Genomic DNA, 57,313 nt, shown 5'->3' with positions numbered 1-57,313 from the left:
ACGCCATGATTTTGCTTCGTCAGCTGATTGACCAAAGCCAGTCCAAGGCCGCTTCCCCCGGATTTCCGGGCCCGGTCATGATTAACCGTGTAGAACGGTTCGAAGATAAGATCCCTCATGTTTTCCGGAATACCTACACCCGTGTCATGAAAACGCACCTCTACGTACTGACCGACTATCTGGTTTGAAATCGTTACCGAACCCTTGGCAACATTATATTTAATGGCATTATCGAGCAAATTGATGAAAATATGAGTCAGATTGTTGCGGTCTCCGATGATTCGCGCCAGCTGGAGCTGCTCATACAGGGTGATATCGAACTGATCCGCTTTGCCTTTCATCCGTGAGATGATATCGGCCAGTAATACTTGAAGCTCCACCTCTTCCGGATGATGATCAAACTCATATTTTTCCGAGGCAGCTAGATGAAGAACCCGTTCAACAAGATCATAAAGCCGGCTTGCTTCTTTGGTAATCGATTCGTATGCGTCCTGAATGAGCTTCGGATCGTCGGGATACATGTGCAGAAGATCGGCATATGCCCGAATGGAAGTCAGCGGCGTCTTGAATTCGTGACTGATATTATGGATGAAGTCCTTTTGCTGTTTTTCCAGCTGCTGCAGCTTTTCGAGGGTTTGAAGCAGCTTTTCCTGTTCCTCCTGCAAAGAAAACACATTCGCCTGAATGGCCTCGTTCATATCAAAGATACCGCTGCTCAGCTCCCCGAGCTCATCATTCCGCCGTAAGCTGGGCTTTTCCAGATACTCCCCTTGGCGAATCCGGTCCGTTGCCTTTTTAAGTCGGTGAATGTCATTGGCCTGCCTATTCATATAGATTAAGCCAATGATGAACGAAATACCCAAAACGACTGCGCCAGCAATCCAAAAGAGCCGCTGAATACTACGGTAAAACGTATGCTGGCTGCTGACCGATGACTGAAAATGAACAACCCCCAGCTGCTCCTGATCACTCTGAACCGGAGACAGGTACTCAAGGACATCCCCATGAATTTCATATGCAATTTTATTGGTTAGTGCGTATTGCAGAGCTTGCCGGATATCCGGTTTTTCGGCCATAACCAATGAATCCCCGGTCTCATTGCCCTTTGCATCATACAAAATAACTCTCATACCGCTGACATTCCCCAGTTCACGCGCCAAAGCAGGGCCCTGTAAACGCATGAATGTTGCTGCATCCACCCGGGTCCCTGTCACAAACAGCTGACGGATGCGGTCCGAAGCCACATCAGCCTGCTGCTCCATGCTTTGTTCCATCTGCTGCTTCTGATTGCTGGTTATTCCTTGCAATATAAGGAAGCTCAGCAAACCAATCGCAAATATAAGCAACACCGCAAGAAAGCCGGTGAATTTCCATTTTAAGCTGATTCTCATGCCATACCCTCCGCTTGTTCTCTGTACATCCATGATGGTTATCCATAAAAATGCCAGAGATATGATCTAAGATTAGCGGAGAGCAGGCATATTTTCAACATGGCGGAACTCAGCCTATAGACTCATCTCCTTGAATTCACTTGTTTTTTGCTTGTAATGATCCGGAATTTTGCCATAGGTTCCGATTCGCCATATCCATTCCAAAGGCCCCATGGCAAAGCGGTTCAGCCACATCACGCTGAAAATCATTTGGAACATTAAAATCTCAGTTGCCATCATAGCCAAAATCAAGTAATAAGCATGATTGCTTAGATCCAGCATCGCATCCATGGTTAAAATCAGAACGGTCTGCATGATGTAGTTGGTCAGCGCCATTCGTCCAAGCTTGCTCATTGGCATAAGCCACTTTTTCATACAAGGATACTGGAGCAGCAATGTGAGCGTGGTGACGTAAAGTACATCTTCCACCAATCCGCCGGCGGCCATTCCAGCATCCAGTAGGCCTGTTCGATTGATGATTTCATTTTGCGCCCATAACCCGAGCGGGATGAGAATAAGCGAAACCACTTGGACGAAAATCCATCTCTTTTTATATTGCGCCACATGTTCGAATATCTCGCATTGCCCTGCCCACAAGCCCAACATGAACATACTGAGACTCATGCCGATGGGTCCGAGCCAAACAATAGAGACTAGTAAGATGAGTCCCAAAGCAAGATTTATTGTGGGCTTTAGTTGATATAAAGGAAGAAGAAGAAATCCCAGAATGGCATATACGGTTAATGTTTCCCCAGGTTGAAATTGGTGATGGATGAAGCCAAAGATCAAAAGGATCAGGAGTCTGCGTGTAAACAGAAGATAAGCTCTATCACCTCTCGCCCTTGCGCGAGAGATGAATAAGTAGAATCCAATGCCAAACAAGAAGCTGAATATCGTGTAAAACCGCTCAAACACCGCATAATGAATGAACTTTAGCACTGCCTGCTCCATATCGCTCCAAAAACCGTATTCCGGGGGCACATGGATATAGGGTATCATCTGAAAAATATTAATAAACACAATGCCGATCAGGGCAAATCCCCGCAAATAATCAAGTACATCAATTCGTTTCATTTTGGCTCCCTTCCTTTACACCATCACCTGTTTCAGCTTCTGGATGTATCTCGTGCTGACCAACAGGAAATATAGAGCCTGAATAATCAGGAAGGCCGCCGAAGCGATGAGCACCGGCTGATTAACATCATCGAGATCAAGCACTTCCCGTACCCGGTTCAGCACCACCAGTGTTTGAATCGCCGAAACGAATATCGGTGTAAAAAACAATACTGCAATTTGAATGGATGATGATGTCCCCATCTCGGATGACCTCATGCCAATTTTGGACATCGAGGTGTACATTTGTTGATCTTGCCTCAGCTCGGAATGCAGCTTGAAATACAGGAAGCTGGCCGAGCATACCGACAGCAGCGAAGCGATAAAAATACCAACGAAACTCATCATGGATGTCGACTGATCATGTGAACCGTAGGTTCCGCCCCGGGTAGTCAGCAGATTAGCCGTTTTCCACTGATCAAGCTCCATGCCTACTTTATACTCCTGATCGTTTCTCCCCGGTACCGTCCCGTTCGACCAGGCAGGTATCATAAAAATATTTGCATTCATAACCCAATAGTTTTTGCTCTCCGGGATCTGCTTCTTTAATTCTTCAAAAAACGAATGGGTGACAATAAGCAGATTCGAATTGGGCATCGGCGATACTTCCTTATCCGTTCGAATCTCCTTGACGATTTGCAGCCGGGCTTCCGGATTGTTAAGCTTCACGGATGTATTCTTGCCCCAGCCTGGATTATTCCCTGCTTCTTTATCCGACTGAACCAGTATCGCCTGATTCCCCTCCAGTGAGCCTGCTGCTGGAAGCTTAAGAGCTTGCGAAATATGGATATAACTTTCCACCGGCATAATGGAGACATCCGGTTTTCGGCCGGTTGCTTTTGCAATATAGGATTCGGTTGTAAAGGTTTGATACTTTATGCCGTTTTCGCTCAGCTTCTGTTCGATGGACTGTAATTCACCCGCTCCATGTTTTGCATCGTTCATGATATAACGGATTGGGTAAGGATCTGATGCGTACATGTTTTGGTTGCGCAAATTCACCGACATGATGAAGGCAACAGCCATACAGCAGATCGATGTCACCACTGTCACCATGAACAGAATGCGCGCATTATCTTTAATTTTATAAGCCATTTCTGATATCCAGATCAGATTCGTTCCCCGCCACGTCAAACGCCGACTTTTCTTCAATAGCCGAAATACTAGCACTGTAATCTGCGTGAAAAAAAAGTAAGTACCCGCAATTCCCGTCACCGCGGCTAACGTCAGACTTTTATCTACCTCATAATAACCAGCTGCAAGCAGCAGGATGCCGAGCACTGAAACCAGGATTGAAGCTTTCGGTTCTTTCTTGGGCTTGCTTGATCCTGTGAGCAGCTCCAGCACGCGGTTACGGTTGATAAAAATCAACGTGAAAGCAGAGATGACCAGGAATAAGAGAAAAAATGAGCTTACGGTAAGCAGAAGCGCTTTTACCGGAAAATACAGGCCTAATTGCTCAATTCCGATCATCCGGGCACTCAGGGTCAAAAACAGCTTAGACAATAACATTCCTGCCAGCATCCCGGTGATGATGGATAATGCTCCGATAAGCATATTTTCAACAAATACCAGCTTACTCAGCTGTCCTTGCGTTGCTCCAAGGATTGTCAGAATGCCAAATTCCTTGTTCCTGGCCTTCAAAAAACTTCCAATCGAATACAGGACAAACAAAAACGCAAAAATGTATATTACGTATTCCATAATCTGCATCACCATTTGAACATTCGAACCGATCTCTGTTTTATCAATATCCGGATGAAATATAAATAATGCATAAGTGAAAAACACCATTACCATAAAGCTGCTGCTCAGAAAATAGGCAAAATAGGCCCGGGCATTGCGCTTGACATTATTAAACGCGAACTGTCGAAAGCTCATGCGCATGACCTCCCAAATACGAAAGCATATCGATAATTTTCTGGAAAAATGCCTGCCGGTTGTCACCTCTGCGTATTTCGCCGGAAATTATTCCATCCTTGATGAACACGACGCGATGACAGTAGCTTGCGGCCTGAGCATCATGTGTTACCAGCATCATGGTAACCCCATCCACTTCATTCAGCTTCTCCATGGTTTGCATCACGATACGGGACGAGTTCGAATCCAGTGCACCTGTCGGCTCGTCTGCTAACAGAAGCGAGGGTTCCGGAATAATCGCCCGGGCGATGGCCGCACGCTGCCTCTGGCCACCTGATATTTCATAGACCCGTTTATTCAGTATCTCTGCAATGCCGAGGCGTTCCGCAATCTTTTGCAGCTTCGCTTCCATTGATTTAAGGTTTTGTTTATCAAGCGTAAGCGGGAGCACAATATTCTCAGCAACCGTAAGCGTGTCCAGCAGATTAAAATCCTGGAATACGAATCCTAGCTCACGTCTTCTGAATAATGCCAATTCCTTTTTCTGCATGGCATGCGGATTGCTTCCGTTGATCAATACGGTGCCGGAGCTCGGTGTATCAATGGTAGACACCATATTCAGCAGCGTAGTCTTGCCGCTCCCTGAAGGTCCCATGACACCCACGAATTCTCCTTTTTGAATCGTAAGGCCGATGTCTGTCAATGCCCGGGTTGTCACTTTTCCCGGATATACCTTGCTTAGTCCGGTTACTTTTAAAATATCAGTCATCATCAATCTCCTTCCAAAACTGTGCTTCTCTATGTATCCACTTTATAACATTGCCTCTGCTCAAACTATGGATTCTCCTTACCTCAACCTTAAACATTTGTAAGGTTCTGTTCGGATATATATACGGATAAAACAAAGAACGCTGCGTTCCCCGCAGCGCCTAACAGCTATTTCATATCAATACTTATAAAAAGTAAACCTTACTGTCGTTCCTTCACCTGGTACGGATTCAATTTCAATCTTATGGCCAAGCTTCACGCATACTTCATGTACAAGAAAAAGTCCCATGCCGGTTGATTCATGATATTGCCTGCCTTGGTTACCGGTAAAATAGGGATCAAATACCCTCCCCAAATCTTCTTTGGCAATCCCGATCCCTTCATCGCTGATTTCGAGCACCGTATTTGCGCCATGCTTGAAACCAATGAACGTAACCTTCTTGCCCGTACCCGCCGAATAGTTTACGGCATTGACAATGACTTGTCCCAGCATGAAGGAAAGCCATTTGGCATCGCTGATCACGGTCAAATCGGATGGAACATGGATATCCGGGTAGACTTCCTTACGGATAAACCATTGACGGTTTCCCGCAACAGCTTTCTCTACAGTGTCCAGAAGTGGAATGCCCTCAACCTTGAAGTCCTGCTCAAACTTGTCTAGTCTCGAGGTATACAAAGCCATTTCCAGTCCTTTTTTCAGCCTGTCGATTTCCTCCTGCATACCGTCCGAAATCTCATCTTCAAGGTCCAGGTCCTGAAGCGTAAGCTGGATCACGGATACCGGCGTCTTCATCTGATGAACCCAGCGGTTAATAAAAGCCGTATGGTTATCAAGCTTCTGCTGCGTGCCGTGCAGCTCATTTTTATACAATTGGAACTGGTTACGGAGCAGATCGCTTACCGCATCAGCCATTGGTGCATCCCCGAGTTCATTCAATGACTGATCCATTTCACCAAGCGGAATCTCTAATCTCGCATACAGCTTTTTTTGGGTATAAAAGCGGAAGGCCAGGTAAATCAGCAGCATGACCAAGCTGAGTAAAGCGCCGTATAATACGGTAACAAGAGATCGGTCCTCTATTGCAAGCCAGTACCAAAGGCCAACAAGTATCATTTGGACCCCATAAAAAATCATAAGCGGCAGCTGCTCTCTTAAGAAAAGTCTCATGAATCCTCGTTTCCTCCCAGACGCAGCTTGTAGCCCGCACCGCGCACAGTTTCTACCGGCTCATCAAACCCCAGCTCCTTAAGCTTCTTTCGAATTCTCGTAATATAGACATTCAGGGTATTATCATCTATAAAATGCCGATCCTCCCACATCAAGTCGAGGAGGCGTCCGCGGCTGACAATACGGTTCTCTTTCTTCATTAAAGCCTCGACCAATACAGATTCTTTCTGTGTTAGTTCAACCGATTCTCCATCGTAGGTTAAAAGAAACCGTTCGGGATACAGCATCAGCCCCGAAGCTTCCACGGTACGTTCCTCCGTCTTCGAGGAATACGAACCATAAGCTCTCCGCAAATGGCTGCGGATTTTTGCCACCACGACATCATAATGAAAGGGCTTGGTTATATAGTCATCCGCGCCGTTTTCAAGCGCCATCACCTGATCCATCTCACTTTCCCTTGCGGAGATAAACAGGATTGGGCAGGTTGAAAGCGCACGGATCTGACGGCACCAGTAGAATCCATCGAAATTCGGCAAATTGACATCCAAAAGAACCAAATGCGGCTGCACTTCTCTGAATTCCTCCATGACGCGATCAAAATGAACTACCGCCGAAGCTGCATATCCGTATTTTTCAATATGGGTCTTCAGGAGGGTGGCAATTTTGGCATCGTCTTCAATGATAAGTATCCGTAACTGGTCCAGCTTTCTCATCTCCATTTCCACTGCATCTGCGGATTATCTTCTCTCACATATCAAATGGGTCAATCGGTTTTCCGCCACGGATGTTTGAATCCGGTTTGAGGCATAGGCTGCCAGCTAGTCAGCCATTCTTTTGCGGTGCGGATCAGTTTCTGCGTCGCTGGTGTGCTGCTTTTCGATGTATTCAAGGCAATGCCCAGAGAGCGGAAGCTTTGATCCTCCAGTTCAAGAGCCACAACCTTATTGGTTCTTCCCTGCAGAATCATCTCGGGTAAAATGCTAATGCCAAGTCCATTTTCAACCATTGCAATAATAGCATAATCATCTGCGGTCTGAAATGGGACAGGCGGCTTGATTCGTCCCTTCCCCAACACGCGCCGCACATCGTAGTCACTTCCTTCCTTGGGCATGATGAACGATTCATCTGCAAGCTGGCTGTAGCTCACAAAATTTTCCTGCGCCAAAGAATGATCCGGTGGCATAATGCAGAGCATCCGATCCTGTCGCAGAGGAATAATGTGAAAAGAATCCATGGTCGGCAGAGAGACAAATCCAAGGTCAATTTCTCCCTTAAGCAGCCACTCTTCAATTTCATGATAATCTCCTTCAAACAGCCTGACCTCAATGTTCGGATGCTGGCTCAGGAATTGCCTGATTATACCCGGCAGCCATTGCACAGAGATACTCGTGAAGGTTCCAATCCGAATCGTACCCACCTCAATGCCATTGATTAAGGCCACCTCCTGTTTCAGCTGCTCTTGAACCAAAAGCATATCCCGTATATATCTCAGTACGCGTTCTCCATTATCCGTCAGCTTTACACCGGAACGGCTCCGGCTGAGCAGGGAGAAGCCGAATTCCGACTCCAAACTGTGAATGGCGTGACTCACTCCAGACTGCGTTAAACCCAGAGTTTCCGCCGCTTTCGTTAAACTGCCCAGCTCAACCACCTGCTGCAGTGGCATGCTGACACTAAAACCGCATACCACACTGCAATCCGGTGATGCATGGTGCATTCTCGCCGCATTGCTGTTCGCAGTACATATCATCATGACCGGACGCGCTGCAAAAAGAACAGACTCTCTAAATGCAGGCATCCTCCAGCTTGGTTTCGCCGCTGTGTTCGGATTGATATTTTGCCTGCTTTTGGAGACACCTAGACTTCCCGCTACGACATCAGGTTGGATATCGGTACTTGCCCTTGGTATTGTATGCAGCGCGGTCGGCTTTGTCCTGCAAGCCATCGCACAGAAGTATACCACCCCTACGCATACCGGATTAATCTTTGCATTGGAGCCTGTGGTCGCCGCTGTATTCGGTATTTGCTTTATGAATGAATCGCTCACGCTTCAAGGATATATCGGAGCAGCTATGGTCCTGCTTGGGGTAGCATGGTCCGAGCTCGATGTCAGGAAGCTGATGGGGAACCGCAAGCTCACGCGAGAATCATCGTATACATGATGCTAAAGCAGCTTTAGGAATGACAAAGACGAAAGAGCAGCCCGGGGTCATCCTTGGGCTGCTCTTTCGGATTGGTTACAAATCGTGTTAAGCCTTGTTTAATACACTTCCATCAAGTTACTGCGAGAGGTCATTACTTCTGCAATCCGTTTTTCTTCAGCAAGCTCTTCAAATCCGCATTGATGCTCTGCACATCCGGACCGGCAGCAGATTTATCTGAAAGCCCATACGAATGCTTCAGCTTCAGGATGGCATAGACCCGGTTATTCAGTACATCCTCAGAAATCGTTCCATCTTTAACCGCGTTCTTCAAAGCATTGATCGCCATCTTTTCCTTACCGTAATCATGACCAACAAGGATGATGTTACCTCCTGCCAATATGGCGCTGACCGAGGCTTTGCCTATATCATAATTTTCCTCAATTGCACCCATTGTCATATCATCCGATATGACGACGCCCTGGAATCCCAGTTCATTGCGCAGAAGGTCTGTAATGACTTTTTTGGAAAAGGACGCCGGATGATCCGGGTCAATCTTCGGCATGAGCAGATGAGCTATCATCACAACATCCGCTTTATCCTCGATAGCGTCCTTGAAAGGGACTAACTCCATTTTACGGAGGCGGCTCAGATCATGATTCACAACAGGCAGTCCAATATGAGAGTCAACGGAAGTATCTCCATGGCCAGGGAAATGTTTGACTACCGGTACAACCTTCTCTTCCTTGATGCCTTCCATTGTTGCCAATCCCAAACGGCTCACCAGATCAGCCTTATTGCCGAAAGAGCGGTCTCCGATGACCGGATTCTGTGGGTTGCTGTTGATATCGAGCACAGGAGCAAAGTCCATATTCAGTCCAAATCCGGACAGCTCCCTGCCAAGTATTCCACCGATCTCCTTGGATAACTCTGGGCTGTCCTTTTTGCCGATCGCTTGGCTGGTTGGGATTTTCACAAAATCCTTCGGCATCCGGGATACGCGTCCCCCCTCTTCATCAACACTCATCCAGAGCGGAACAGGGTTGGATTGGTTATCCTGCTTTAAGTCATTGAATAATTTGAGGGCTTGCTTCGTGTTCTCAATGTTATTTTTATAGAAAATAAAGCCTCCGACGTGATATTTCTCAAGCAGCTCCTTTGTCGCTTCACTGCTTGTTGTCCCGTCCATGCCCACCAGAACCAGCTGACCGATTTTCTCTTCTGTACTCAGCTTGTTCAGCTGCTCCAAAGCCGGGTCACTCGGAACCTTATTCACATCCCCCGGTTCTGTCTCTCCGGTACCCGATGATGTATCGGATCCACCGGTGTTTACTGAGCTGTTCGAGTCTTGGTTCGTGTTCTGGTTCGACGATTTTCCCGTCTCCGGTTCCGACGGTTTAGCTTCGTTAGTGCCTCCGCCGCATCCGGCAGTCAATATTCCGGCAAGCATCAAGGTCATGCTGATCTGCCATATCCGTTTCACGTTTCATGTTCCTCCCTTACCGATGGCCTAGCATTTATTTTTTCTCATTGTCGGTTTCCGAGATATTGTTTTGTTCATGCGAAGTTCGATTTTGAAACAATAGATTTCGCCGTGTTGCAAGCGTCGTTCCTGGCGGAACGTTGATCAGATGGCTTTTGGATATACCGATCCGCTGCGACGTATAGATCCCGCTGTATCCTGAAAATATATAGCTGATCAAGCATGCGATAAACATATATATGGCTCCGTTTGACCCGAACAATTCAATGCCCATCAGAAAACATGCGATCGGTGTATGTGTTGCTCCGCAAAACACCGCGATAAAGCCCAGTGCCGCCAAAAAAGGTCCGTACATATGAAATAAATCTGCCAGCGTATGACCCAAAGTAGCACCAATAGCGAACAACGGTGTGACTTCGCCACCCTGAAACCCTGCTCCCAGTGTAACCGATGTGAAGACCAGCTTCCAGAGGAAGGCAAAGGTGGGTACATCCTGATGGAAAGCATCCGTGATCAGCGGCACGCTAAGACCCAAATATTCGCGTGAACCTACCAAGTACACGAGTCCGATTACGATCAAGCCGCCTGCCGCACTTTTCAGCATCGGATTCCGAAAAATAGAAGAATACAGCTTTTTGAGTAAATGTGTGAATTCACTAAAGCAGATGCTCGCCAAAGCAAATAACAGCGAAGCGGCTGACACTTTTAAGATGACCATCAGACTGAGCGCCGGAGCGATCATGAGAGGATAATGAGCATGCTCCACGCCCCACAGCTGTGTAGTTACAAGATGTCCGACAAAGCTGGCGGTAAAGCAAGGAATCAATGCTTCGTATTGGATAAGTCCGATGGCGATGACTTCAAGTCCGAAGACCGTTCCCGCAAGCGGCGTACCGAATACCGAACCGAACCCGCCGCTGATTCCGCACATGAGCAAAATTTTCCTGTCAACAGGCCCAGCTTTGATCCACTTGCCGAAACGCTCCGCGAGACTTCCACCCATCTGTACCGCTGTTCCTTCACGGCCTGCCGATCCGCCGAACAAGTGGGTAATCAAAGTTCCGAACAGCACCAGCGGTGCCATACGTAGGGGAATCGCTTCATTGCCATTGTGAATTTGCTCAATGATGAGATTATTGCCCTTGGAACTGTTTTTGCCAAATTTCAAATATAAAAAGCTGACCAGCGCACCCCCTAAAGGCAGAAAATACAGCAGCCAGGGATGATTGATTCGAGTATCTGTCACATATTCTAATGCAATCAGAAAAATCGCCGATGCCGATCCGCTCAAAATCCCGACAACCCCTCCAAGCCAGATCCATCTGAAAAAGCTCCGGAATAAAGCCGCATGCCAAAAATTTGAGACCTTTCGAGTTTTCCATTTCTTTATGTTCTTCATCTTTTCTGTTATGCCCCTTTTCCTGAACGGTATGTATGAATTCTCCGCGCACGACTTGGCAGGAGCGGCCAAAATAAAACAGACTCCTACCAGTGTGTGCTTCCTCTTCACTGGTAGGAGTCATCAGCCTTACGGCGGTTATGGCGAACTCCATCGCCTTTATTGCTTGCTTCATATTACTTTCCATATTGTATACGAATGAATTGCTATCAGTCAACAATTTATCATGTCCAATATAGTCTTTTCACAAGCTGCTAGCCTGTATCATCCGACGCATAGGCAAGCATATTTTCACGATATCTTCCCGGAGTCACCCCTTCAATTTTCTTAAAAGCACGGATAAATACGACATCACTCGTATACCCGACCAGTTGGGCAATTTGGACATTCGTCAGATCCTTATCACACATATGCTGCTTGGCCAGCTCAATCCTTTTTCTGACGATGTAATCACTGAGATTCATCCCGCTTTGTTTTTTATAAAACGTGGAGACATATTGTGGCGTCATATCAAAACGGTCGGCAATCATGCCAAGTCCCATATTCGCGTCCGTGATATGCTCCTCCAAAAACTGTGACATATCCTGCAGAAGTGCAGCACTATGGTCCGTCCGGTCCGTGACGAGCGATTCCGCCAGCATTTCATATAGCTTTTTCATCCGATTATGCATGCCTTCTGCCGTTTCATATGAAAAAACATCCTTCACCAGATCAAATTCCGGTCCGAGAATGTCATTCTGGTCCGTCCCGGTTGCATTAATGATCTTCAGAAAAGTACTTGTGATGTTGAAGAACAGGCATCTTCCGAGTTCAGGCGTAATACTCCCCGATTCAAAATTCATCATATAGATCGTATCCAGCAGCTTGAGTGCATGATCCGTGTCTCCGCTGCGCACAAAATTGATAAGCTGAACTTCGATATCAATCGGATAGTAATAGTGCGAGTCGACATTCGTAATATCCTGGAAGTAGATGATGGTACCTCCACCTTTAATAATACGGTATTCGAGAGCAGCTACCGCTTCAGCGTAGCTTTCTCCGATACTTTTGGCACCCGTATGAGGAAGGCCCACAGCTACTGTAATGTCAATTTTAAACCGCTGTTCGATCATGTTCTTGAATAACTCGGCCATGTCCTTAATATCCTGCTCAACATGATCTGATATCTCTGCAGAATAGTTATTCAATAACGCTATGCGATCCCGGTCAAGCTCTACGGCAAATGTCTTATGCGGACTTTGGATCATATCCATTCCGATATTGGAGACGATAAACCTGGCAAGCGCCCACTGTTCCTCGCTTTGTTCTTGATTAAATCTGGAGATGCTATCCAGCTGAACCACAATGACCAAGAAGTAATCGCTTACAAAAGAAATATCCATGAACCGCAGCGATTGTCCGCCTGCATGGGAAGCATCGACCTCCATTTGTCCCCGGATCAGCCGCGAGAGAAAATTGGAGCGGATGACAGGAGTCTGCTGGGCCAACAGGCTGCGCAGGTTTTTTTCCTCATGCAGAGAACCCTCAATCGACCGCACAATAAATTCATATTCATTTCCGGATAACTTACCGCTCCACTCCTTGCCCCCGAGAATAGTATTTACCGCTTTACGGAGCGGGCTGTAATTCCGGTAAGCCAAGGTAAAAGCAGCAGAAAGGCCCACGGCAAGACAAAGGCCAAACAGCATCAACGTCCATTTTTTAATAAGTATGACCTGCTGCATAAAGACACTTCTTGGCGTGACCAATACATATTTCCAACCTTCCTTCTTGGAAGGCGTATACGAGACCACCTTTTGGTCGCCGTTCAGGGTATGATTGAACAGCCCGCCACTGCCATTAATGCTGGACAAGAGGGCGGACGGGAGAGGCTCCCGGTCCGTAGCCATAATGGTCCTTCCGTCTCCGTCGACTATGTAAATCGAACTGTCGCTCGCGGATTCAATCTGGGCGAACATCTCTTTGATCTGGCTTTCATCAATCAGGATAACGAAGCTGCCTGTGATATCTTTCCGGTCGCGGCCAGGAAGAGACTGTGTAAACGTGATCACATTCAGCGGCGTTTTCTCAATGCTTTGCATCGGATCATATTCCGCACGACGTAGCAGGGTAGCGGAAGGCAGATATGCCATCGTATGGAAACTCGTTAATATTTCTTCACGCCACTGCTCGTAGGACATACCCTGGTAGCTGTAATACATATCATAGAACTTGCGGGAATCCGTCAGAAGACCAGACTTAAGGACCAAATCACTATTACGGAAGTAAACATAGTAATCCTGGATGAAATTTGTGATATTCCCCGGCCTCGACAGAGTATCACGCATAAACTCTATGAATTTATAGCGGTCCGGGCTGTTCTGATCTTCATTCAGCTTTAACAAATATTCGAGCTTGGGATCAAATATAATCTGTTGGGCCAATTTATCAACTTCGTTCAATTTACTGTCCAAAGACAGTTTAAGCTGCTCAAGCATCGCTTGATTGGATCGGTTTGCTCCATTTTCCAGACTCTCTTCCACTTTCGTATATAGAAATGCACCCATGGAAACAGGAATAAGCAGCAAAACCACATTCGAGATTAACATCGTAATCCATACACTTCTCAAATTACGGAAACCAAGTGATTGAAGCAGCCATTTCACCAAGCATCCCCCCTACCTTATTCATGCATCATACAATATGCGTGAGTATGAACGATTACGTTCATTATAATGTAACCGGGCAGGGCTGGACACTATTTTATTCTTTGATGGCACCAATTAATACCCCTTTGACAAAATACTTCTGCAGGAACGGATACAAACAAATAATCGGTAGTGTAGAAACGATAATGGTGGCATATTTAATCGTCTCCCCTATAGCGTATTTGTCATCGGCCGCAACGCCTGTGGACATGGAATCAGTCGAGTTCGCGATCAAAATTTCACGAAGCACAAGCTGAAGAGGATACATCGTGCGGTCGCGTAAGTAGACAAGCGCAGAAAAATAGGAGTTCCAGTGTCCAACAGCGTACCACAAGATCATTACCGCAATAACCGGCATAGACAAGGGAATGACGATCCGAAACATAATGGTAAACTCCCCTGCCCCGTCGATTTTGGCGGACTCTTCCAGAGATATAGGGACGGCCTGGAATGCGGTTCTCATGATAATCAGATTAAATGTCGAGATGGCACCTGGAATCAGCAGCGCCCATGGGGTGTTCATCATTCCCAGCTTATTGATCAGAATATAGGACGGAATCAATCCCCCGCTGAATACCATGGTCAGGACGATACCAAACATCAGAATGTTTTTGAAATACAGATTACGCCGGGAAAGTACATATGCTCCGAGAGCCGTCATAAGCAGGTTAATTGACGTTCCCGCGGCAACATAGAAGAGCGTGTTCCTGTAACCGCTCGTGATCATCGGATTTTTGAAAACCGCTTTGTAAGCATCTAAATTAAACCCGAGCGGTTTCAGCAGCATACCCCTATGCTGAATGAAGCTTGCTGCGTCACTTAAGGAGGCGAACAGCACATATAAAAAGGGATATAAAGTAATGAAGCAAAGAAGCAGCATGAGCAGTGTGTTGATGACGCTAAATACTTTTTCACCTGTCGTTTGCGCGCCCATGATTTTTCCCCCTTACCACAGTTTATTTTCAGAAACACGTTTGCTGATTGCATTGGCAGAGACGATCAGGATGAGACTGATTACCGAATTGAACAGACCGACCGCCGCCGTAAAGCTGTAGCTTGCTTCGAGTATCCCTTTCCGGTATACATAAGTCGAGATCACATCGGCTGTTTCGTAAGTGAGCGGATTGTAAAGCAAAAGCACCTTCTCGCTTCCGACGGAGAGCATATTGCCCATATTCAGGATCAGCATAATCACAATCGTTGGCATAATGCCTGGAATGGTAATATGAAAAATCTGTCTCCAGCGGCTTGCTCCGTCGATTTTGGCTGCTTCATACAGTGTCGGATCAATATTCGCAATGGATGCCAGATAGATGATAGACCCCCATCCGATGCCCTGCCAGATACCGGAGGATACAAAGATAAACCGGAACCAGCCTGATTCCTTCAGAAAATCAATCGGGGCAATGCCGAACATTCCAATCAGTTGATTGATGAGACCGTCACGGCTTAAAAAATCAAACATCATGCCCGCAACCACAACAATTGAAATAAAATGCGGCAAATAGGAGATAGTCTGGACGAAACGCTTGAACATCATCTTTCGGATTTCATTGAGAAGCAGTGCTAAAATGATCCCTGCCGGAAAACCAAAGATCAGATCATAAACATTAATCAGAACCGTGTTCCGGATCAGCCTCCAAAAATAAATGCCGTTAAAAAAGCTGTCAAAATGCTTAAAACCTACCCAATGGCTTCCCCAAATCCCCTCTGCCGGCGAATAATCCTTAAACGCGATTAACAGCCCGTACATTGGACCATAGTGAAAAATGAGATAATAGGCAATGACGGGCAGCGCCATCAGGTAAATGATCCAGTTGAGACGGAGATCCTTCCGGATCGTCTGTCCTGTGGAAAGATCCATATTGCTTTTCTGCGGACGCTTGTTCATAAGTTTCTTATTTGATACCTGCCACATTTGTCTCCCTGCCCTTCGAGTAAGAATCTTCCCGGGATAAGCCGGGAGATGACCTTGTCATCTCCTGCAGCCCAAATCCCTTTTTAGTGAGCATTAACGCTTATTAAACCGATCCAGAGCCGCCTGCTGAATTTTAATGGCATCTTCAATACCCATAGCCTCGATTTTCTTGACATATTTATCGAAGTTATCCAGTGACTCAGCGCCCATAATAAATTTCAGGAACATTTCGTCCTTGTACGTGTTAATGTCCGTCATGATGGAAGCATACTGCGAGCTTTCATCTTTCGTCGGTGTCACAAGCGGCATTTTGCGTTCCCCGGTTGGCTGAGACCAGACCGAAAGCGCATCCTTCTGGTTTGGCAGCGCCAAATACTGCATTTGGAAATCGTCAGAAAGGACAAATGGAGCACTCCATGTGGAACGGTTATGTTTCGCAAACGACTGCTGAAGGCTTACCCCACTCGGCGGGTTAAGCACTTCCGGTAGGAAGACAGGCTTACCATTTTCCATGGTGTAGGCTTCGCCTTCTTTACCATAGTTGAACAGCAAATCCCCCTTGTCCCCGTATGCGTAATCGAGCCATTTGACCGTTTCGACCGGGTTCGGATTACTCGCCGAGATGGCTGCCCCTATTCCGTTTGTCGCAAAATCCTTTTGACCCCAAATCGCCTTGTCACCTTTGTTCAGTACCGGATATGGAGCGGCAACGAGATTGAAGTTCGGGTCCTTGTCCTTCATCAAATTGGCATATTTACCGATACCGCCGCCATTATATGTCGGAGCTGCACCGAGCTGGTTGCCTGTCATTTTGGCGTCGAATAATTTATCGTTCGGAGCAGCGAAGTCCTTATCGAGCAGGCCTTCCTTATACCATTTGTTCATCGTGGTCAGAAATTCTTTATACTCTGGCTGAATCGGACCATATTTCACACTGTTATCGATCTGGTAGAACCCATAGTTGATACCCCAGGCACCCAGGAAAGGAGCGTCGATACCCATATCATCCTTGGTGATGTAGAGCGGGATTTCATCCGCTTTGCCGTTGCCGTTGGGATCTTTCTCTTTAAACGCCTTCAGCACTTGATACCACTCATCAATCGTCGTTGGCATTTCAAGTCCGAGTTTATCCAGCCAGTCTTTGCGGATGGAAGGACCGTAGAACACCCGGACCTTATCACCGCCGCGGAAGAATGGGAACATATATAAACTTCCGTCATCCGTGGTCACCTGCTTTTTCCAATCCGGATGCTCATCCAGCAGCTTCTTCAAATTCGGCGCATATTGATCGATAAGATCATTCAATTTAATAATTTTGTTATCCTGGATCGCTTTCTCCGGTCCTCCAGGGTAACCGATCCATCCCGTCTCTATTACATCCGGCAGCTTCTCGGAGACCATCATGAGATTGAACTGCTCCGACGCTTGAGCCGCGTCTGTCGGCGGGTGCTGGAAATCGACCTTTACTCCGGTAACGTTCTCAAGTTCTTTGTACATGCCCATTTCCGCATATGTTTTCATTTGTGCTGCAGCTGCAGAGTGCATGCTCACCCAATATGTAAGATGACTTAGCTTTGGAGGCTCGGCTGTCTTGCCTTCTGAAGACGTCCCTCCCTTGGCCTCATCTTTTCCTGAACCGCTGCCGCAAGCGGCTAGTGATAAAGCCAAGGCGGTTACCAAGAGCATTTGACCCAACTTTTTAACTTTTCTTTCCATGAAAGCGCCTCCCTTTTATTCATTTCGAATGTGCCGGACTTTCGTTTCATCGATCAGCCGGTATGCAAAGTATAGAGAATAGTCACAGCCGTTAGGAACTGGAACATTTTCATAAGCCCTGTATTTTCGTAAGATTACGGACTGACGATTCTAATGTTCACTTGCAATTTTAAATATTGTTGGTTCGCTCCATCGTAGAAAACACCTGTAACGGCGGGCTTTTTACATATTTCCGATGCCTTTTAAGCACTCGGATCTTCATCGACACGAACAAGCCTTACCGCCCGGAGCTTCACTGGGTCGGCATGCCATATTTCCGTAAACCGGGGAGACGGATCCTTGAGTTTCGACGAGATGAGTGCTAAAGAATATGTCCCTGGTGCATCCCAGCGTACCTTACCTAAACTGGACAATACAGCGGTATACGGATGCTGGCATGAAGGAGAATCCTGATCCGCTGCATCCTCTCTTGGATCAATGGCTATGCATTGCCCTGCGGTTTCCAAAACCACGGGTTCTGGATACAAATCTGCCCAAACCTGGTCTTGTCGTTTATAACTGACCAGAAAGACCTCATACGTTCCTGGATCAACAAGCTTAAAGGTCCATTTCACGCTGCGGAGTGCGGTAATTCCCGCCTCTTCATCAGAAGGCCGGACAAGACTATTTTGTGCAAGCGGTACATCCAGCTGAAAGGAACGATAAGGCAGCTGGGTAAGTGAACGGTCAAAGTCATCCTTACCTTCCAGCTCCAGCACAATCACGGATACATATGCGTCTGTTGGCTGTGGGGGCATTTGTAGACTCAATGTATGCAGATTCAGCCCCTCATCATAGGTCTGCACAAATCCAAGTTCTTCTTTGTTCGGATCGGCCAAGCTATAGGCACAGAGCACATGATTGCGTATCCCGTTGATCCGAAGCCCATTCTCTGGCCATTTGTTATTGTGAATATGCAGATACAACCGTCCAGGCCGGGTCGTAATCCCTCCCCACTGCAGCTCACATGGAAATGGGCTTCCGTCCGTTCCATAGATGGCTTCCGCATTCCGGTGAGTCCATTCGCCAACCTCACGCAACCGTTGCGCCGATAACTCAGGTATCTCACCTTCTGGAGTCGGTCCCACATTAAGCAGCAGGTTGCCACCTTTTCCAATTACATTCACAAGCTTATGAATCAATGACTCAGCCGTTTTCCACACCTGATCCCGGGTCGTGTAACCCCAAGACTGATTGAGCGTCATCGGTGTTTCCCAAGGCCTCCTGTCCTCTCCACTCATCCCAATTTCATTGTCGCCTTTGGACACATAATCGCCCATCCCCATAAAATGGGAAACCCTTGAATTCATTAAGCATTCCGGCTGGAGACTGCGCACATACTGAACAATGTCCTTACTGTCCTCCTCAGACAAGCCTCCCGCGGTATCAAACCATAATAACCCGATCTTCCCGTATTCGGTCAGTAATTCCCTGAGCTGAGGCTTTACTTTGCCTTCCCAGTATTCAGAAAACCGCTTCTCTTCCAGCTTGTAATCCCAGGTATTGTTATGCTCTTTATGAAGCGAATGCGGATGATGCCAATCAATGACATGAGAATAGTAGAAACAGAGTGTGATTCCTGCTTCCTGGCATGCCTCCGCCAGTTCTTTCATTGGGTCTCGGCCAAACGGTGAAGCATCCATAATGTTGAAGGGATCTGCCTTAGATTGAAACATGGCGAAGCCGTCATGATGTTTTGCAGTGATGACGATATATCGCATTCCCGCCTCTTTCGCCAGCGTTACCCAGGCTTTTGCGTTAAAGGCTGTTGGATTAAACTGCTCAGCCAGCTTCTCATATTCATGTACCGGCAGCTTCTGTGCATACATGAACCACTCGCCTTGAGCGGGGATCGCATATAATCCCCAGTGGATGAACATACCGAACCTTGATTTGGTCCACCATTCTGTTTTCTGATCCCGATCTGCCATCTTCACAAGATTTAGTCCATCCTTCTGTTTACCTTGTTCATCCATATGTCCCGCCCCTCTCTTTACCAATAAGGCTTCCAGTCTCTAGTTACACGCATGAGTGCTTCATACATGTAATAATCGCCCCAGATGCAGCATTCGTCCACACCGTTGTTTCCAGGTTTACTGTACACCGCATGAAGTAAAATTCCGTTTGATTCCGGCACTTCCTGCGTCATGTAATGATCAATCAGGGATTCCAGAATCAGCAAAGCCGCATTTTCATATCTGCGTTTAAGCGGATCCGTCATTGGAAGATGAGCAGACGTTTCCAGCAGTCCACATACGGCGATGGCAGCAGCCGAGCTGTCCCTTTCTTCCTTGCCTTCTGTAAATATCAGATCCCAGTAGCAAACATAGTCCTCCGGAAGCCGGTTCAGAAAATAGTTTGTTATTTTTTTCGTTAGATCGATCAATTGAGCATCGCCAGTATAGCGGTAAGAAAGCGGGAATCCGTATATCCCCCATGCCTGCCCCCGAGACCAGCATGAATCATCCGCATGCCCTTGTGCTGTTGAGCCATACTTCGGTGCCCCCGTCTCGGTATCCATATAAAAGGTATGAAAGCTTGAGGCATCCTCACGAATGAGATACTCAGCAGACATCTGAACATGGGATGCCGCAGCTTCATAATATTTACGGTCACCTGAAACTTCACTTGCCCAATATAATAGCGGTAAATTCATCAAACAGTCGATAATCATCCTGCCCTGCTGCTTCGGATCGCTGAGATTTCCCCAAGCCTGGATAATCCCGGCTTTCTCCAGATAACGGATGTACAGTAGGTCAGCAGCTTCCAAAGCGAGCTGTTTGGCCTCTTCATTCCCGTTCAGTTTGAACGCCGATACGCAGGAAAGCGTATACAAAAATCCGAGATCGTGGGTGTCTGTGTAACGGCGTTCCTCGATTCGCTGCCTGTAACTGCGAAGCTGCCTTTCTGCCGCATGCCGGTATTTCTCAGCACCTGTTGTCTCATAAGCGAGCCACAGCATCCCTGTCCAGAATGCCGGAGTCCACTCGGTATTGCCCACCTGCCGGTATATGTTCCCCGTACTGGCTTCTGAAGGAAAAGTGTCTGCGAACGTTTCAAGATTCCGGTCCACTTGTCCCAAAATAAATGTGATCGCTTCCTGGCATCGCTCTCTTGTGAGCCGCGGGGCTTCATCATACCTGCTCGTAACCTGAATTTCTTCGTCTCTGACCTGTTTCATGATTGCCATTCCTCCCAGCGATTGAAGAATCGTCTTGGGTTGAATTGTAACCAGTGCAAGCCCTTTATCACAATCGTTATATTTTCTGATGTACTGCTGTTTTTACTTCATTTAAGCTGAGGTGAAAAAAAGTCTGCCTTGTTTAAACATCGTTCCATAGCAAAAAAGCCCGCGAAATGTTCACCTCCTGTACAAGGGATCCATCTCAAGGGCTTTTTTTCAAATGCGTTACGAGGAAAAAATCCCCCACCAGATTTTGATTGCGGTGACTGCGATCAGTACGGCTAGACCGATACGCAAATATTTGACGTTTAAATGACGGCTCACCTGTGTGCCGAACGGTGCGCCCAGCACACTGCCTATAACGGTGAAGAGCGTAGGCAGAAAGGGGATTCCCCCTCCAATAAGTTTTCCAGAGACACCGCCAATAGCGGAGATAAACACAATGGCTAGTGATGAGGCTACCGTAACCCGGGTAGGGATTTGCAGCAAGGTCAACATGATCGGAATGAGGATGAAAGAGCCTCCCGCTCCAACGATACCGGATACGATCCCGACAAGCAGTGCCGCAACCGAGGCGGTGATTGGATTGAATGTGACGCTATCCAGCGTTACTTCTTCCCGGCTTCCCCTGTTTGGTATCAGCATCAGAATGACAGCTATAACGGCCAACACACCATACACGATGTTTATCGTATCACTGGGGAGATATCTTGAGCTAACACTCCCTCCCAAGCTGCCGATCAGAATACTGATTCCCATGTTTGTAATCAGGCCCATATGCATGAGCGGCTTTTCTGTCTTACTCTGCTTCCTGAATGCAAGCATGCCGGCCAACGAGGAAAAGAAAACCTGGAACATACTGATTGATGAAACCTCTTTGGCTGTAAAACTGCCCGCATGAAACAGTTCAGGAACGTATAGAAGCAGTGGATAATTAATTATGGCTCCGCCAATACCAAGCAGTCCCGAGAAGAAGGAGCCAATCAGTCCGATGAGAAACATAATGATAAATCCCGTTACTTCCATATAAGTGCACCTCCTCTGACGGTCAATTTCCGAATAAACTTTTTGAAATGCACTATACTAACAGCACAAGAAGCGTTATAATGAATAAAACCAAGTAATTCAATGGGAATAGGATGGTGGATGAGCATGCTGGCCAAAATTAAAAGCCTGTTTCAGGATCGCTGCCCGGATTGTTCCGAACCGCTCATTGCTGAATCAGATCATCTCCGCTGCATCAAGAGCTGTCCGAATCAACATTATACAGAAGAAACCTACTGCCATCTTAATGTCAGAATTATATATCACAGTTAACTGTTTCGATAAAATCACAAACACTCCGTGGTACCGGAGTGTTTGCTTTTTTATGAGCAGCTTCTTGAATCAATTTCATAACTCATTCAAACGATAAAATTGATTCCTCTTACTTCTTTTTTATCCAAAACGTATAGATGCCGTTTTCTTCTCTGTTCTCCAGCAGCTGGTGGCCTGTAGAGTTAGCCCAGCCGGTCAGATCATTTTTTGACCCCTTATCTGTCGACTGAACTTCTAGAATTTGACCCGTTTGCAGTTCCTCAATTGCTTTTTTGGTTCGTACGATCGGCATTGGACAGGCAAGCCCCTTGGCATCAAGCACTTTATCTGCGTTCATGAATATTCCTCCTTCTTGTCTCTCTTTAAGATTTCCATTTTATTTATCGTGCACGGCACAGCGGTTAGGACCCATTTCCATTTCACGCTGCTGCTCTTCATCCGGATTGATTCTGCCCATGTTCGTCTGACGGATTTCCTGATAAGCATTGGGCTGAGGCGGCAGATTTTCAGTTACTGTCTTTCTGAATTCTATTTCATCTGCCATATTAAGGCCCGGATTGTGACTGAATAAATCTCCCAGCTTCGCCGATACCTTCCCTTGATCGTCAAGCTCGGTTACTTGACCAAAATGGGCAGGCAGTACAACCAGCTGTTCAGGCAGGTTTCCATAGAGCTCATACAAGGAATTCCGAAGATCACTGACCCAATCCTCGGCTTTGCCGGCAAGATCCGGACGGCCGATCGAGGCGATAAACAGTATATCACCTGTCAGCAGGTATTGGTCATCAATCAGAAAAGAAGTGCTGCCGATCGTGTGACCTGGGCTGTAAATCGGGTGCACCTTTACTTTGCCGTTACCAATCAGAAGATCCTCATTCTCCACAAGCTGATTATACGGGTAGGTCACTTCATCCGCATCTTTAGGAGGCAGCCAGTAGGAAGCTCCAGCAGCTTGGGATAAATCCCGTCCTCCGGAAATATGGTCAGCATGAAGATGGGTATCCAGCACATGCTTAATCTGTACATTATGCTTTTTGGCAATATCAATATATGGCTGTATCAAACGCGCCGTATCTATAACTACTGCCTCATCTTCAGAAAGTACCATATAGGAAAGACAACCTTTGCCCATTCTGACAAACTGATAGATTTCCCCACCACTCTGCAGCTCTCCGACTTTGACAGGCTCCAGATGCTCACTCCACAGCTTCATACCGCCTTCAAGGTAATATATATTTTCACGTCCGGTTTCCGCAATCTGCTCTCCGATGTACTGGGATGAGCCTTCTTTGGCGCAAACGACAAGGAGACGCTTATGGTCAGGAATTCGGTCAAGCGCAGGATCTATACCATCCAACAGGTCAAAGTAAGGAATGTTGATTATTTCAATATTCTCGCCTTCGATTTTCCAATCGTTGAATTCAGTCTCATTACGCACGTCCAGAACAAACAGTTCCTCATGTCCTGCGACGATCTGTGTCAATTCATGCGGGGTCATTTTGGTAAGTGATGATTGCTTCGTCTCTTCAGACATGGTTACACCTCCTCTTTGTGTCAATACGATATTTAGAACGATAAGGAAATGTTAGCATCCTTGGCGTAATCGATAAAGGTCGCTGCTCCGCCCACTTCAATGCCGTCGATAAAATCTTCTTCATTCAGGTTCATCACATCCATGGTCATTTGGCAGGCAATGATTTTCACACCCAATTCTTGAGCCATCGATACGAGCTCCGGTATGGAAGGTACATTCGCCTTTTTGAATCCCTCTTCAAAATGTTCCGCACCCGCTGGCATAGGAAGCTGATGATGAGCTTGCTTGTGAATCAGGTTCAGACCTTCAAATGTAAAGAAGATGCCTACTTCTGCATCGCTTGCCGCTGCTGCCGTTGCGATATTGAATACCTTGTATGCGTCGAACATTCCACCGTTTGCTGCAATAATTGCTACTTTAGTTGCCATTTTTCTTTTCCTCCAATAGGTTAATTTAGTTTAATGGTTTGACTTCATCCCGCTCCACGGATCCTGTCCATTCGGACATACCGGGAACGACGTTTTTAAGGTTTTTGAAGCCTTTCTCCGTCAAGAGATTGGCCGCCAAGTTACTGCGGTTGCCCGTGCGGCACACAATATAAATTTCATCCTCCGGATTCAATTCGTCAGCACGCTGTTCCAAATCTCCGAGAGGTATATTCTTTGATCCTTTCAAGCGGCCGAAGGCATATTCAGCAGGCTCGCGGACATCCAAAATATGAATCTCCTGTTCCCCATCCAGCAGTCTCTCCAGCTCATCATTACGAACGGAATGCGGGAATGTGATTTCTTCCTTGATCTCATCCGGCTCCGATTTGCGGACATAGTGCCGATACACCTTATCTTCCTGTTGTGTACCCAAAAATTGATGGCCTGTAGATTTCGCCCACGCCTGAATATCTGCTACGGAACCTTTGTCTGTCGCCTGCAGCTCAAGCACCTGGCCGGCATCCAGTTCATTTATTGCTTTTTTGGTGCGGACAATTGGCATTGGGCAAGCCAGCCCTTTAGCATCAACAACGCGGTCAACTTTGATATCCATACCTTCACCTTCTTCAATATTGTATCGAGACAGCAATGGATCATTGCTTTTTCGGATGAGTATTCTCTCGCTTAATCTCTTGTTGTTTGCCCTTGCCAGTTCATCATTCCACCGGCCATATTATGGAGCTTTTGATGTCCATAAGATGACAGAAATTCGCAAGCCTGGCGGCTGCGATTGCCACTACGGCAGATCACGACAGTTTCTTTGTTTCGATCGATTTCATCATGACGCACTTCAAGCTGGCTCAGCGGAATCAGCTTAACTTCCTTAATATGTCCTTCCTGATACTCGGCCAATTCCCGTACATCAATAAACTGCAGGTCCTCACGCTGACTTTGAATCCATTCTTCTACTTCCTGTGGCGTAATGTCTGACCATGATTGATTCATCTGTGTGTCAGCCTCCTTCCTGTTTATTTTATTTAATACCCCTTAGGGTATTAAAAATTTCAAAAAAAAGATAGGACAACCCTCTCTCACATTTAATACCCCAACGGGTATAAATTCTATCCTGTTCTCCGCCTCATGTCAAGTTTAGTGTTTGTTATGAGTTCAATAGTAAATCGGGATATTGTTTGAATTAACAACCTGAGGATGCGGTTTAATCCATAAGCTTTGGATGCGTCTTCTTTTATTTTTCGATATAATGACGTCATACATATTAAACATGAAAGAAGGAATCACTATGGAACCGATCGTCTCTACTCGATGGCTTCTTGCAAGGTTATACGAGCCGGAAATAATTATAGTCGATTGCCGCTTTGTACTCACTGACCCGGAAGCTGGACGTAAAGCCTATACGGAAGATCATATTCCCGGCGCAATCTATTTAGATCTGGAAGAACAATTGTCTGCTCCAGTAAGCACGCATGGTGGACGGCATCCACTTCCTGAGGTTTCAAAGTTAACTACCATTCTTAGTGAGGCTGGCATGAATAAAGATAGTATTGTTGTTGCCTATGACGATCAAGGAGGCATCTATGCTTCTCACTTATGGTGGATGCTCCGATATTTGGGTCATGAACGTATTCATGTCATGGATGAAGGCTATTCTGCGTGGAAAAAAGCCTCCTTCCCGGTCAGCGATCACCAAGTGGTGCGTATTCCAAGTCAATATCAAGCTCATGTACAGCAAAACATGCTTGTTAGTATGGAAGATGTGCAAAATGTGGTCAAAAACGGCGGTCCACTTATCATCGATTCACGGGAATCACGCCGATATGCAGGTGTGGAAGAGCCTATGGATGCCAAAGCCGGACATATCCCCGGTGCAGTTAATAAGTTTTGGAAAGATGTACTGGATGAGCAAGGTCGGTGGAAAAACGCAGATACACTCAAAATTCAGTTCTCGGATCTAGATCCTGAGCAAGAAGTTATTGTGTACTGTGGCTCAGGCGTAAGCGCGTGCCCGAATGTACTGGCGCTTGGGAAGGCTGGATTTAAGAATGTGAAGTTATATGCTGGGAGCTGGAGCGACTGGATTTCGTACAAAGAGAATCCGATTGCGACGGGAGAAGAGTAAGAGCCACGAGGCCGCGTCCGTCGCGGTCTTTTTATTTTGATGATGTACCGAAACTCATGCAAAGAAAACGGGGGCTGATTGGCTTATGGTTGCACTGCCCGCCCATGCATATTTCTACCTCCCTTAGCAACTTATTCCGCCGATTTACGTCTATATGATGAGATGAAATTTAGAAAAAACACATCATTTGCATACATGAAGGGTGGACTATCGATGAAAAAAGTAACTGCACTTTCTATAACTATGGCGCTTTGTGCATCTCTAACAACTGCCTCTTTCGTTACCGGACCATCCTCGGCAAGTGCAGCACCCGTCAAGGAATGGGTGAAAATCTCCGAACAAACATCCTATTATGGTGAGGTTAAGAACGGGGTCCCTAACGGACGCGGGACAATGCTCTGGGGGGAACACAAACAGTATTCGGGTGATTTTATTGATAGTAAACGCGAAGGTACGGGAAAATATATGAATGAATATGGCTCCGATGGAGAAAAACATACAGTAGTCTACATCGGCGCATGGAAACAAGATAACATGAATGGAAAAGGAACGCTTACCCATAAAGTCACCATGGAAGACAGCGCGGTCCGTTCGAATGAAATCCTAATGGGTGCTTTTACCAATGGAACGCTTCAAACCGGATATGACGTGATTCACGCCCTGGCCGATCCAGATTACAGTTTCACCTACAAAAATTCGCAGGAAACGCTCTCCATCCTGGGAAGCAATATCAACATGAAAAGCTCGCTAAAAAAAGGCAACTTATTCAGTGTGGACTATCGCAACGGCTCCACGGTCAAGAGCTGCTCGATTTTTCCCGCTGAAACCAAGGCCAAACAACGCAAAAATGATGCAGATTTGAAATATTTGCAAAGCATCTCCCTCAAATTAAATCCTTACCTTGAGGAATTTGAAAAGTTATCCAAACAAGTTCCGCTGAAATAAATGCATGTATGATATGAACTCGTGAAAAAAGCCGAACCTTTTATTAAATAAGGATCGGCTTTTTAGCATTTAATGATCGACCAAAAATCCGATTATTACCCCATGCTAATCGATTTCACAGGGCGGGAGTATAAAGCACGACCGAGGAAAAGGCCCCCAATGGCAAAAACAACCGACATCCAGATTCCGATCTGGCTCGTTGCTAAATACGACGGAACCATTATATTTAATGTGACTTTCAGAACAACAAATACGATGAGTGTTCCAACTACATAGAGTACCCTCTTGCCCGATCCGATTTTCCCTAATTCTTTTTGAGCGATTGCCCACCCTTGAATCATCCCCGCCAACATGCCTATGACGACTACCACTAGTAACAACATCCATTCAATCTTTCCGATGCTGTTCGTTGCAATAGCCCACACGATCCCGGCAATAAGAAGCGTCAATCCGATGAAAAGTATTTTATCTAACCTTTTCATTATTCTTCAAACCCTTCTGTTTAGAGTATATTGTACGTGCAAAAACGACTTATCAAATTGGATATACCTTCTTCAAAAGCTCAATAACTTCTTCTATAGTGAGACCAAAGGATTTGTAGTATGAAGTGTCGCTAACCATTTGCTCCAAGATCATATCGTTGCGTTTTTGAAGCATCTCATCGGATGAGAGTTCGGCTACAAAACATCCTTTACCTGTTACTGTATTGATCAAGCCGCTTCGTTCGAGTTCTTCCCAAGCTTTCTTTACGGTGATGACACTGACACGAAGCTCCAGGGCTGCTTGTCGAATAGGTGGTAAACAATAGCCGCTTTCGAGCTCCCCCTTCAGAATTTGGGCACTGATTTGTTCGAAAAGCTGCTGATAAATCGGTTTTTCAGATGTGCTCGAGATAGATACGTTCATAAGATTTCTACTTTTAGGAACCGTTTGACTGCAATTCGAATAGCAATCATGGTGAACGCAATGAATATCACGATTCCTGCGATCAGAATGGATATTTGAAGTGCCATATTGTGGGCCCCGGTACCATTGAAAATGTCGGACACAAACGAACTTTGGATTCCGATCCATTGTGCGACTCCGCCAAAAAGCATAGCGCCTGCAATGGATGCGGTCGCTGCCCCGCCGAATTTATACGCTGTTTTGTAATACATGGGTATAAAGATCATGTTGAAGATCGCCAGCATGACAAAACAAAGTCCCCAAAAACCCATGTGCGGTGCGAAGAAATAGTATGTCAAATGCGGATATAAGCGAATCGTGATCATGCCATAGATCATGGCAATGACAAGATGCAATAATTCCAGGATGACAATAACGAAGACCCTTGCTTTTACCATGTCCTTTTTGGTAACGGGCATCATCGAGGTAAATATTAAATCGTTCTGCGATCTAAATTGGCCAAACATATTGGGTATCGTAATCCAACAGAAATACATAGGGACGAGAAAATAGAGCCAGCCGGGAACAAGCATTAAGGCGCCCATTAATAAAGGAAAGACGAAAAACATAGGATTTACGCCTAATTTCAAATCCTTCATCACCAAGTTATACATAGATATCCTCCTTTTTTGCGAAATAAATCATGATTTCCTCGAGGCTCGGCGTAATCGTTTTAATATCGGAAGAGGGATCAAAGTCCTTGGAATGAATCAATCCTGTAAATCCGAATGAATTGATTTTGTAGGAAATCAACTGTTCTTTCACGCGGTTTAGCTGGCTTTCGTTACCACTTAGTAAGCGATAGGACTCCATAAAGTCGTTTTTCTCCGAGCTGGCGATGATTTGCCCGTTTTCGATAAAGGTAATAAAATCCGCGCATTTTTCCAAGTCGGTTGTAATGTGAGTCGAGAAAAGAATGCTGATTTCGCCATCGACTACGAGCTCTTGAAAAATATCCAACAGATCATCTCTTGCGATCGGATCGAGTCCGCTTGTCGGCTCATCGAGGATGAGAAGCTTCGCGCCATGGGATAAAGCAAGAGCCAAATTATACTTTACTTTCATCCCCGTCGACAATTCGGCTATTTTTTTATCTTCATCCAATTTGAATCTTCTCAAATAGTTGTAATAGGTTTCATCATCCCAATTTTTGTAGAACTTCTTAATGACATCGGTCAACGTTTTCAACTTGCTGCGGGTATAGAAATCGATGCCGCCAAATGCGCATCCGATTTCCTGCTTCAATTCGGTTTCATGTTCGGCCGCGTTCTTGCCCAAAATACGTACTTCACCGCTATCGATATGAATCATATTCATGATCGATTTTATGGTGGTTGTTTTTCCTGCGCCATTGGCACCGATAAAACCCATGATATAACCCTTTTCCAGTTGAAACGATACATCTTTTAACTGGAAATTGGGGTATTTCTTATTTAAATTTCTAATGTCTAATGCCAGCATACCGTACCTCCTCTTTGAATTGTGTATGTTGTGTATGCACAATATATCATCCTGAAATTTCGATGTCAATAATTAAAAAGGAAAAATTTCCAAGATTATTACTGTGGATGAAGTTGATTGGTTATCTTATACCGGGCGTCTGATTGCTATGAGAGAGCAGTAAGAAAAGAAGACCCTGCACTAGGTGCAGGGTCTTCTTTTTTCGTAAAACTATAAGTTCATAAATTTATCCCTGACTATGCAATCTCTATGGCTGATTACAGAAACAGGTTCGGTTACGGCATATATTTTTCCGCTAAGCTGGTCACATAACCGTCTTTTGAAGTAATTGTGCATAGAACTGCGCATCGGCTTTCCCATGCTTCCTTCCTCGGTGATTAAACCATCGGTCATCCCTTCTGCCAGGATCCTCCCCTAATCTTCAAGCTCGTCCAGCTTTGCTTCCAATTCAGCCAACTTGTGATTCGCTTGATTCACTAATTCCTGAAGGCCTGCGGCTTCTGCTCGTTTCTTTTCTTTTTTGACAGCCTGAATCTGCTGTTCCAGATAGTGAATATCAGCTTCAATTCCCGAATTGTTCCAGATCTGCGAATAAGTCATATCCAACCCCTTTCTTATTATTAAAATATTTACATATGATTAAATATGTGCTTTCAAGTTCAGATTCAAGCGAAATCCTATTTACGTATATCCAGATTAATCTATGCTACCTCTTAGAGTCTAGCTCATTCTCTATCTATTCCTGAAAAAAAAGATCACCATTTCAATCTTAGTAGATCCCGCACCAGAATGAAAAATTAAGCAGCTGACACAATGAATAGGCCACTAGCGTATACGATAACACTTGCGGCCTATGTCATTCATTAATTCATAAAAATCAGATCCAGAAAAGAATCGATAAGCTGGATGGGACTATCCAATCCTTTCTCTGATTCAGAGAGCTCTGATATATTCAGTTCCACCAGACCATGAATAAATGCGTACATCATTGCAGTGGATTGATTTGAAGATTTCCGTATATTCCCCGCCTTTTCCAAACACTTCTCTACGGAAGTAAACATAAAAAAAGCGGAAGTAACAAGTTCAGGATACATTTCCTTATCCCATTGCTTACGGAACATCAATTGATAATGCTCCTGATTGTTGATGCCAAAATCATAATAAGCAAGCAAAATGGCATACAAAAGCGGCCGTGGTTCGTAAATCTTGTCGCTTAATTGCTGAATATTTCTATTCAGCAACTCGAAATTTTCAGTTGCAATGGTTGCCAGCAAATCATCCTTATTTTTGAAATGTCTGTATAGGGCACCTCGGGACAAGTTTATTTTTTTGCCAAGATCTCGCATATTAATAGCGTCTATTCCTTGTTGGTCAATCATTTCCCTTGTGACCTGAATCAGTTTTTGTTTTGTATCGCTATTATTTTTCATAATTCCCTCTTGTGAAATAGATTCACTTTCCTTGTATTTAAAATTTTACCCCTATATGTTGACAGTGTCAACGTTACGAGGTTATACTCAGTCAATGTTGACGCTGTCAACAAAACAGATGTCCTTTTACTTATATAATGATAATCCTAAGGAGAGTGTATGAAATGAGTTCACAGAAACAAACAGTTATTATAACAGGTGGAAACTCGGGATTAGGCTACGAATGCGCTAAACAGATTGCTAAATATAACAACAATTATTATGTTATTCTAGCTTGCCGCAATGCAGCCAAAGCCCAACAAGCCGTTAATTCCCTCATACAAGAAACCAGTAACAACAACATAACCTCCATGGAATTGGATCTTTCCTCTTTGGAATCTGTTAGAAATTTCATTGGAAATTTATCCGAAATGGATTACCCGCCCTTATATGCACTTGTATGCAACGCGGGTGTGCAATTTATTGATGATACACATTATACAAAAGATGGGTTTGAAATTACCTTTGGCGTAAATCACCTCGGTCATTTTCTCCTGGCAAATATGTTGCTAGAGCAAATAGCGCCTGGAGGCCGAATTGTAATTGTTAGTAGCGGAACCCATGATCCATTGAAAAAAACTGGAATGCCTGAACCTGTATTTGTGAATCCCCAACAATTGGCTTTTCCTGAACCAACTGGTACAAATAAAGCCATTTCCCATATTGGCAGACGGCGCTACACGACTTCAAAGCTATGTAATTTATATTTCACCTATGAGCTGGCCCGTAGAATAAAGCAGCAAACCGATAAAAAAATTACCGTCAATGCTTTCGATCCTGGAATGATGCCAGGAACGGGGCTTGCTCAAAGCTATACTCCTGTAATGAAGTTTGTTTGGAACTATGTATTGCCTGTTTTAACTTTGTTCTATCCGAATGTGAATACTGTGCGCCAGTCAGGAAGTGCATTAGCCAATTTGGTAACCGATAGTAAGCTTGACCAGACGACAGCAAAATATTTCGAAGGCAAGAAACAAATTAAATCTTCCGAACTTTCGTATAACAATGAGAATTGGAGTTCTCTATGGAAGTCTAGCGTAGAAATGTCGAAATTAACACAGGCGGAGACAATTCTGAAAGTCAGATGATGTAAGAACCGATGAATCTGAAAAGGGCCGGATAGTAAAAGATGGTGGATAAAGTTGTTACAGGAACCCTGTTGCCAGCGAAAGTGAGCCAATCACGCGTTGCTGTCGTTTGCGCTATAAGGATAATTCATTCCAAAGGGTACAAAAAAGCCGCCAAAGCTATGGCGGCAGTGATATCCGTATGTGGTCAATATATAGATGAATCACTTAGAGAATCATTACTACATCATCCGGCAGCAGTTCATGCCCTGTAAACTGAATCCTAACATAAATAGCACGATCTGAATTCATAACAATTACTTGGATAGAAGCTTACCCAGCTGGGAAGTTGTATCATCATTTAATGGTAGATTAATCGTAACGGTAAGATGGGGAGCATCCGATACAAAAAACGAAATCTGATCAAATTCGAGTAAGCCGGCTGTCGGGTGATGATTGATTTTCTTTCCTTTCAGGACCATTTAGAACATCATGCTTTGGCCACCATGCCCTAAATTCCGGGCTTGCTTGATTCAGTTCCTCAATGATCTCCATCCACCAGGGATCACCAGCGAATTTTCCGTAACTGGTGCGAAATTGAGCCAAACGGTGCCGGGCATGAGTTTCCCAATTCTCCTTAAGTAATTGCCGTACATACGGCGAAGTGAACGTCCGCCATACCGTATTTCGTTCACGTGTCGACATTGCCTCGTAATTCCCGTAAATCAGGTTTGCAGCCCTGTTCCATGCCACAATATTCAGTCGCTGATCGGTAACATAGGCCGGGCTTGATCCCTGCAGGTCAAGGAACCTCTGAAAGGTCGGACTAATATTGTTTTCTGCTGGCGTCAGATCAGCCGGCAGCTGCTGCAGTGCCAGCATAAATAAATGATTCCGTTCGTTGGAATCGAGCTGGAGAGCCCGTGCAATGCTGTCTAGAACTGGCGTGGATACCTGAATGTTTCGCGCTTGCTCCAGCCATGTGTACCAGTCCACACTGACACCTGAGAGCTGCGCTACTTCCCCTCGTCTGAGTCCCGGCGTGCGCCGCCGACCTCCATGAGGCAGACCCGCTTGCTCGGGTGAAATACGGGCGCGGCGCGTCTTCAAAAACTGTGCCAGTTCAACAAGCCTCGTTGGGTTTGATGATTCCATAACTCGCTTTGCCCCCTTGCATGTCTCCTATCCTAGGAGAAATTCTCCTAGGATAAACCCTCATCTTATTCTAGTATACGATCCATTATACAATTTCCATGAGAAGAAACGGCAAATACATAAACATTGCCATGGAAGGGGACTTACTTTGGAAAAGGCAATTCAAACACAACCCAACAGAACCGGCAAGTCTGCCAAAGCACTGTTGCTTTTCGGACTTTCGCTCGGATACTTTATGGTACTCCTGGATATGACGGTGGTGAGCGTCGCGCTTCCGGCGATTCGGGTCGATTTGGGCGGAGGGATATCCGGTCTTCAATGGGTGGTCAACGCCTACACGATCGTGTTTGCCGGTTTACTGTTATCTATGGGCGCGTTTGCTGACAAGCTTGGAGCCAAACATGTCTATTTGGGCGGTCTAGCCCTATTTCTCGTCGCATCTGCCCTGTCGGCAGCCGTTTCGACACTAGGCGCGCTTATCGGCTTACGTGCAATACTCGGCATAGGGGCAGCAGCACTTACGCCAGCCTCGCTCACTCTGATAGCCCATGCTTACCCGGTACCCGCTGAACGTGCTAGGGCGCTTGGCATTTGGGCAGCGGTTACGGGGGTAGCGATGGCGGCAGGACCTGTTATCGGAGGACTACTTGCGGACTCGTTCGGCTGGCGCAGCATCTTCCTTCTCAACGTACCACTTGCAGCCATTAGCTTGATCATGACTTTCCTGTTCGTGAGGGAAACGGATCTTAAGCCGCAGCGTAGCTTTGACTTGGGGGGGCAAATCACGGCTATTATGGCCATAACTGCATTGTCCTTTGGACTTATGGAGAGGGAAACGTACGGATGGGATTCGTTGGTTATTATTGCGGCATTTAGTCTGGCTCTATTGAGCGCCCTCCTTTTTTTGATTGTGGAAGCAAAAGGCAAGTCACCATTGCTTCCGCTGCGACTATTTAAGAATGCGACAGTATCGGCCGGAATGCTGGCAGGAATGGCGATTAACATCGGCCTGTCGGGAATTCTGTTTGTACTGCCTTTATTTCTTCAACAAATACGCGGATTATCGGCCCACATCGCCGGACTCGCGCTCCTACCCATGATGATTCCACTGGCCTTCAATCCCATTCTGACTGGTCGCATTGTGGGCAGAATCGGAGCGCGGATGCCGATGACTGTCGGCTTTAGCCTTGGGGCAGCGGGTACGCTGCTGCAAGTGTGGACGGGAGTGAACACGAGCTATGCGATTATGCTGGTTGGATTGCTGCTGATCGGTTTCGGAGTATCCTTTACGATTCCCTCGTTGATGACGGCTGTGATCTCTTCTGTCCCTAAGGAACAGACCGGTGCAATATCAGGCGCTCTTAATTCAAGCCGTCAGCTTGGCGCGACGCTGGGAGTCGCCATCCTTGGCACGCTTCTGAGTGGCAGCAAAACGTTTATTGCAGGAATGCATGTATCGTTTATCGTAACATCTGTTATTCTGTTCGGTGGCAGTTTACTGTCGCTCGTATTTATCGGCAGAAAACAATCATAGCAATAAATGAAGTCTTCTCATGGGCTTCATGTTCCTGAAAATAAAGAAAGCAGCGCAAGCTTTGCTTACGCTGCTCTGTGCTTTGATGACATGCGGCTCATTCATACCATTCCAAGCCGCTACTGAGCCGTCCAACCCCCATCTACCAGCAGCAGAGTACCTGTAACGAGATCGGATGCCGGGGAGGCCAAATAAATCACGGCTCCTGCCACGTCTTCAATCGTACCGATCCTGCCTGCAGGAATTCGGGCTAACACCTCGTCTCTGAATTCAGGCGTATCCAATCGTTCGGCTGTACCCGGCGTATAGATGAATGTTGGGCCAACGGCATTAATGCAGACACCACGGCTGGACCATTCCAAAGCGAGCACCTTCGTTAATTGATTCACCCCGCCTTTCGAAGCGCAATAGGCAACCCCGTCGGTGATCCCCACGATGCTAACCTGCGAACTGACATTAATGATCTTGCCGCTGCCCTGTTCCAGCATTATGCGCCCGGCGGCCTGGCAGCAGAAAAATACTCCTTTCAAATTGACGTCCATCATTTCATCCCAATATTCTTCCGTCACATCTTCTGCCGGCATCCCCTCGCCCAAGCCAGCATTGTTTACAACAATATCTAGCCTTCCGAAATCCTCGGCAACCTGACCGAATACGTTTCCGATCTGTTTCACATCCCTGACATCCAGCTCGTAGGCCTTTGCTTGGCCCCCCGCTTCAGTAATCTCTTCTACAAGTTGGTCAAGTGAGTCTCTGCTTCGGGCCATTACGGCAACGATCGCCCCGGCTGCTGCCAGAGATTTGGCCAAGCCATAGCCGATGCCTTTGCTTGCGCCTGTTACAATTGCTATTTTATTCTGGATACTGAAACTGGGCTGCATTCAAATACCTCCACTCATTTGTTCGTTCTCAACTCGTGCTTATTTTCATTAAAACATGGCTTCATAATAGAGACAATCATTTCCGGCATGCTTCAGTAAGCACTATAAACGATTTCCCAGACTGCCTATTGAACCTCAGCTATGTTGCAATCCATATCCGCATTGCATAATATTGGTAGATAGAACGTTTTCATGCGAGTACGAGATAGATTGGAGGAACAAAGAATGTCATTTATTCATGGGATAGAATTATGCCGCAGGTTTCATGCCGAAGTTGTTGAACCTTTGTTGACCGATTCCTTTCCTTCTCTGATGTATTCGGCGGCTTTATTGGGGCCTGGTAGTGAAGTTCTGGGCTATGATACGGAAATGTCAACGGATCATGATTGGGGACCACGGGTATATCTTTTTCTTAATGAAGAAGATATTGGATATTCAGAACAGATAGAAGCATCTTTGCGTGAGCGAGCACCTGCACAGTTTTATGGCATTCCGGTTGATGTAAAAATGAGCGTGATTTCTACGATACCCATGTTCATCGAAAGCTGCCTGGGTCTTCATATACATGAACCAATGGAAGCAGAGGATTGGCTGACGTTTCCTTCTCAGTCGCTTCTCGAGATCACCAGAGGAGCCGTCTTTAGGGATGATACAGGTCAACTTACCGCGTTACGCAAACAATTCAATTATTATCCACACTCGATTTGGTTGTACCTGATGGCATCCAATTGGCAGCGAATCAGTCAAGAAGAACATCTGATGCTTCGTTCGGGTTATGCAGGTGATGAGTTAGGCTCAGCGGTTATTGCTTCACGTATTGTCCGCGATATCATGAATAATTGCTTTTTATTGGAACGTCAGTATGCCCCTTATCCCAAATGGTTTGGTACTGCATTTAATCGTTTGGAATGCTCTGATCAATTAATGCCTTGTCTTTGGACTGCTCAAACGGCGGGTACATGGAGAGAACGTGAGAACGCATTGAATAGTGCTTATACGCACTTATCGAGCATGCATAATAGGCTCGGGATCACTGAAATGATTCCTGATAACGTTTCAACCTTCTACGATCGTCCCTTCAAAGTAATGCATGGCGAAGGAATTGCTAAAGTCATTTTGAAACATATTTCGGATAATAACATACGCCAGTTAGCTGAAAAACGCTTAATCGGTAACATCGATCAGATTACAGACAATACGGATTTCAGAAAGTTAAGTCATTTGGCTGGCGCTGAAGGAAAATATGCAAAAGATGCATTGAAAAGACTATTCAAGCCTTTCAATAGAGCATAATCTATCCGTTATGTTAACAATGTTGGTATAACATTGCGGTAAGCTTATCCTGTGAGCAAATATAGTATGACGGTCAACCGATGGTCTTTACCACGTTTCCTTCATTATCCTTAATGTTGGTTTTCACAATTTGAATGGCGATGCCTTGTAAAGAAGAAACCTCAAAAATGATTTCCCTAGGCAGTAAGCTCCGGCTAAACTCAGCCGCAGTCAATGCATCCAGCGTAATCCGGACCTCATTTTCTTGCATTGCATAGCCAGCCTTCTCCCCTGGTTCAAAAACAAGCCGGATTTCAGGGCCCACCAAGCTCAGGCTTTTCCCTTTCAAAATTCGTCCGCGGAGCAGCTTTCCAATGATTCCCGCTTGCTTCGCACCTAACTTGAGCATATCAGGAGACTTGCTTAGCCAACTTTTCTTCCCCGGAGCCCAAGCCAGCTGATCCACATATAAAAAGCCAGTATTCGAGCCTTCTTCTTCCATTCCCCGCTCAATCGATTCCGAGATGGAAGAAATTTAAAGAAGTGAGTCTCGCGTTAAATCGGTTATGTAAGAAGGCATATAACTTAAACCTGCGGAAAGCACTCCAAGCGTATTCCAGGTTTGCATCGCCTCAAGTTCATCACCCGTGATGCCAACCATCTGCAAGAACTCCACCCGTCCATTTGATGTATGAATTGCAGGTAGCTCAGGATCATGCACAAAGGCCAGCGCGGAGAGGCGTGTATCGGCATTCAGGCATATCGGACCGTTTGCATCCAAGTAATCACCTGATCTAAAAATATTTCCGCTATTAAAAACATATCTGCCCATATTTTGAAGCAGGTTTAGCGCCCATGCAGGCGGTTCCTCCTCTTCTTCCTTCCGGGCGAGTCTGAACGTCAATTCAAATCCATATCCACTGTCCTCGGTATGATCCGATTCCTTTTCATACAGCTCCGTGAATCCATAGGTTACGAAATGCCAGTGAGGAGCTGGTGTATCACTCTTATACGCACTGATTCCATCCAACGGATCCTGACCCCCAAGTGCATATGAAATGAGCGTTCCATAATGCTTTGGCTCCTGAACCCCGTAAATCTTCGATAATTCCTGATCAATGGCATCCCAACCGGATGTGTTTAGTTCTTCACTCATTTTAACGTTGCCTCCAATGTTTACTTATATATTCGTATCGTATTTGATATACACTCTTTTCGATTTAAATAAACTTAGGAAACAGCTATTTCATTGGGCTCTGCCGGTTTATGACTAGTATATGGATCATTTTTATGAAACGCATGGGACCATCGATGCATCCGTCATCAGCCGCCTATTACAAATCCCCAGAGTCGGAGAACGTGTCGGCCTGGGACAGTATCCAACCAACCCGACATAATTTATATCTATGGGACCAGCAGTTTAATCAATATCGACAAGACCATTCCGGCATATGATGCCCCCTGCAATGGTTATGTTTTTTTGCATGGCATTCCTTCATTGGCATGATTTCCACCCTCTCCTCCATGTGGAAAAAAAACACAGATATATATTGACAAACGATATATCGTATATTAATATATCGTCATACGATATATTAAACCATCATATCAAAAGAATGGAGGGGAACGGTTGGATAAACGGAAAGAGATGCTTCCATTAACCGAAGCCTTCTATTATATCCTGATTGCATTGTATAAAGAGCCTTCACATGGATATGGGATTATGCAAGATACCGAGAAATTAAGTCATGGCAGAGTCAAAATTGGAGCCGGCACATTGTATACCGCTCTTAACACATTACTGAATAAAGGATTAATCGACCATTTTCCCATTCCCGAAGGAACGGATAGTCGGCGCAAGATGTATGAAATTACGGAAGACGGAAAAATCGTTGTTGCAGCAGAAATTGAACGTCTTGAGGAGCTACTGAAGGCTGGGCAGCAAGTACGGATTGACGAAAAGGAGTGAGGTCAATGGTAGAGCGCTTGGAGAAAAGATACCGTATAACGATGAGCTGGAATTATGAGAAAGAGGAACAATGGATCAATGAACTATCCGAGCAAGGACTGCATCTGAAAAAGGCCGGAGCTTTAAAAAGCTTTTTCACATGTGACCCGACGACTCGATTCACGTATCGCTTGGATTATCAGCCTGGCCTTAAGAAAAATCGTACGATGCAGGATTATCTCGATTTGTATCAGGATGCGGGTTGGGAGTATGTAGTCTCCTACGGAGGTACTTGGCACTATTTCCGTAAGGAATTTATGCCGGGAGAACCCCCACGGTTGTATACGGATCGAGAGTCTCTCATCGCGCAATATAAGAAAATCCAACGTGTGATGGGCGGCGTGTTTATCGCAAATATAGTGATTTTTTCAGCCAATATGACCAATCTGCTGTCACGGTTTAGTGACAGGTTATGGGGAATTATTGTTCCTGTCATGGCGATTTATTTCATTCTCTTTGTATTGCTTGGATTTGGTTATGTGAAGACGGGCAATAAAATCAAAAAGCTTGTAAAATGATATCTTTTACATGACAACCTCCATTTTTCGGTATATAATACAGAACATACGTTCTGTTCATTTTATCAAGCAGGAGGGTTTACTTTGCGAATTCAGAAAAACGATTTTCGGGTGCTTATCAATCCATGGGATGAGACTAATCTTAATTTGTTGTACCGTTTGAATACGCCGCAAATGCTCGAGCATCTTGGCGGTCCGGAAACAGAGGAACAAGTCATTGAAAGGCACAAGCGGTACATCGGTATCGCAGAAACAGGTACAGGTTGCATGTTCAGCATCATATTGGCCCCTCATGACGAACCCGTCGGCAACGTTGGTTACTGGGAGAGCGTCTGGCAAGAGGAGACAATCTATGAAATCGGTTGGGGCATCCTTCCCCCATTCCAGAATCAGGGTATAGCTACTGCCGCGACAACGGCGGCCATTGCCAGCGCTCGCGAACAGAAAAAGCACCGATATATACATGCCTTCCCTTCGGTCGACAATCCTGCTTCTAATGGAATTTGCCGTAAATTGGGCTTCACTCTGATCTCCGAATGTGATTTCGAATATCCGAAAGGAAGCTTCATGAGATGCAATAATTGGCGCCTGGACCTAAAAAGCCACAGCTGATCCCATGCCCGAAAGTAACTCCTCCTACTCTCGGTGCCGGGTAACAGCTATGGCTTTCATCTCTTTTAACGCTTTATGATAGGCTATACCTTACTTCAATATGTTCTTAAATGCTTCCGTTTGCTGCTTGATACCAACCTCGGTGGCAAAACGCTCAATGCTGGATGCTCCGAAGAAGCCCTCCACTCCCTTGGTTTTCGACAGTACATACTCTGCATCCCCGGGCTCTGCAATCGGACCTCCATGACACAAGATCATGATATCCGGATTAACCGCTTTGCCTGCATCACAAATCGCCTGGATTTTTTCGACGCAATCATCAAGAGTGAGCGCCGTTTTGGCACCAATGGTCCCTTTTGTCGTCAATCCCATATGAGCGACCAGAACATCGGCCCCGGCTTCAGCCATCTTTTTCGCTTGTTCAACATCAAATACGTATGGCGTTGTCAGCAAATCCAGCTCATGTGCTTTCCGGATCATATCCACTTCCAGACCGTAACCCATTCCTGTCTCTTCAAGATTCGCACGGAATACCCCGTCGATCAGACCCACTGTGGGAAAGTTTTGCACGCCTGCAAATCCCTGCTCTTTAAGCTGTTTCAAGAAAATATCCATGATGCGGAATGGATCTGTGCCACATACGCCAGCCAGTACGGGTGTATCCTTCACCACAGGAAGCACCTCATTGCCCATATCAACGACGATTTGGTTGGCATCCCCGTAAGCCATCAGTCCTGCGAGTGAGCCGCGTCCAGCCATCCGGTAACGTCCCGAGTTGTATATAATGATCAGATCGACTCCGCCTGCTTCGGCACTTTTCGCTGAAATCCCGGTTCCTGCACCTGCTCCCAAAAGTACATGTCCTGCGGCAACCTCTGCTTTTAATTCTGCCAATATCTCTGTTCTTGTTTTCATTGTATGATTTCCTCCTCCAGTGTATTTAGTTCATGGTGTTCTGCGGTTGGTTTTGTCGTATCATCTCAACCAGTTTCTTGGCGGCGGCGACCGCAAAAGCCTGATCGTTGATATCTGTATCTACTTCGATCAGTTCAACGGCTTGACGGTCAATGTTCTGTTTTAATGTGTTAAATAGTACTTCGTCCTCCTCGATGCCACGGAAGGGCTCCCCTTCAACATCGAGCATCGACACGCCTTTCAGAGGAAGAATCAGCACGGTTGGGCCCTGCGCTTGATTTAATTTCTCAGCAATGATCTCCCCCAGCTGACGGTTCTCCTCCACCGTAGTCCGCATTAGCGTTACCGATGGATTATGCTTGTACAGATTGCGATCCTTGAACACTTCAGGTACGGAATCGTACGGTCCGAAGTTCACCATATCCAGCGCCCCTGTCGATACGACCTGCGGCACTTTGCAGCGTCCTGCTGCCTCAAGCCGATTCGGACCCGCAGCTAAAACGCCCCCAACCAGCTCATCGCACCATTCGGTTGTCGTGAGATCCAGTACGCCGTCAATGAACCCGCCTTCAATGAGGCTTTCCATCGTTTGACCGCCGGTACCCGTCGCATGGAATACAAGCACTTCATATCCTTGCTCCTCCAGAAATTCTCTTGCGTAAGTAACACATGGCGTAGTGACGCCAAACATGGTGGCTGCAATCAGCGGTTTTTTATCCCGGGGAGGCTCGGATTCAAACTGGACCATACCGGCCATAGCATGAACGGCATTGGTAAAGATTTTGGTTGAAAATGAATTCAATCCTGCCACGTCCACAATGGATGGAAACATGATAATGTCGCTTGTTCCCACATATGGGGCCGTATTCCCGGAAGCAACCGTAGAGACCATCAATTTGGGCACACCAATCGGCAATGCCCTCATGCCGGCAGTGACGATCGATGTTCCTCCGGTACCGCCAAAAGATAGAATGCCGTCGAACTTCCCTTCAGCATATAGCTGGGGAACGATTCTCTCCATTCCTTTTGCCAACGCCTCCGTCCCGGCAGCCCGGTCCTTTCTGGCAGCAATTTCAACAATATCAAGGCCAGCAGCCTCTCCGACTTCTGTGTTGGATACATCCGGTGTAAACATGGGCTCGAATACTCCACTATGGATCGTGAATGTATTTAGGCCCAGACTCTCAATGACGGATTTCACATATAAAAATTCAGCACCTTTTGAATCAAATGTTCCCGCTATAGCTATCGTTTTCACCGTATAACCTCCTTCATGAACTGCAATCAGGAACCGCCCCCAGCCCTACCCGGACCTTGACGTTAACCTCTACACCCCCATAATACAGCGCTTTCATAATAAAGTAATCGTATCCTTGTATGATCTTTATGTATATTTGTCTTCGATTTGCTTGCGGAAGTTTTGCGGGGTTAACCCTGTGTATTTTTTGAAGGTTTTGCTGAAGTGAACATAATCGGGATAACCTACCAGCTCCGCGATCCGAGTTAAGGAAAGCTTGGTATGCTTCATTACGTCCTGTGCCTTATGAATGCGGTATTTCGCGATGTATTCCGGAAAAGTGCAGCCCACTTCTTTGTTGAATAGAGCGCTTAAGTGCGTCCGTGATACATGGATCTGGTCCGCAAGATCGGTCAGTGAAATGTTGTTCATATAATTCTGAGCAATATGCTCTTTAACAAAAAAGACATAATCATAGGGCTCCTCGGAGCGGCTGAGCTTGTCCATCAACTGCTGATCCTGCTCCAGCTGGCCAGTAATTTTGAAGCGGTACGTCGCTTCCACGATCGCCTCTTCCGTTGGTATCCGTTCAAAACTCGAACCACCGACATATCCCATCGCTGAGGTATTGTCGTACATATACTGCACATCAATCGGCGTATGCACTGGACCACCATACACAAGCTTGATCGGATTCCGTTCCGATGCATCGCATACAGCAAAAATTTGTCTGGCGATCTCCGCCCCTTTTTCCAGCGACAGAACTTTCTTCGTACCCATTAATCCGCCTGCGCCAAGGTAAACATATCCCGTTTATGGGCCAGCCTCACAGCTTCTACCTCCTGAAGGTAAGACATCCCCTCTTCCTCCAGTGCTTCACGGAACTTGCCATCAATGAGTCCAAGCGTCGGATAATTAATAATCCCGGCAAAGCCGCTGTTTTGAATTATATTCAAGTAAGACGGCAGGTCGATTAACGGATCCGTTCCGCAAAGGCCAAAGACCACAGGGTTATCCCTGACCACGGACAAAATTTCCCGCGAGCCAAAATCCATCACCATCTCATTACTGTTTGCAAACGGCATAAAGCCGGCGATAGAGCCCAGCCCCATCTGTCTGAACCGGCCCGAGTTTAATGCCAAAATCAGATCCGCTCCGCCTTTTACGGCATATTTGGCCGAGAATCCCGCTCCCACAGCGACTCCGATAATATGTTCCTCTGCTTTTATCTGTGTATGTAAATGTTCCAATATCCGTTCTCTTTGTGTTGCCAAATTCATAATCCCCTTCGTTTAATGACTCCGCTGTTCTTAACTTACCCTGCGGTTCTCCTTCTATTATAAAGGATCGTCGACAGGTAATGTACTGGTGGCAATCTGCCGCTACCCTAACTAAAGCATACATGCCTGCAGCTTCTAAATTTGTGACGAATACACCCACATTCATGATAAAATAACTGCATGTCAAATACCAAACGATTCTATACGCTGATGCTAGCCGTCATCTTCCTATTTATCCTTTACATTGCCTATGTCCAAATCATATATGATCCGCAGTCAGCCGGTTTTTTAGGCTTCAAAACCAATCTGCTGCACCCGTTAAACACGACCATTTGGTTGGCGATGATGAAGGTACATGTAGTATTTGCCTGTATTACGCTGATATCGGGAGCCGTGAATTTCGCCAGCACGATCCGCAGGAAGCACCGGAAATTACATAAGCTGAATGGTTACATATACGTTGCCGCCGTCATGATTGTGGGACTTACATCGGGTTATATGGCTCCATACGCGACAGGAGGAAGATCAGTTAGTATCGCGTTTAATGTATTAACCATGATATGGCCCGCCTTTACCGTCATCTCGCTTATCCAGATCAGAAAAAAACAGATCCACAGCCACCGGAAATGGATGGTACGGAGCTATGCTTGCTGCTTCACCAATTTGACCGTACATCTACTTACATTTCTCATACGCAATGCTTCAGGATGGTCTTATCCGGCCAGCTATCGAATGAGTGTTTACATTTCCATTCCGCTCCTTTTGATTCTGGCTGAAATTGCGAATCGGACTGCCTGGAAGAAGCCAGAAGGCATGAATCGACCAGAGTCAACGTAAGACACAGATCACGCTCGTCATGAAAATAGCGCAAAAAGGCCGCCGTGAGGCGGCTCTTACTCCTAACTCTGTATAAAACTTGGTAATAGCTGTTCCAGTTCAACCTCAAGCTCAATAGAGATCGAAGTCATTGGCAGGCGGAGCTGATCGGAAGCAATCAAACCCTGTCTTGCAAGTATCCATTTTAAAGGAGCGGGATTGGATTCCTGAAAAAGCTTACGAATCAGTGGAGTCACCCGGTCAAAGGAATGTTGGGCTGCAATCACATCTCCACTTCGAAAAAGATGATACACGTCGATAAATGCTTGAGTATTTACATTCGCTGAAGCTAGCATCCCTCCGCTGGCACCCTGACTCAGCTTGGCATGAAATTGAAGATCATCTCCACACAGGACCGGACCCGATCCAGAACGCGCCAGCTCTGAAACGAGCTCCAATCGATCAGAACTGTCTTTGATCCCGATAACTCCATTCATATCCAAAATTCTTCTTGCGGTATCCATACTTAAGCTTACTCCAGTGCGGGATGGAATTTCGTAGGCAATGACAGGAACTCCAACTTGCGCGATTCTGCGAAAATGCTCTATGATCCCCTGCTGCGACGGTTTGCTGTAATACGGAACCACGACTAATACCGCATCCGCTCCGATTTCTGCTGCCATTTCAGTCCGCTGTACGGAAGAGGCCGTATCATTAGTCCCTGTGCCGACAACCACGGGTACACCGAGCTTCTTATTTTTCAAGAACTCTTGAGTAGATTTCGTAAGCTGCATAACCTCTTCCCATTGTACCGTCGGCGCTTCCCCAGTCGTCCCGTTAATGACCAATCCTTGAATATCATGCGACAAAAGATTACTGACATAGTTCCGATACGAAGCCAAATCCAGCTCCCCATCGAGAGAAAAAGGTGTAATGAGAGGTACAAAAATACCCTGCATATCCTGTCTTTCCATCATTTGGATTACCTCCTCGATATTGTATTAATTTTAATTTATCATAGGAATTGTCATCAGCGTTATCTATAATAGTTGATAGGTATTATCAATATTATTGATGGAGTGAGAATATGGATTTAACTTATCTTCTGACCTTTCGTGAGGTCGCACTTCGCCAAAGCTTTACACGTGCAGCTGAAGAACTCGGCTATGCCCAGTCCAGTGTGACAACACAAATTCAGAAGCTGGAGAAAGCATATCAAGTACAGCTTTTTGAACGCTTCGGCAAAAGCATGCGGCTTACTTCCGCAGGAGAAGTGCTTCTCCGAATCACAGTGCAAATGCTTGACCTATATCAGGAATCGAAGGAAAAGCTCAGCAAACAAGGAGGCGGTACCCTTTCCATCGGTACCATCGATTCGATTGCTTCCTACTTTCTTCCCCCGTTTATCCAAGATATCCGCAAGCGATATCCTGATCTCCATGTTCGTCTTCAGCCCGACCGCGAGGACTATATTCTAATGAAGGTTAAAGAAGGTGAGCTGGATATCGGAGTAATCCTGGAAAATAAACCAGCAGACTCGGCTCTCACCTGGCTTACATTGCGGGAAGAACCTCTCGTTCTAATCACCAAGCCGGAACATCCGCTCACACGAATGGATGAAGTAAGACTGGAGCACCTGATTGATGTGGAATGGATTATGCCGGAGGAAAGCTGCAATTACCGGATCATGCTGGAGAAGCTTTTAAAACGAAATCGTATTTCTTATGGGATCGGACTTGAGCTCGGCAATCCCGAGGCCATTAAAAGATGTGTTATGTCAGGTTCCGCAATCTCCATCCTGCCGCAAATGGCTGCCATTGATGAAATTAGAAGAGGAGAACTCGCAATGCTCCCTTTTGTCCATCCGGATTTCCATTTGAATTTGCAGTTGGTGATGCATCCGCGAAAATGGATTTCTTATGCATTAAGAGATTTTATGGAGTTGATAAGTGAGCGGCAGCGCATATTGCCAAACTAACGGTAGGCTACATAACTTTACGAATCGATATTAAAAAGAGAGCCCTAATTGGGCTCCCATGTCTTCCATCGTTTTTTTATTTCTTAAGTTCATAGAATTGGCATTCCCTGCGTGAATGATATGTCATATCGCTGACATCCTTTTGGGTAATGATTGTCGTATCCGTGAACCGGATAACGTAGGTTAATGAATCAATCAAATGATCATCGCGGAAGACGCGAATGGGAAGCTTCTTGTGCTCAGCCTCTTGAAAATCAGCATCGGTCAGAAGCTCTTGAATCGTTGCCATATGTTAGAGTTCTCCTTTTTAATTCTGTTGTTTTACTCATGTGTTTATGGAATCGAATAAAGTATGCCTGGTAGTCATTTTAACCCAACTTGGAGATGGATTCAAAGAGAGTTTAATTTTAATTAAAAATGCGGTAAGGTTATGACTGTATCTCTACCTATAAAGGAGCTGAACTGCATGTTGAATTCCAAAATTACACCCTTTTTAATGTTTGAGGGACAAGCTGAAGAGGCGATGAATTACTATACGTCTATTTTTGAACCATCCGAAATCACCCGCATTTCACGTTACGGGGCAAACGAAGTAGGCGATGAAGGCTCGGTTCAGCAAGCTACCTTTTGTCTCAAAGGACAAACCTTCATGTGCATTGACAGTAACATAAAACATGAATTTTCATTCACACCCGCCATCTCCTTATTTGTCACCTGTGATTCAGACGAGGAAATCAGCGAAGCCTTTGATAAATTGTCCGCAGGCGGTTCGGTTCTGATGCCGCTGGCTGCTTATCCTTTCGCTAACAAGTTTGGATGGGTGCAAGATAAGTACGGCATCTCTTGGCAGTTAAGCTTTTAAATCCAATAAATAAAAAGACTCGTGGTTTCTTATTCAAGAGCTGTCAGTCTTTTTTATTTATTATCTAAATCGCTGCATCAAGACGAATAATCAGGACGGAAGCTTCGCTTCCGCTGTCCTCAGCGTTTGTGTGATTTGTCTCTCCCATTCAAATATCTTCAACTGAGATGCATGAACTTGTGTCAACACTCCGACCATCAGCCTCATCCCCTCGGCAGCTGCTATGGCATCCCCCTGCTTCACGGCTGCTTTGTAGCGTTTATCCGCAGCCGTCTTTGTTTTGTTCACATCTGTAACTTTCAGGTTCTCCGAAGTGATATGCTTCTTCAAGGTCTGTACCTGTGTCAAGGTATCCTTAACAACTTTAGCTTTCACTGACGCTTGCTTCCTCGCGGTTGCTAACGCATCCTTTCTCGTCTTCACTTCCTGACGTGCAGCAATGGCTGCTGACTTGATATGGTTCCTTTTCAAATCATATAAGAGGGCAGCCTTTTGATCCTTGTGTTTCCTGGCTTCTGAAGCTTTCTTACCGAGCTCCGTATATTCCTTAAGCAGCGGCGCAAATTTCTTTTCAATCTGATCCGCATCGACCTTTAACTTGTCGATTTTGGCTTTATCAATCGACTGGACTTTAGTATTGATATCTTTAAGCTTGTCATTATTTTGCTTTCGTAACGCCTGTATTTGCTGCTTTTCCACTTTGTTGGACGCATCCAGGGAAATATAACTGTCATGCAGTTTCTCAATACAGGTTAAAGCACTGTCCCATCCCGTATCTGAGGCTTTTGCCCCCATCGGCCGAGCCGTGAACAGTGTAATACACAAAATAAGAATGCTAACGGTGATTCCGATTCTGCTATATTTGCTACTTCGTTTGATCAATGAAATCATCTCCAATATTAAAAGTTTACACGCAATGGCAGCGCAAAAAAGCACCTCACAAGAAAGGCCTATCGGCCCATCCTGCGAGGTGCTTCTCCCGCTCATCCCTACGATTTGCTAATAATATATCTCTGATCTACAGCAATGTCAACACTTTTAGGGAACGTTAGTTCCTATCAGGATCGTTTGAAGATCAAGAATCCGTCATCCACCAGTACAGTTTGGCCATTAATAGCGGAAGCTTCCGGTGAGAACAGGAAAGTCACTACATCGGCGATTTGCTCCTGTTTAATTACTGTCCCATCATCCCGCCGTCTACCGTGTACAACGATCCTGTGACAAACGAAGCTTCATCGGACAGCAGGAAATTCATCACAGCCGCCACCTCTGCGGGTTCACCATACCGGCCAAGTGGAGTTGCTGCTTCATTCGCTGCTTTATAGTCATCAGGTACGCCAGAGTTCTGTTCGATTTGGCGCATCATCCGTGTATTAATGGTACCCGGTAGTACAGCGTTCACGCGAATACCTTGGGGTGCCAGTTCATTCGCAGCCACGCGGGTCAACCCGATTACTGCATGCTTGGACATGATATACGGGGACATTCCCGGTCCGCCCATCAGACCTGCAAGAGAAGATGTATTCAGAATAGCTCCGGATTTCTGTTTTTTCATAACCGGAATAACATAATGCAGACCAAGAAATACACCGCGGACATTGACGTTATAGACCATATCGAGGGCCTTAACACTCTGTTCTTCCAAAAGACCTGTCGGACCTTCGATCCCTGCGTTATTAGCAAAATAGTCAATGGTACCAAACTTCTCTATCGCTTTGTTTACGTAATTTTGTACATCCTCTTCCTTGGATACATCAGCTGCGACTGCCAGAGAATTGGATTGATTCAATCCCAGTTCTTCAATGACCTGCTCCACGGCTTCCACTTTCAAATCCACCAGGACCAGATTCAGTTTACGTTCTGCGAGCCGGCGGGCAAGCTCTTTGCCGATACCGCCTGCGGCGCCGGTGATGACTGCTGTTTTCACTTGTGATTCGCTCATTATATATTCGCTTCCTTTTTAAGTTTTTGTTTACTTCAACAACGTGGAAGCGGAATCATTCCGTCCACAATCCTAGATTACTCCCATTTAGTTGTTTATACAATTATCATAATTTGAGGTATTGTCGCCTAGGCAACAGATCATCCTAATTTGTATCCGATCTTCGAGTTATTGAACAGATTGGTGCATTTTGTTGCTATCCAATAACCCGGGCATCGATTATTCATTAACAGTCAGGTAAGATAGGTGCATAGCAATTTTGGTTAATGGAGGTACAGAGGATACATGTCAGTGGAGAAACTAGACCGCAGAGCCCGAAGAACAAGACAAGCTATTCAAGCCGCGTTTGTTGAACTGGTTTTGGAGAAAAGCTATGAATCCGTAACGATTCAGGAAGTGGCTGACAAGGCAGACTATAATCGGGGAACCTTTTATAAGCATTATGTTGGCAAGGAAGAGCTTTTGAGTGAGATACGGGAGGGTTTTCTACGGGGCATCCGTGACTCACTGCTGAGGCCGTACAAAGGTATGGAGCAGGTGGATGCAACGAAGATTTATCCATCCAGCCTGAAACTATTCGAACATATCGAAGAGCATAAAAATGAATTCAAGGCTCTCCTCTCTGTACATAAAGGCATCAGCGAGGATTTGTATAATACCTTGAGATTATCCATGCGGGAGGATATGCATATGGAGATGGAACCAAGCGATCCCCCGCTGGACTATGAATTAATGCTGAGCTACCGCTTATCTGCAACCGTGGGCGTGATCATGCACTGGGCCGAAATGGATTTCAAATATTCCGCAAACTACATGGCTGACCAGCTGTTGGCACTCGTCAACAGTAATATTGATCGAATTGTTTTCAAAAGAAAACCCTAACAACCGCTGGAATAATCGCCCTGCTCCTTATACACCGTCTGGTTTGGACCTGAATTTGGCAATGGACCAAATGATAAGCATCAGCAGAACCGCCAGACATATCCCGATGCTGAACCGGTTTTGCTGATCAAAAAGAAACAATACGGCAATGACCGCCAGACACAAAACTACGGTACCTGTTACAATTGGAGATCCCCAAACTTTGAAGGTGGGATGAACCGGGTATGCTTTTCGAAGCTTCATCTGGGAAAGAACAATACAAATCCATACCAGAAGAACGACGAATCCCGGTACCGCCATCAGCACCCGGAACAACTGCTCCTGCGCAAACATCCACAGCATAGCACCTGCCAGCAGTATGACTCCGCATAACAGCAGCGTGTTCACCGGGCTGCCCTTTCGGTTTGTTTTTGCCAACAGCTTGGGAGCCTCACCGGCAGCCGCCATGGAGAAGAGCATCCGCGATGCCCCATAGATTCCCGAGTTCGCGGCCGACAGCACAGCGGTAACCAGGATAAAATTCATAATATGGGCCGCGCTGGGCAGTCCTGTCGAGGAAAGCACTTGCACGAACGGACTGCTCTCCGGCCCCACCTGATTCCATGGAATCAATCCGCAAATAATAAGAATCGGCAGCGTAAAAAACAGAATGATTCTCAGAATAAAATTACCGACCACCTTGGGTAATATACGCTCTGCATTTTCCGTTTCGGTCAGCGTTAAACCGATAAGCTCAGAGCCGCCATAGGAAAACATGACTACAAGCAGTGCAGAGAAAACCGATGTCCAGCCATTCGGAAAGAAGCCTCCGTAGTTTGTGAAATTCTGTAAGTAAGGCGTATGCTCACTTGGAATAACACCGAATATTAAACCCATTCCAAGAACAATAAATATAATAATCATGGCGATTTTGATGCCTGCCAGCCAAAATTCGAATTCTCCGAATGTCCCCACGCTCATTAGATTGATAAGAATAATAAAGGCCGCACTGGCCGAACTTCCGCAAACCAATATTGCAAAAAGCTGCCAGCAGCTATAATCTCAATCACGCATACCGATAACCACATGAAGCAGTACATCCAGCCCATAATAAAAGAGATTTTCTGTCCGAAAGCTTCGCGGACAAAATCCTTCATGTTTCGGCCAGGATACACGGTCGCCATTTCCGCCATCGCAGCCATGACGACCAGCAGCAGCAGCCCTGCAAATATATAAGATACGATAACCCCGGGCCCCGCCAGTCCAATCGTCTCAGCACTGCCTTTAAAAATCCCTGTTCCGATCACACCGCCCATCGCCATAAAGCTGATATGTCTAGGCTTTAATTTTTTCTGCAATGATCCTTCTGCTTGTCCCATCCATATCCTCCTGGTGTAATCATCCGTGATGACTATGTATTTTTATAAATGTATTTTTTAGTATAACCTATTGTGCTTATTTGTGAATATAAAGCATGCTCGGCTGATTCAAAAATTTAAACTAAATTTAAACATGATCAAACCATGAATATGTTATGATCATACTCGGCTGTTACAAGCCAGTCATAATCCATGTTATAAGAATGGCGGTGTGATGATGCTTCATTCCTATCTGTTTCCCATTTCCTATGCCTTTATGTCTTTTCCGTTTGCGGCTCTCTTGTTTACCCTGCCGTTTTTAATCGTTCAATACCGTAAATACGGATATATTAATAAGGTCCGCGCATTTGTGCTGTACCTGTTCCTGCTCTATTTGCTTAATGCATTTTTCCTGGTCATTCTCCCGCTGCCCGCAACACGGCATAACCCTGCACTAGCATCGGGGGCCATGCAGCTGCTGCCGCTTAACTTCATCAATGATATTTTGAGGGAAACTTCCGTCATCGGAGGAGATCCTTCAACATATCTGCATCTCCTGAAGGAACGCGCATTTCTGCAGGTCATATTCAATATCCTGCTCACAGTCCCTTTTGGTATGGTACTTCGTTATTATTTCCGTACGGGCTGGGTCCGCTCGATCCTGTTTTCATTCCTGTTGTCTCTCTTTTTCGAGGTTACTCAGCTAACCGGGATCTATGGATTATACGACCACGCTTACCGTGTCTTTGACGTCGATGATTTGATTATGAACACGCTGGGCGGCGTTTGCGGGTATCTGGCAGCGGAATGGTTATCTGGTCTTCTGCCACGAATCGAAAAGCTTGATGAGGATGTAAACGTATCTACTAAAAGGGTCACATACACACGCAGAGCCATCGCTTTTCTGATTGATTCTGTAATCTGGCCGATTCTGATGGCCATGTGTTATGTACTGCATATTCCCGCTTCATTTTGGGTGGCCACAGGCATATACTTCATATTGATACCCTGGTTTACCGATGGACTCACACCCGGAAAATGGGTGGTGCGTATCCGGTTGACTAAAATGGGAGACCGAATTACATTGGCCGCATTGTTCAAGCGTTATGGATTATTGTACTGGGTATTTTTCGGTCTTAACCGCGTGCTGGCCGGCTCGCTGGATAATATTCCGGAGATCGGCAGACTTTTCCTGGGAATCATCGTTTTCTTCATGAACGCCTGGTTCTTTGTTCACCTGGTGATCCATTTGTTTAAAAAAGATCCGATGCTGTTCTACGAGAAGTTCAGCAAGACCCGCCAAGTTGTCCTGTGGAAAACCCCCTCTGAAGAAACAGAAAAAGAGCCTGCTTAGGCTCTTTTTTCTTTATAAATCATTCGTACCGCAGAGCTTCAATCGGGTCCAGCTTGGCAGCTTTTCTCGCGGGAAACACACCAAAGATAATTCCGATGCAAGCTGAGAAGCCAACGGCCAACAAAACTGAATTCATGGAGATCGCTGTCTTGATACTCATCATATTACCTACCAGTTTGGAACCTCCGAATCCGAGTAAAACGCCAATGATACCGCCCAGTATCGCCAGCGTAACCGATTCAACAAGAAACTGGGACAGGATAGTGCCTTCCTTAGCTCCGATTGCTTTACGGGTTCCGATCTCACGAGTACGCTCTGTGACCGATACCAGCATGATGTTCATTATGCCGATCCCTCCGACCAGAAGAGAAATGGCCGCCACGCCGCCCAGGAATAGCGTTAATGTCTTCGTGACGCTTTCAGCGGAAGACAGAACATCCTCCTGGCTTTGCACCTTGAAATCATCCTCGCCGTTTCCCAGCTTATGGCTTTGTCGCATCGTATATTCCATCAATGCCATGGTGCTTTGGATTGTATTTGGATTCTTGGCCTCCACCAGAATTTGCCGGATCGAATTCTTGGAGCCGCCTGCCTGGAACCTCGCCTGAACCGTGGTGATCGGAGAGATCGCCGTATCATCCAGATCTGTGGTGCCTGACGAGCCCTTGGACTTCAATACGCCTATCACTCGAAAAGGGATATTGTTGATTTTGACGATACTGCCTATTGCATCAAAACCTGCTTTTCCGAACAAATTTTCAGCCGTCGAAGCCCCCAGCACTACCACCTTAGCTTTGTCCGTCACTTCGTCCTCTGTAAAGAAACGCCCGATATCCGTCTCCCAGGACTTAATGTCTGCATAGCTTGGTGTAGTACCAATGATGCTTGTGGACGTAATATTTGCTCCATTCTTAAACGACGTACTCGCCTGCATGACTGGAGCCACATATTTCACCGTGCTGATCTTCGAGATGGGTTCCGCATCCTCAAGAGTGAGTGTTCCCTCACTGCCCCCGCCCGCTCCTGACTGTCCGGAAGAAGAAGCGGTCACCGTAATCAGATTGGATCCAAGGCTCTGGATTTGACTGGTTACCTGATTATTGGTTCCTTGCCCGATGGATATCATCGCAATGACCGTTGCCACCCCGATCATAATACCGAGCATGGTTAAAAACGAACGGAGCAGATTGGATTGCAAACTTCGAAAGGACAACTTCAGCAGTTCACCTATATTCATACAGACACACGTCCCGTATTCAGCCGGTCCGATTCGATTTTTCCATCCCGGAACCAGATGATTCGATGGGTATGTACTGCGATTTCCGGTTCATGCGTGACGATAACAATCGTATTCCCGTTGTTATTCAGCTGTTTGAAAATGCCCATAATCTCTTCCGACGACGCAGAATCCAAATTCCCTGTAGGTTCATCCGCTAAAATAATAGATGGATCATTGGACAATGCACGGGCTATGGCTACCCGCTGCTGCTGTCCTCCTGACAGCTCGTTCGGCTTATGATGCATCCGATCCTTCAGTCCCACCAGCTCAAGACAGTATTCCGCCCGTTCCCGCCGCTGCTTCTTACTTTTTCCTGCATACAGCATGGGAAGCTCCACATTTTCAATCGCGGAGGTCCGCTTCAAAAGATTGAAGTTCTGAAATACAAAACCGATTTTTTGATTACGGACCTCTGAAAGCTGCTTGGCTGTTGCGGTTCCGATAACCGTACCATCCAATGTGTACATGCCAGAACTCGGTTTATCCAGGCAACCTATCACATTCATCATGGTTGATTTTCCAGAGCCGGACGGACCCATGATGGAAACAAACTCCCGTTCCTCAATATGCAGGGTTACACCTTTTAAAGCATGAACCCTCATTTCTCCTGAAGCATAAATTTTATCTACGTTATCAAAGGTGATCACTACCGGCCACCTCCGTTACCAGTGCTGCTTTGCCGCGTGCCTGTACCCCCGGTGCGGTTAAACTGTTCCCTGCCGCCCTGCATTTGACCGCCGCTGAAGCCGCCAAAGCCGCCGAATCCACCTTGCATCATGGATGAGGAAGCTGATTTGTTCGTTGAAGTCGTGGTCATCGTAATGCTGACCTTATCGCCTTCCGATAGGCCTGACATCACCTCCGTGCTGGCTCCATCATCAAGTCCGGTCGTGATTTCCTTTTGTTCCGTTGTACCGTTATTATCAACCATCACGATTTTTCTGCCGCCAAAGGATTTGATCGCCGCATCCGGTACGCTCAGCACATCCTTCTTGCCGTCTGTGATAACCGCAATCGTTGCGCTGAGTCCCGGAATCAACTTATCCGCATTTTCCTGTCCCGGAGTAATCTCCACTGTCACCGGAAAAGTCACGAGTCCACTGCTTTGAATTTCACCAAGCACGGCTCTACTGGTCACTTTCCCTTTTAAGGTCACTCCCGTAAGTGCGTCAAAGGTGATGTTCGCTTCCTGTCCAGCCTTCACATCCGTAATGTCGGTGTCATCAATAGAAGCCGATATTTTATAGCTTCCTTCAGTGGAAAACATGGAAACCGCCGTACTATCCCCTGTCGGATATTCGCCGGCTTTGATGTTCACCGCTGAAATCATCCCATTATAAGGAGCAAAAATTTTGGCTCCTTCGATATTGGCCTTCGCATCACTCAGATTAGCCTGTGCTTGAGCGACATTGGCTTTGGCCATCGCGAGATCACTTTCCTCCGGACCTTTTTGAAGCTTGGTCAGCTGCTCGACTGCCTGATCGTAAGTCCGTTTTGCGTTATCAACCTTGCTTTGGGCCGCAGTCACAGAGGATTGCGGAGAATCTTGGCCGCCGCTTTGCTGTGACGCTGCCTGTTTATATGCATTCTGTGCATTCTCGAGAGCCACCTGTGCGAATAAAACCTGCGACTGATCCGTTCCTTGTTTGACTTCATCGAGCTTCGTTTGAGCATTCACGACAGCTGTTTTGGCCTTGTCTACCTGCTGCTGCATATAAGTGGGATTAGCCAGTTTCTTGGCTTTTGCCAGATCACTCTCCGCGCTGCTGAGATCCGATTTGGCTTTGGATACCTGGTATTTTTGATCAGCTATTGTACTAGAATCCGTTCCGTCTTCCAAGCTTTTAAGCTTCGCAGCCGCACTGTCATAGTTGGCCTGCGCGGACAAGAGCGCATTTTGAAGTGCCGTTGCATCCATCTCGGCAATCAGCTGGCCTTTTTGCACTTTATCTCCTGCATTCACATTGACCTTGGTTACTTTGGATTTTCCGCTGAAGGATAAGTTGACAGAATCTGATGCCTCCACATTACCCGAGGAGGTAACCGTTTTCGATAAATTGCCCTTTTTGACTTCGTATGTAATCGTCGCTGTTTCCGTCTTGGGCTTCGCCGAGCTTTTCTGGACAAAATAAGTCCCTCCCGCTCCTATCACAACGACGCAGCTGCAGATGATTAATACGTTCTTAGTCACCTTATTCATTCATCTTCATTCTCCCTTCCCTTGAATAAGATGATCGTACCATCCTTCATTTAAAACAAGCTGAATAGGTGCTTAATACACGCTGAAAAGTTCATTAAAGGAAAATTAAATATTTTGGCATGAATTGTTAAAAATCTGCGATTCAATCCTAATTTACAGGCAGTAAATTTGAAAAAGCCGTCTTAGGCATAGCGCCCAAAACAGCTTTTTTGGCTGTAGACTTGAAATTGCTGGAATCATCACGAGTTATTGGTTCGTAATCGTATTCAGGGTGGCGAAAGCTAGTGGTACGAAACCCTCGGCAGCTTCACCCTGCGGTATATCCACATGAAAAATGTAGCCGTTACCGTCCAGTTCCTTGGCGATATATTCATATGTCCCCGTTTTATCCTGTACCATTAAGAACAGCTTTGAACCCTTCACGGTACCTACTAAGCCGCTTTCCTTCAAACGGGTAACCTCACCATGCTTCCCGAGTTCAGCTTTACCCTTCAGCATCAAAACATCCAGATTAAAATCGGATGTCAACTTCTCTATGCGCACCTTGAAACGAGGATCTACATGCATATACAACAGATTCTTCTCCCTATCAAACGCAAACTGTTCAAACATGTACATTGCATACCCGTCTCCGCGCACCAGCTTAGCGATACGCTGCTCCTCTTCACCTTCAAGCGTGACATCAAGCTTTTTATCGTCCGGGAGCGCTTTGTCCACACTGCTATTGTCATCCGATTTCTTCGCTTCACTTTTGGTGATTCCGGTTAGAATGAGCTGTTTCAACGTGGCATCGCCTTCAATGGCTTTTTCTTCATATTTAAATTCGACTTGTTGATCGGGTTTGATTTGTTCTACGGACTGCTTCAACGCTTCGCCAAATTGAAAAGACAACGGCTTACCTTCAACGATAATCTCAACGGTGTGTGGATCCGCTAATCCGCTGAAGCTGCCTGATCCCTCTTTGATGACTGTTGTCTGTTCAGGCTTCACAGGCTCTTGACTCACAGACTTATCTTGTTCCGGGGGGCTGGATGTCTCTTTT

At 46.0% G+C, this 57,313-nt stretch carries 57 protein-coding genes, 3 pseudogenes and 1 riboswitch (2 of these 61 cut by a window edge); of the genes and pseudogenes, 16 read left to right on the top strand and 44 right to left on the bottom strand.

The features are described from left to right. From E6W40_RS08320 to E6W40_RS08290, 7 genes are all read right to left on the bottom strand, one after another. Positions 1-1,391: the 5' portion of a sensor histidine kinase gene (locus E6W40_RS08320; RefSeq protein WP_136605056.1), read on the bottom strand. Its footprint begins 82 nt before the window's first position; 1,391 of the gene's 1,473 nt are visible here — the first part of the coding sequence; it begins with the start codon at positions 1,389-1,391; the stop codon falls past the left edge of the window. A gap of 114 nt (positions 1,392-1,505) precedes the next feature. Then, entirely contained in the window at positions 1,506-2,504 is a 999-nt protein-coding gene (locus E6W40_RS08315) for a DUF418 domain-containing protein (RefSeq protein ID WP_136605055.1), read from the bottom strand. Positions 2,505-2,519: 15 nt separating this feature from the next. Continuing rightward, a complete protein-coding gene (locus E6W40_RS08310; protein ID WP_168928856.1) occupies positions 2,520-4,424 on the bottom strand; it encodes an FtsX-like permease family protein in 1,905 nt (634 codons plus the stop codon). Next, entirely contained in the window at positions 4,399-5,175 is a 777-nt protein-coding gene (locus tag E6W40_RS08305; protein ID WP_281281442.1) for an ABC transporter ATP-binding protein, read from the bottom strand. Before E6W40_RS08305 ends, E6W40_RS08310 begins: the two co-directional genes overlap by 26 nt. A gap of 174 nt (positions 5,176-5,349) precedes the next feature. Continuing rightward, on the bottom strand, positions 5,350-6,339 hold the full coding sequence (locus tag E6W40_RS08300; protein WP_136605052.1) for a sensor histidine kinase: 990 nt from the start codon (positions 6,337-6,339) through the stop codon (positions 5,350-5,352). After that, entirely contained in the window at positions 6,336-7,052 is a 717-nt protein-coding gene (locus E6W40_RS08295; RefSeq protein ID WP_136605051.1) for a response regulator transcription factor, read from the bottom strand. Before E6W40_RS08295 ends, E6W40_RS08300 begins: the two co-directional genes overlap by 4 nt. Before the next feature lie 50 nt (positions 7,053-7,102). Further along, a complete protein-coding gene (locus tag E6W40_RS08290; protein WP_136605050.1) occupies positions 7,103-8,005 on the bottom strand; it encodes a LysR family transcriptional regulator in 903 nt (300 codons plus the stop codon). On the opposite strand from E6W40_RS08290, the gene E6W40_RS08285 reads away from it, so the two are divergent. Next, complete coding sequence (locus E6W40_RS08285) at positions 8,004-8,501, top strand: DMT family transporter (RefSeq protein WP_136605049.1); 498 nt, start codon at positions 8,004-8,006, stop codon at positions 8,499-8,501. The genes E6W40_RS08290 and E6W40_RS08285 overlap by 2 nt on opposite strands. Before the next feature lie 133 nt (positions 8,502-8,634). Here the strand turns inward: E6W40_RS08285 and nagZ are convergent, their stop codons facing one another. The 9 genes from nagZ to E6W40_RS08240 form a co-directional block, all read right to left on the bottom strand. Further along, positions 8,635-9,963: a beta-N-acetylhexosaminidase gene (gene nagZ / locus E6W40_RS08280; RefSeq protein WP_246072918.1), complete on the bottom strand. Its 1,329-nt coding sequence runs from the start codon at positions 9,961-9,963 to the stop codon at positions 8,635-8,637. Between the two features lie 34 nt (positions 9,964-9,997). Further along, positions 9,998-11,362: a voltage-gated chloride channel family protein gene (locus E6W40_RS08275; protein WP_136605048.1), complete on the bottom strand. Its 1,365-nt coding sequence runs from the start codon at positions 11,360-11,362 to the stop codon at positions 9,998-10,000. 107 nt (positions 11,363-11,469) lie between these two features. After that, positions 11,470-11,529: riboswitch (Fluoride riboswitch) on the bottom strand. Between the two features lie 87 nt (positions 11,530-11,616). Then, on the bottom strand, positions 11,617-14,007 hold the full coding sequence (locus E6W40_RS08270) for a helix-turn-helix domain-containing protein (protein WP_136605047.1): 2,391 nt from the start codon (positions 14,005-14,007) through the stop codon (positions 11,617-11,619). A 97-nt stretch (positions 14,008-14,104) separates the two neighbouring features. Next, entirely contained in the window at positions 14,105-14,983 is an 879-nt protein-coding gene (locus E6W40_RS08265) for a carbohydrate ABC transporter permease (protein ID WP_425464916.1), read from the bottom strand. Positions 14,984-14,995: 12 nt separating this feature from the next. Beyond that, a complete protein-coding gene (locus tag E6W40_RS08260) occupies positions 14,996-15,913 on the bottom strand; it encodes an ABC transporter permease (protein ID WP_374706177.1) in 918 nt (305 codons plus the stop codon). Between the two features lie 147 nt (positions 15,914-16,060). After that, positions 16,061-17,683, bottom strand: a complete 1,623-nt coding sequence (locus tag E6W40_RS08255; RefSeq protein ID WP_136605044.1) for a type 2 periplasmic-binding domain-containing protein — start codon at positions 17,681-17,683, stop codon at positions 16,061-16,063. A 242-nt stretch (positions 17,684-17,925) separates the two neighbouring features. Next, positions 17,926-19,698: an alpha-L-fucosidase gene (locus tag E6W40_RS08250; RefSeq protein WP_136605043.1), complete on the bottom strand. Its 1,773-nt coding sequence runs from the start codon at positions 19,696-19,698 to the stop codon at positions 17,926-17,928. 17 nt (positions 19,699-19,715) lie between these two features. Then, complete coding sequence (locus E6W40_RS08245) at positions 19,716-20,903, bottom strand: glycoside hydrolase family 88 protein (protein ID WP_136605042.1); 1,188 nt, start codon at positions 20,901-20,903, stop codon at positions 19,716-19,718. Between the two features lie 228 nt (positions 20,904-21,131). Continuing rightward, positions 21,132-21,932, bottom strand: coding sequence for a sulfite exporter TauE/SafE family protein (locus E6W40_RS08240; RefSeq protein ID WP_136605041.1), 801 nt, complete (start codon positions 21,930-21,932; stop codon positions 21,132-21,134). A 126-nt stretch (positions 21,933-22,058) separates the two neighbouring features. On the opposite strand from E6W40_RS08240, the gene E6W40_RS08235 reads away from it, so the two are divergent. Beyond that, the gene (locus E6W40_RS08235) at positions 22,059-22,223 is read left to right on the top strand and encodes a hypothetical protein (protein ID WP_168928855.1); all 165 of its coding nucleotides are present in this window, start codon (positions 22,059-22,061) and stop codon (positions 22,221-22,223) included. A gap of 109 nt (positions 22,224-22,332) precedes the next feature. On the opposite strand, the gene E6W40_RS08230 is transcribed toward E6W40_RS08235, so the two are convergent. The 5 genes from E6W40_RS08230 to E6W40_RS08210 all read right to left on the bottom strand — a co-directional run bounded on the left by E6W40_RS08230 (position 22,333) and on the right by E6W40_RS08210 (position 25,190). Further along, positions 22,333-22,560 carry a sulfurtransferase TusA family protein gene (locus tag E6W40_RS08230; protein ID WP_136605039.1) on the bottom strand — a complete coding sequence of 76 codons (228 nt, stop codon included), beginning with the start codon at positions 22,558-22,560 and terminating at the stop codon, positions 22,333-22,335. A 39-nt stretch (positions 22,561-22,599) separates the two neighbouring features. Further along, a complete protein-coding gene (locus E6W40_RS08225; RefSeq protein WP_136605038.1) occupies positions 22,600-23,757 on the bottom strand; it encodes an MBL fold metallo-hydrolase in 1,158 nt (385 codons plus the stop codon). 32 nt (positions 23,758-23,789) lie between these two features. Beyond that, positions 23,790-24,185 carry a DsrE/DsrF/DrsH-like family protein gene (locus E6W40_RS08220; RefSeq protein ID WP_136605037.1) on the bottom strand — a complete coding sequence of 132 codons (396 nt, stop codon included), beginning with the start codon at positions 24,183-24,185 and terminating at the stop codon, positions 23,790-23,792. Positions 24,186-24,210: 25 nt separating this feature from the next. Then, on the bottom strand, positions 24,211-24,798 hold the full coding sequence (locus E6W40_RS08215; protein ID WP_136605036.1) for a sulfurtransferase TusA family protein: 588 nt from the start codon (positions 24,796-24,798) through the stop codon (positions 24,211-24,213). Between the two features lie 71 nt (positions 24,799-24,869). Next, complete coding sequence (locus E6W40_RS08210; protein ID WP_136605035.1) at positions 24,870-25,190, bottom strand: rhodanese-like domain-containing protein; 321 nt, start codon at positions 25,188-25,190, stop codon at positions 24,870-24,872. A 295-nt stretch (positions 25,191-25,485) separates the two neighbouring features. On the opposite strand from E6W40_RS08210, the gene E6W40_RS08205 reads away from it, so the two are divergent. Both E6W40_RS08205 and E6W40_RS08200 read left to right on the top strand, forming a co-directional pair. Further along, positions 25,486-26,322 carry a sulfurtransferase gene (locus tag E6W40_RS08205; protein ID WP_136605034.1) on the top strand — a complete coding sequence of 279 codons (837 nt, stop codon included), beginning with the start codon at positions 25,486-25,488 and terminating at the stop codon, positions 26,320-26,322. A gap of 78 nt (positions 26,323-26,400) precedes the next feature. Then, positions 26,401-27,267, top strand: coding sequence for an MORN repeat-containing protein (locus tag E6W40_RS08200; protein WP_342774686.1), 867 nt, complete (start codon positions 26,401-26,403; stop codon positions 27,265-27,267). Between the two features lie 95 nt (positions 27,268-27,362). Here the strand turns inward: E6W40_RS08200 and E6W40_RS08195 are convergent, their stop codons facing one another. The 6 genes from E6W40_RS08195 to E6W40_RS08170 all read right to left on the bottom strand — a co-directional run bounded on the left by E6W40_RS08195 (position 27,363) and on the right by E6W40_RS08170 (position 31,103). Beyond that, positions 27,363-27,749, bottom strand: coding sequence for a hypothetical protein (locus E6W40_RS08195; RefSeq protein WP_136605033.1), 387 nt, complete (start codon positions 27,747-27,749; stop codon positions 27,363-27,365). 52 nt (positions 27,750-27,801) lie between these two features. Further along, complete coding sequence (locus E6W40_RS08190; RefSeq protein ID WP_136605032.1) at positions 27,802-28,173, bottom strand: GntR family transcriptional regulator; 372 nt, start codon at positions 28,171-28,173, stop codon at positions 27,802-27,804. After that, on the bottom strand, positions 28,170-28,826 hold the full coding sequence (locus E6W40_RS08185; RefSeq protein WP_136605031.1) for an ABC-2 transporter permease: 657 nt from the start codon (positions 28,824-28,826) through the stop codon (positions 28,170-28,172). The genes E6W40_RS08190 and E6W40_RS08185 overlap by 4 nt, the downstream gene beginning before the upstream one ends. Further along, complete coding sequence (locus E6W40_RS08180) at positions 28,819-29,673, bottom strand: ABC transporter ATP-binding protein (protein WP_136605030.1); 855 nt, start codon at positions 29,671-29,673, stop codon at positions 28,819-28,821. Before E6W40_RS08180 ends, E6W40_RS08185 begins: the two co-directional genes overlap by 8 nt. Positions 29,674-30,087: 414 nt before the next feature. Continuing rightward, the gene (locus E6W40_RS08175) at positions 30,088-30,273 is read right to left on the bottom strand and encodes a hypothetical protein (protein WP_136605029.1); all 186 of its coding nucleotides are present in this window, start codon (positions 30,271-30,273) and stop codon (positions 30,088-30,090) included. A 263-nt stretch (positions 30,274-30,536) separates the two neighbouring features. Further along, complete coding sequence (locus E6W40_RS08170) at positions 30,537-31,103, bottom strand: TetR/AcrR family transcriptional regulator (protein ID WP_136605028.1); 567 nt, start codon at positions 31,101-31,103, stop codon at positions 30,537-30,539. Between the two features lie 164 nt (positions 31,104-31,267). On the opposite strand from E6W40_RS08170, the gene E6W40_RS08165 reads away from it, so the two are divergent. After that, positions 31,268-32,230 carry an SDR family NAD(P)-dependent oxidoreductase gene (locus E6W40_RS08165; RefSeq protein ID WP_136605027.1) on the top strand — a complete coding sequence of 321 codons (963 nt, stop codon included), beginning with the start codon at positions 31,268-31,270 and terminating at the stop codon, positions 32,228-32,230. A gap of 41 nt (positions 32,231-32,271) precedes the next feature. Beyond that, positions 32,272-32,484, top strand: coding sequence for a hypothetical protein (locus tag E6W40_RS08160; protein WP_136605026.1), 213 nt, complete (start codon positions 32,272-32,274; stop codon positions 32,482-32,484). Positions 32,485-32,632: 148 nt separating this feature from the next. Here E6W40_RS08160 and E6W40_RS08155 read toward each other — a convergent pair whose 3' ends face one another. Next, on the bottom strand, positions 32,633-33,364 hold the full coding sequence (locus tag E6W40_RS08155; RefSeq protein ID WP_342774685.1) for a helix-turn-helix transcriptional regulator: 732 nt from the start codon (positions 33,362-33,364) through the stop codon (positions 32,633-32,635). Positions 33,365-33,512: 148 nt separating this feature from the next. Here E6W40_RS08155 and E6W40_RS08150 point away from each other — a divergent pair, with 148 nt between their 5' ends. Next, positions 33,513-34,898: an MFS transporter gene (locus E6W40_RS08150; protein ID WP_246072917.1), complete on the top strand. Its 1,386-nt coding sequence runs from the start codon at positions 33,513-33,515 to the stop codon at positions 34,896-34,898. 119 nt (positions 34,899-35,017) lie between these two features. Here E6W40_RS08150 and E6W40_RS08145 read toward each other — a convergent pair whose 3' ends face one another. Then, positions 35,018-35,779, bottom strand: coding sequence for an SDR family NAD(P)-dependent oxidoreductase (locus E6W40_RS08145; RefSeq protein ID WP_136605025.1), 762 nt, complete (start codon positions 35,777-35,779; stop codon positions 35,018-35,020). A gap of 225 nt (positions 35,780-36,004) precedes the next feature. Between E6W40_RS08145 and E6W40_RS08140 the strand changes: the two genes are divergently transcribed. Then, the gene (locus E6W40_RS08140) at positions 36,005-37,072 is read left to right on the top strand and encodes a DUF4037 domain-containing protein (RefSeq protein WP_136605024.1); all 1,068 of its coding nucleotides are present in this window, start codon (positions 36,005-36,007) and stop codon (positions 37,070-37,072) included. Positions 37,073-37,145: 73 nt separating this feature from the next. On the opposite strand, the pseudogene E6W40_RS08135 reads toward E6W40_RS08140, so the two are convergent. Continuing rightward, positions 37,146-38,207 (bottom strand): annotated as a pseudogene (locus tag E6W40_RS08135) (suppressor of fused domain protein). A gap of 474 nt (positions 38,208-38,681) precedes the next feature. On the opposite strand from E6W40_RS08135, the gene E6W40_RS08130 reads away from it, so the two are divergent. The 3 genes from E6W40_RS08130 to E6W40_RS08120 all read left to right on the top strand — a co-directional run bounded on the left by E6W40_RS08130 (position 38,682) and on the right by E6W40_RS08120 (position 40,189). Then, entirely contained in the window at positions 38,682-39,020 is a 339-nt protein-coding gene (locus E6W40_RS08130) for a PadR family transcriptional regulator (RefSeq protein ID WP_425464915.1), read from the top strand. A 5-nt stretch (positions 39,021-39,025) separates the two neighbouring features. After that, positions 39,026-39,577 carry a DUF2812 domain-containing protein gene (locus tag E6W40_RS08125; protein ID WP_136605023.1) on the top strand — a complete coding sequence of 184 codons (552 nt, stop codon included), beginning with the start codon at positions 39,026-39,028 and terminating at the stop codon, positions 39,575-39,577. 84 nt (positions 39,578-39,661) lie between these two features. After that, positions 39,662-40,189, top strand: a complete 528-nt coding sequence (locus E6W40_RS08120) for a GNAT family N-acetyltransferase (protein ID WP_425464914.1) — start codon at positions 39,662-39,664, stop codon at positions 40,187-40,189. 90 nt (positions 40,190-40,279) lie between these two features. Here the strand turns inward: E6W40_RS08120 and E6W40_RS08115 are convergent, their stop codons facing one another. From E6W40_RS08115 to E6W40_RS29950, 4 genes and pseudogenes are all read right to left on the bottom strand, one after another. Further along, positions 40,280-41,104: a phosphoenolpyruvate hydrolase family protein gene (locus E6W40_RS08115; protein WP_136605022.1), complete on the bottom strand. Its 825-nt coding sequence runs from the start codon at positions 41,102-41,104 to the stop codon at positions 40,280-40,282. Between the two features lie 25 nt (positions 41,105-41,129). Next, positions 41,130-42,362, bottom strand: coding sequence for a Tm-1-like ATP-binding domain-containing protein (locus E6W40_RS08110; RefSeq protein WP_136605021.1), 1,233 nt, complete (start codon positions 42,360-42,362; stop codon positions 41,130-41,132). Between the two features lie 126 nt (positions 42,363-42,488). Continuing rightward, a complete protein-coding gene (locus E6W40_RS29955) occupies positions 42,489-42,773 on the bottom strand; it encodes a helix-turn-helix transcriptional regulator (protein ID WP_246073060.1) in 285 nt (94 codons plus the stop codon). A 168-nt stretch (positions 42,774-42,941) separates the two neighbouring features. Next, positions 42,942-43,621 (bottom strand): annotated as a pseudogene (locus E6W40_RS29950) (phosphoenolpyruvate hydrolase family protein); the annotation flags it as partial. A gap of 180 nt (positions 43,622-43,801) precedes the next feature. On the opposite strand from E6W40_RS29950, the gene E6W40_RS08100 reads away from it, so the two are divergent. Further along, positions 43,802-44,458 (top strand): DUF2306 domain-containing protein, encoded by a 657-nt coding sequence (locus E6W40_RS08100; RefSeq protein ID WP_136605020.1) that lies wholly within the window; start codon positions 43,802-43,804, stop codon positions 44,456-44,458. A 62-nt stretch (positions 44,459-44,520) separates the two neighbouring features. Here the strand turns inward: E6W40_RS08100 and dapA are convergent, their stop codons facing one another. Next, positions 44,521-45,414, bottom strand: a complete 894-nt coding sequence (gene dapA / locus E6W40_RS08095; RefSeq protein WP_136605019.1) for a 4-hydroxy-tetrahydrodipicolinate synthase — start codon at positions 45,412-45,414, stop codon at positions 44,521-44,523. 110 nt (positions 45,415-45,524) lie between these two features. Here dapA and E6W40_RS08090 point away from each other — a divergent pair, with 110 nt between their 5' ends. Then, positions 45,525-46,415: a LysR family transcriptional regulator gene (locus E6W40_RS08090; RefSeq protein ID WP_136605018.1), complete on the top strand. Its 891-nt coding sequence runs from the start codon at positions 45,525-45,527 to the stop codon at positions 46,413-46,415. Positions 46,416-46,491: 76 nt separating this feature from the next. On the opposite strand, the gene E6W40_RS08085 is transcribed toward E6W40_RS08090, so the two are convergent. Continuing rightward, positions 46,492-46,704 (bottom strand): hypothetical protein, encoded by a 213-nt coding sequence (locus tag E6W40_RS08085; protein ID WP_136605017.1) that lies wholly within the window; start codon positions 46,702-46,704, stop codon positions 46,492-46,494. A gap of 177 nt (positions 46,705-46,881) precedes the next feature. Here E6W40_RS08085 and E6W40_RS08080 point away from each other — a divergent pair, with 177 nt between their 5' ends. Beyond that, the gene (locus tag E6W40_RS08080) at positions 46,882-47,277 is read left to right on the top strand and encodes a VOC family protein (protein ID WP_136605016.1); all 396 of its coding nucleotides are present in this window, start codon (positions 46,882-46,884) and stop codon (positions 47,275-47,277) included. 90 nt (positions 47,278-47,367) lie between these two features. Here the strand turns inward: E6W40_RS08080 and E6W40_RS08075 are convergent, their stop codons facing one another. The 3 genes from E6W40_RS08075 to E6W40_RS08065 all read right to left on the bottom strand — a co-directional run bounded on the left by E6W40_RS08075 (position 47,368) and on the right by E6W40_RS08065 (position 49,219). Continuing rightward, entirely contained in the window at positions 47,368-48,159 is a 792-nt protein-coding gene (locus E6W40_RS08075; protein ID WP_136605015.1) for a hypothetical protein, read from the bottom strand. 176 nt (positions 48,160-48,335) lie between these two features. Next, positions 48,336-48,425, bottom strand: coding sequence for a hypothetical protein (locus E6W40_RS30445; RefSeq protein WP_211146983.1), 90 nt, complete (start codon positions 48,423-48,425; stop codon positions 48,336-48,338). A gap of 26 nt (positions 48,426-48,451) precedes the next feature. Further along, the gene (locus E6W40_RS08065; RefSeq protein ID WP_136605014.1) at positions 48,452-49,219 is read right to left on the bottom strand and encodes an SDR family NAD(P)-dependent oxidoreductase; all 768 of its coding nucleotides are present in this window, start codon (positions 49,217-49,219) and stop codon (positions 48,452-48,454) included. A 285-nt stretch (positions 49,220-49,504) separates the two neighbouring features. Here E6W40_RS08065 and E6W40_RS08060 point away from each other — a divergent pair, with 285 nt between their 5' ends. Further along, positions 49,505-50,101, top strand: a complete 597-nt coding sequence (locus tag E6W40_RS08060; protein ID WP_136605013.1) for a TetR/AcrR family transcriptional regulator — start codon at positions 49,505-49,507, stop codon at positions 50,099-50,101. Between the two features lie 27 nt (positions 50,102-50,128). Here the strand turns inward: E6W40_RS08060 and E6W40_RS08055 are convergent. Next, positions 50,129-51,459: pseudogene (locus tag E6W40_RS08055) on the bottom strand (amino acid permease). A 217-nt stretch (positions 51,460-51,676) separates the two neighbouring features. Here E6W40_RS08055 and E6W40_RS08050 point away from each other — a divergent pair. After that, the gene (locus E6W40_RS08050) at positions 51,677-52,792 is read left to right on the top strand and encodes a VanZ family protein (protein ID WP_136605012.1); all 1,116 of its coding nucleotides are present in this window, start codon (positions 51,677-51,679) and stop codon (positions 52,790-52,792) included. A gap of 19 nt (positions 52,793-52,811) precedes the next feature. Here the strand turns inward: E6W40_RS08050 and E6W40_RS08045 are convergent, their stop codons facing one another. From E6W40_RS08045 to E6W40_RS08030, 4 genes are all read right to left on the bottom strand, one after another. Next, positions 52,812-54,029 carry an ABC transporter permease gene (locus E6W40_RS08045; RefSeq protein WP_136605011.1) on the bottom strand — a complete coding sequence of 406 codons (1,218 nt, stop codon included), beginning with the start codon at positions 54,027-54,029 and terminating at the stop codon, positions 52,812-52,814. Further along, entirely contained in the window at positions 54,026-54,673 is a 648-nt protein-coding gene (locus E6W40_RS08040; protein ID WP_136606893.1) for an ABC transporter ATP-binding protein, read from the bottom strand. The genes E6W40_RS08045 and E6W40_RS08040 overlap by 4 nt, the downstream gene beginning before the upstream one ends. 44 nt (positions 54,674-54,717) lie before the next feature. Further along, a complete protein-coding gene (locus tag E6W40_RS08035; protein WP_136605010.1) occupies positions 54,718-56,271 on the bottom strand; it encodes an efflux RND transporter periplasmic adaptor subunit in 1,554 nt (517 codons plus the stop codon). A gap of 246 nt (positions 56,272-56,517) precedes the next feature. Further along, positions 56,518-57,313: the 3' portion of a hypothetical protein gene (locus E6W40_RS08030; protein WP_136605009.1), read on the bottom strand. Its footprint extends 83 nt past the window's final position; 796 of the gene's 879 nt are visible here — the last part of the coding sequence; its start codon lies off the right edge, out of view; it ends in the stop codon at positions 56,518-56,520.

Origin of the sequence: Paenibacillus dokdonensis (genome assembly GCF_004916975.1) — a bacterium.
Lineage (GTDB): Bacteria > Bacillota > Bacilli > Paenibacillales > Paenibacillaceae > Paenibacillus_AQ > Paenibacillus_AQ dokdonensis.
The sequence above is the reverse complement of the archived record's forward strand: the minus strand, read 5'-3'. Positions and strand labels throughout refer to the sequence as shown.

What these genes read in the sequence shown, in the direction of transcription:
- E6W40_RS08125 (WP_136605023.1), top strand. Translation starts at nt 39,026, where the DNA reads ATGGTAGAGCGCTTGGAGAAAAGATACCGTATAACGATGAGCTGGAAT.
- E6W40_RS08065 (WP_136605014.1), bottom strand. Translation starts at nt 49,219, where the DNA reads ATGAGCGAATCACAAGTGAAAACAGCAGTCATCACCGGCGCCGCAGGC.
- E6W40_RS08185 (WP_136605031.1), bottom strand. Translation starts at nt 28,826, where the DNA reads ATGTATAACTTGGTGATGAAGGATTTGAAATTAGGCGTAAATCCTATG.
- E6W40_RS08250 (WP_136605043.1), bottom strand. Translation starts at nt 19,698, where the DNA reads ATGGATGAACAAGGTAAACAGAAGGATGGACTAAATCTTGTGAAGATG.
- E6W40_RS08245 (WP_136605042.1), bottom strand. Translation starts at nt 20,903, where the DNA reads ATGAAACAGGTCAGAGACGAAGAAATTCAGGTTACGAGCAGGTATGAT.
- E6W40_RS08310 (WP_168928856.1), bottom strand. Translation starts at nt 4,424, where the DNA reads ATGAGCTTTCGACAGTTCGCGTTTAATAATGTCAAGCGCAATGCCCGG.
- E6W40_RS08180 (WP_136605030.1), bottom strand. Translation starts at nt 29,673, where the DNA reads ATGCTGGCATTAGACATTAGAAATTTAAATAAGAAATACCCCAATTTC.
- E6W40_RS08265 (WP_425464916.1), bottom strand. Translation starts at nt 14,983, where the DNA reads ATGGGCGCGCAAACGACAGGTGAAAAAGTATTTAGCGTCATCAACACA.
- E6W40_RS08305 (WP_281281442.1), bottom strand. Translation starts at nt 5,175, where the DNA reads ATGATGACTGATATTTTAAAAGTAACCGGACTAAGCAAGGTATATCCG.
- E6W40_RS29955 (WP_246073060.1), bottom strand. Translation starts at nt 42,773, where the DNA reads ATGAACAACATTTCACTGACCGATCTTGCGGACCAGATCCATGTATCA.
- E6W40_RS08300 (WP_136605052.1), bottom strand. Translation starts at nt 6,339, where the DNA reads ATGAGACTTTTCTTAAGAGAGCAGCTGCCGCTTATGATTTTTTATGGG.
- E6W40_RS08050 (WP_136605012.1), top strand. Translation starts at nt 51,677, where the DNA reads ATGCTTCATTCCTATCTGTTTCCCATTTCCTATGCCTTTATGTCTTTT.
- E6W40_RS08045 (WP_136605011.1), bottom strand. Translation starts at nt 54,029, where the DNA reads ATGAATATAGGTGAACTGCTGAAGTTGTCCTTTCGAAGTTTGCAATCC.
- E6W40_RS08195 (WP_136605033.1), bottom strand. Translation starts at nt 27,749, where the DNA reads ATGAAAAGGTTAGATAAAATACTTTTCATCGGATTGACGCTTCTTATT.
- E6W40_RS08255 (WP_136605044.1), bottom strand. Translation starts at nt 17,683, where the DNA reads ATGGAAAGAAAAGTTAAAAAGTTGGGTCAAATGCTCTTGGTAACCGCC.
- E6W40_RS08165 (WP_136605027.1), top strand. Translation starts at nt 31,268, where the DNA reads ATGAGTTCACAGAAACAAACAGTTATTATAACAGGTGGAAACTCGGGA.
- E6W40_RS08230 (WP_136605039.1), bottom strand. Translation starts at nt 22,560, where the DNA reads ATGAACGCAGATAAAGTGCTTGATGCCAAGGGGCTTGCCTGTCCAATG.
- E6W40_RS08260 (WP_374706177.1), bottom strand. Translation starts at nt 15,913, where the DNA reads ATGGATCTTTCCACAGGACAGACGATCCGGAAGGATCTCCGTCTCAAC.
- E6W40_RS08060 (WP_136605013.1), top strand. Translation starts at nt 49,505, where the DNA reads ATGTCAGTGGAGAAACTAGACCGCAGAGCCCGAAGAACAAGACAAGCT.
- E6W40_RS08240 (WP_136605041.1), bottom strand. Translation starts at nt 21,932, where the DNA reads ATGGAAGTAACGGGATTTATCATTATGTTTCTCATCGGACTGATTGGC.
- E6W40_RS08295 (WP_136605051.1), bottom strand. Translation starts at nt 7,052, where the DNA reads ATGAGAAAGCTGGACCAGTTACGGATACTTATCATTGAAGACGATGCC.
- E6W40_RS08210 (WP_136605035.1), bottom strand. Translation starts at nt 25,190, where the DNA reads ATGAATCAATCATGGTCAGACATTACGCCACAGGAAGTAGAAGAATGG.
- E6W40_RS08090 (WP_136605018.1), top strand. Translation starts at nt 45,525, where the DNA reads ATGGATTTAACTTATCTTCTGACCTTTCGTGAGGTCGCACTTCGCCAA.
- E6W40_RS08085 (WP_136605017.1), bottom strand. Translation starts at nt 46,704, where the DNA reads ATGGCAACGATTCAAGAGCTTCTGACCGATGCTGATTTTCAAGAGGCT.
- E6W40_RS08100 (WP_136605020.1), top strand. Translation starts at nt 43,802, where the DNA reads ATGTCAAATACCAAACGATTCTATACGCTGATGCTAGCCGTCATCTTC.
- E6W40_RS08175 (WP_136605029.1), bottom strand. Translation starts at nt 30,273, where the DNA reads ATGACTTATTCGCAGATCTGGAACAATTCGGGAATTGAAGCTGATATT.
- E6W40_RS08205 (WP_136605034.1), top strand. Translation starts at nt 25,486, where the DNA reads ATGGAACCGATCGTCTCTACTCGATGGCTTCTTGCAAGGTTATACGAG.
- E6W40_RS08225 (WP_136605038.1), bottom strand. Translation starts at nt 23,757, where the DNA reads ATGTCTGAAGAGACGAAGCAATCATCACTTACCAAAATGACCCCGCAT.
- E6W40_RS08035 (WP_136605010.1), bottom strand. Translation starts at nt 56,271, where the DNA reads ATGAATAAGGTGACTAAGAACGTATTAATCATCTGCAGCTGCGTCGTT.
- E6W40_RS08275 (WP_136605048.1), bottom strand. Translation starts at nt 11,362, where the DNA reads ATGAAGAACATAAAGAAATGGAAAACTCGAAAGGTCTCAAATTTTTGG.
- dapA (WP_136605019.1), bottom strand. Translation starts at nt 45,414, where the DNA reads ATGATGGAAAGACAGGATATGCAGGGTATTTTTGTACCTCTCATTACA.
- E6W40_RS08235 (WP_168928855.1), top strand. Translation starts at nt 22,059, where the DNA reads ATGCTGGCCAAAATTAAAAGCCTGTTTCAGGATCGCTGCCCGGATTGT.
- E6W40_RS08145 (WP_136605025.1), bottom strand. Translation starts at nt 35,779, where the DNA reads ATGCAGCCCAGTTTCAGTATCCAGAATAAAATAGCAATTGTAACAGGC.
- E6W40_RS08290 (WP_136605050.1), bottom strand. Translation starts at nt 8,005, where the DNA reads ATGCCACTGCAGCAGGTGGTTGAGCTGGGCAGTTTAACGAAAGCGGCG.
- E6W40_RS08140 (WP_136605024.1), top strand. Translation starts at nt 36,005, where the DNA reads ATGTCATTTATTCATGGGATAGAATTATGCCGCAGGTTTCATGCCGAA.
- E6W40_RS08315 (WP_136605055.1), bottom strand. Translation starts at nt 2,504, where the DNA reads ATGAAACGAATTGATGTACTTGATTATTTGCGGGGATTTGCCCTGATC.
- E6W40_RS08040 (WP_136606893.1), bottom strand. Translation starts at nt 54,673, where the DNA reads ATGAGGGTTCATGCTTTAAAAGGTGTAACCCTGCATATTGAGGAACGG.
- E6W40_RS08080 (WP_136605016.1), top strand. Translation starts at nt 46,882, where the DNA reads ATGTTGAATTCCAAAATTACACCCTTTTTAATGTTTGAGGGACAAGCT.
- E6W40_RS08170 (WP_136605028.1), bottom strand. Translation starts at nt 31,103, where the DNA reads ATGAAAAATAATAGCGATACAAAACAAAAACTGATTCAGGTCACAAGG.
- E6W40_RS08190 (WP_136605032.1), bottom strand. Translation starts at nt 28,173, where the DNA reads ATGAACGTATCTATCTCGAGCACATCTGAAAAACCGATTTATCAGCAG.
- E6W40_RS08155 (WP_342774685.1), bottom strand. Translation starts at nt 33,364, where the DNA reads ATGGAATCATCAAACCCAACGAGGCTTGTTGAACTGGCACAGTTTTTG.
- E6W40_RS08215 (WP_136605036.1), bottom strand. Translation starts at nt 24,798, where the DNA reads ATGGATATCAAAGTTGACCGCGTTGTTGATGCTAAAGGGCTGGCTTGC.
- E6W40_RS08220 (WP_136605037.1), bottom strand. Translation starts at nt 24,185, where the DNA reads ATGGCAACTAAAGTAGCAATTATTGCAGCAAACGGTGGAATGTTCGAC.
- E6W40_RS08285 (WP_136605049.1), top strand. Translation starts at nt 8,004, where the DNA reads ATGCTGACACTAAAACCGCATACCACACTGCAATCCGGTGATGCATGG.
- E6W40_RS08115 (WP_136605022.1), bottom strand. Translation starts at nt 41,104, where the DNA reads ATGAAAACAAGAACAGAGATATTGGCAGAATTAAAAGCAGAGGTTGCC.
- E6W40_RS08160 (WP_136605026.1), top strand. Translation starts at nt 32,272, where the DNA reads ATGGTGGATAAAGTTGTTACAGGAACCCTGTTGCCAGCGAAAGTGAGC.